Here is a 41264-nt window from a genome sequence, read left to right on the forward strand (position 1 = left end):
GCGCCGGTACGTCCAGTACGAGCCGCGGCCCTCCGCCTTGCGATGCACCGCACCGGACGACGCGACCCGGCAAACCCTTCCGGCCACAGCACTAGATCCTGTCCGGGCGATCTTCGCGGCCCCCGCGCTCACGCCGGGAGGCGGGCCGCCAGCAGGGTCACGCCGCGGCGGAGCCGGCGGAAGTAGGTGGCCCGGCTGAGGTGGAGCCGCCGCGCGACCTGGTGGTGCGTACGGGCCCGCCCCAGGTAGTACGCCTGGAGGATCGCCCCCGCCTCGGCATCGGCCCGGTCCTCCGCGTCCGCCAGCTCCAGTACGGCGCCCCTCAGCCAGCGCCGCAGCGCCTCGGCGGAGCCGAACTCCGGGCACGAGAGCAGCAGCGGACTGGCGGCCAGCGCCCCCGGGTCGCCCAGCCGGGTGAGCGCCCATGCGACGAGGGCCGCCGCGTCCTGGCCCCCGTACGGAGTGCCCCGCGTGCCCGGCGCGAGCGCGCGCATCCACCCCGGCAGCCCGGCCGGGCTGAAGTCGTGGCTGTAGACCTCGGGGCGGCGTCCGCAGCGGTACACGTCGTCGCGGATGCCGCCGTGCGGCCGGAAGGTCAGCGCGCGCAGCAACGTCTGGTAGTCCGGGCTGGCGGTGGAGACCACCAGGTGGCCGGCGTGCACGGCGTTGCCCAGGATGTACCGCAGGATCTGGGCGTGCGTGACGGGATCCGCCCCGTACGCCGCCCCGAGGAACAGCCCGCCCGGCCGGTCCCCGCCCATCAGGCCCTGCGTGTGCTGCTGGAGCAGCGGCTCGATCCCGCCCTCCGTGGCCGCGCCGATCGGCACCAGCGCGGCCAGTCCCACCGGCCGGCCGTCGCGGTCCCGCGCGAGCTTGAAGGAGGCCGGTTCGTCCGCGAGCCAGCGTTCGGTGATCTGCCGGGAACGCCGTACGTCGAAACCACCGCGCACCGCCCAGTCGTGCATCAGCCGGCCGATGTCCTCGGCCTCGTCCGGCCTTGCCGGTCCGACCCGGGAACCGTCCTCGGCGGGCGGGAACAGGGTGCTGCGCAGCAGCGGATCGCCACTGAGGAAGAGCCCTTCCTCCACCAGGCCGGCCCGTTCGTCCGGCCCGGCCGTGCACTCCGTGAGCAGCACCCGGCGGTACTCGGCCGCGCGGGTGCGCACCTGCGCGTGCGCCTTCGGCCGGCGCCACTGGTACGCCAGCTCGAACAGGCTGCGGTAGGGCTCCCGTACGGCCAGGCCCAGCGCGTCGTGGCGTACGACGCTCAGCCCGGCGAGCGTCGAGAACAGCCCGGGTCCGCCCGCGACGAGGTGTTCGTCCCCGGCCCGTACGGTCGCCAGCAGGCGCAGCGCGTGACGCCAGCGGCGGCCCGGCCGCTCCCGGCCCAGTCGCTCCAGAACCTCCTCGGCCACCCGGTCGGCAGCCGCCCCGGGCACCTCCGGTGCGATCCCCGCGTGCAGGGCCCGGCAGGTCAGCTCGGCCAGCAGCGGCAGCCCGCCGGCCAGCCGCACCACCAGTGCCAGGGCCCGCGGATCCTCGATGCCGGCGGCCCGGGCCTGTGCTTCGACCGCCTCGGGCGGTCTGGGCCCGAGGGTGACGGTGGCCGGGGCGAGCTCGGCCCATCCGGCGGCGGCGCGCAGCGGTCGCCGGCTGACGAGGAGTACGGGCCGCGGCATTCCCTCGCCGGGCACGCCGTCGCCGTACCCGCCGTACCCGTACCCGTCCCCGCCGTTCGGCCCCGCGCCGTGCCTGCCCGCGCCGTTCGGTCCCGCGACGTCCACGCCCGCGACGTGCACGCCCTCGCCTCCCGCGCCGTACGCTCCTCCGCCCCGCGCCGCCCGCAGCGAGGCCGCCAGCGCCTCGGCCTGCCCGGGGCCGTCCACCCCGTCGATGAGCAGCGGTCCGCCGGGCTGCGCGAGGAGTCCGCGGAGCAGGGCGGGTTCGCCGGCGGCCCCCGGCTCGACGGCGGCCACGGCCGGCAGCAGGCCCGCCAGCCGGCTCTTCCCCGTCCCCAGTCCGCCGGTCAGGTTGACCAGGCGGTGTCGTGTCAAGGCGGCCCGCAGCCGGGCGAGATCGTCGGTGGTGTCCACGGTCCCGGGACGATACCCAGCGTGATCACCCCGCGTCACGGCGGTAACAGGCCGTTCGGTGAGCGGAGTTGAGACTCCGGTGAGACTCCACGGCGCGGTCCCGTGGCTAGTGTCGTCTTCACCGCGGGCCCGGCGGTTGCGATCCCTCCCGACCTCTTCGAAAGGACCCCTCGTGAAGCTGGTTCGATGGCTGTCGACCACGGCCGCAGCCGTGCTCGCCGGCACGGCGTTCCTCGCCGGTCCGGCGGCGGCGCAGCCCGCCGCGGCAGCGGCCCCCGCGGCCGCCGCTCCGGCGGCGGTCAACGCCCCCACCGTGCCGAAGTACTTCCTCGGCACCGGCTACGGCCCGCTCAACATCGCCACCGAGGCCGCCTGGAACACCGCGTACGCCGCGGCGGCGGCCGAGGGCTACCCGGCCGCCAACTGCGCCCGTTCGGCGGGTCCCGCCGCCAACCCGGTCGGCGGCAACGGCTACTACCAGGTGCTGCTGGAGATCTACTGCGTGCCGCCGCCGCCCCCGGGCTCGGGCCAGATCGTCGGCGTCCACTCCGGCAAGTGCCTGGACGTGAAGGGTGCCAAGACCGCTGACGGCACGCCCATCCAGATCTACTCCTGCAACGGCACCAGCGCGCAGGCCTGGAAGCTGGAGGCGAACGGCACCGTCCGCGCCCTGGGCAAGTGCCTGGACGTCCAGTACGCCAAGACCGAGAACGGCTCGCTCATCGGCCTCAACTCCTGTCACGAGGGGCTGAACCAGAAGTGGGAGCAGCTCCCGAACGGCCTGCTGCGCAGCGTCCACTCGGGCAAGTGCCTCGACGCCCTCGGCTGGGCCACCGGCAACGGCGCCCGCGTCGGCATCTGGGACTGCACCCCGCACCACACCAACCAGCAGTGGCGCGGTTCGGCCCTGGGCACCTGACCGGCCCGCCGACCAGCGGCGCGGCCCTGCGGACACCCCGCCCCGGCATCCGGGGCGGGGTGTCCGCCGATCGCGCGGAAATCCCCTGCTCCGTACCCGGCGTGCTGGCTACCATCTCCCGGTGCACCCCGAACCCCTCCCCTGGTCCCCCTATCCGAAGATCCCGGCGAACAGCCGGCTGGGCGAGGCCCGCGGGCGGGACTGGGTCGCCCACGAGAAGATCCACGGCGCGAACTTCGCCGTCGTGTGCGATGCGGCGGGGGCGCATCCCGCCAAACGGCGCGAGCTGCTCGGAGAGGGCGGGCTGGACGAGTTCTTCGGCGTCGGCCGGATCTGGCCCGCGCTGGCGGTCGCGGCGACGCGTTGCGCCCGGTCCCTGCGGGAGCGGTGCGGGGCGCCGGCCTCGGCGGTCGTGACCGTCTACGGCGAACTGGCGGGCGGCCGCTACCCCCATCCCGACGTACCGCCGGCCCCGGGCGTGGAACCCGTACAGACGGGCGTCTGGTACGCCCCTGAGCTGCTCTGGCTCCCCTTCGACGCCACCGTCGCCGACGAGGACGGCCTGTGCTGGGTCGCGGACCGGACGCTGCGCGCGGCGGCGGGCGCGGCCGGGCTGCGCTGTGCGCCGCTGCTGGCCGAAGGCCCGGTCGCGCGGCTGCAGGAGCTTCCGGTGGTGTTCCCCACCCGGCTGCCCGCGCTGCTGGGCCTGCCCGCGCTCGCGGACAACCTCGCGGAGGGCCTGGTGGTCAAGCCGGCCGGGGAATTCCGCGGTTCGGCGCGGCCCATGGCCAAGTTCAAGCAGCCCGCCTTCGCCGAGGACCTGCGCTTCGACGGCTCGCGCCCCTACCAGCCGCCCGCCGAGGGCGCGGCCGGTGTCCCCGGCTGGCTGCTCGCCCACGGCACCGCGCTGCTCACCCCGGCGCGGGCGGCGTCGGCCGTGAGCAAGCTGGGACCCCGTACCGCTGCGGAGGAGCTGGCCGCCGAGATCGCCCGGGACGCCGCCGAGGAGGCGGCCGAGACGCTGGGCGGCCTGGACGGCGCCGCACGCCGCGCGCTGCAGGACTCCCTGCACGCGGGAGCCCTGGTCCTGGCCCGTTTCGACGCGGCCGACCGCCGCGGCTGACGCCCGGGCCGGTGCGGCGCGATCTTTCGTGGGGCGCGGGCAGCCGTCATGCTGGCGGGGAGGGGCGGAACCTACGACCAACGGAGTGCGCATGGCGGCGAACGGGTCCACCAGGGTCGAAGTCAGGCCGGTCGCGGGGCACATCGGGGCCGAGATCACGGGGCCCGACCTGGCCGGGGAGCTGGACGACGCGGTGGTCGGCGAGATCCGGGCCGCGGTGCTGCGCTGGAAGGTGGTGTTCTTCCGGGAGCAGAAGCTCGATCACGCCGCTCATGTGGCGTTCGCGCGCCGGTTCGGCGCACCGGTGGTGCTGAGGTCGCGCGGCAGTGCGTCGCCCACCGGGTTCCCCGAGGTCGAGACGACGGCCGACCGGCTGGAGCTCGGCGGCCGGTACGGCATGGACCACGCGGAGTGGCTGCGCCGTCGGCGCCATACGCTGCTCCGGGGCTGGCACTGCGACCACGGCGCCCGGATCGACCCGCCGGCGGCGACGATCCTGCGCGCCGAGACCGTACCGCCCTACGGCGGCGACACGACCTGGTCCAATCTGGCGGCCGCCTACGCGGGGCTCTCGCGGCCCATGCGCCGGTTCGTCGACGGCCTGCGCGCCGAGCACCGGCTGGGCGTCGGCTACCAGGCCCGGCCGGGGGACGACCCGTACGTACGCCATCTGCTGGACCATCAGACCGCCTCGCACCACCCGCTGGTGCGCGTGCACCCGGAGACGGGCGAGCGCGTGCTGTTCGTCAACGGCTATTACGTCGAACAGATCCTGGGCCTGTCCCGCGCCGAGAGCGGTCCGATCCTGGAGCTGCTGCTGGAGCAGGCGACCCGGCCGGAGTACACCGTACGGTTCCGGTGGGAGCCGGGCAGCGTGGCCTTCTGGGACAACCGCGCGACGATCCATCTGGCCCCTTCCGACACCGCGCACCTCGACGCGCCCCGGATCATGCACCGGGTGATGCTCGCCGGGGACGTCCCGGTGGGCGTGGACGGGGAGCCTTCGGTTCCGGTCACGGGCACCGAGCCGGGGCGGTGGTGAGCCTTGGAGGGCGGGCGCGCCGCCCGGTCGGCTTCAGCCCGTTTCGAGCCGCAAAATCCCTGGCCAAAACCTTGTTGTTTGGCTGAAACCAGTGCAATGCTGTGACGGCGGTGACCTTCTCCCCTCCCCCGTGGAGAGGTCAACGGCCCCGCCCACGTTCCCCCGCAGGGCGGGGCCGACCGCACGGAGCTCCGTCAGACGGCGGCCTTGACCAGCTTCCCGTCCGCACCGATCGCGAACCACTCGCCGTCCAGGCCCTGTCCGGTGACGTCACCCGCGACGGCGTCGCCCACGTAGTAGTAGAGCGGCCAGTCCCCGTACTTGGCCTGCACGGCGCCCTCGGTCAGCTGCGTCCTGCCGAGCAGCTTCCCCTCGGTGCCCGAACCCGCCGAGACCTCCGGCGTGAGGAGCGCGGGCCAGACGGCGACGCACTCGGCGTCACAGTTGCCCGCACCCTGCTGGTCCTTGGTGAAGGCGTAGAGCGTCCGGCCCGCCCCGTCGACCAGGATCGGGCCGAGGGCCGAATCGGCGACCTGTACGGAGACGGCCGGGACCTCCTTCGGGGCTGCGGGCTTCCCGCCGTCCGGGGCGGCGGTTCCTCCTCCGCCGCCGCAGGCGGTCAGGGCCAGCACGGTCAGTGCGAGCACCGGTGCGAGCGCGGTGCCGGTCCGTGGGAAACGCATCGTCGGCTTCCTTCTGCTATGGGTACGGGGTGGGTCTTCCTGGAGGGCCACGGGCCGCACCCGGCAGCTGGTTCAACGCGAAACCAGGAAATCCAGTATTGAACAAGAGCCCTGGGCGATCCGTATGTCCTGTGAACGGCCGCCGACGGCCGGGGTCTCAGGGAGGAACGACTCACATGAAGATGCGTTTTCTTGCCACCGCGTCCTGCGTACTCGCACTGGGCGCCACCACCGCCGCACCCGCGAACGCCGACGACGGGCACAGCGGCCACGGGGCCGCGCCCGGCAGCAGCCCGGGGGCGGCGTCCTCCGCCTTCACGACGCCGTCGACCGGCCGGTCCGTCACCCTCCTCGCGCGCCTCTCGGGCGGCCAGGAGGTACCGGTCGCCGGCGGGCCCGCCGTCAACGACCCGGACGGGGAGGCGCTCGCGCTGGTGCAGGTCAAGGGGGACCGGGTCACCTTCTCGCTGAACTGGAAGGGGATCGTGCCCAGCCTCGGGCACATCCACGAGGGCGCCGCCGGGAAGAACGGCGCCGTCAAGGTGCCGCTCTTCGGCAGCGCCATGCCCTCCAGCGTCCACTCCGCGGCCGGTCAGGTGGCCGTCAGCGACGCGGCGCTCGCGCAGCGGCTGCGGACCGACCCGGCCGGTTTCTACGTGAACCTGCACAGCGCCGAGTTCCCCGGCGGAGCCGTGCGCGGCCAGCTCGAACCGCTCGGCCGCCCCGTCAATCCGCTGTCCATCCTCAAGGGCGGCAAATTGCGCGCCCTGTCCAACGGCGCCCAGGAGGTGCCGAAGAACGACGCCTCCAAGGTCGGTGACCCCGACGGGCACGCCGTCACCTTCCTCCAGCCCCAGGGGACGGACGTCGACTTCTCGCTGGCCTGGGTCAACATCAAGAGCCCGTCGCTGGGCCACATCCACCGCGGCCCCTTCGGGAAGAACGGCGACGTGGTCTTCAACCTGCTCGACAAGCCGGTGCCCGACGGCATCTTCGCCGTCTCGGGGCGGCTGGCGGGGCAGAACGCCGAGGACGTCCGCCGGGTCCGGGAGAACCCCCGCGCCTACTACTCCAACCTCCACACCGCGGAGTTCCCCGACGGAGCGGTGCGCGGCCAGCTGTTCCGCTGACCCCGCACCGCGTATCACCCGCCCCGCGCCCCGCAGCGCCGGTCCCGCCCCGGCCGAACCGCGGCCGGGGCGGGACCGGTGCCTGCTCGGGAACTCAGGCGGTGGTGGACAGGATGGTGCTCCCGAAGCCGGCGGCGCCCGCCTGCCCCGTGTCGTCCTTGCGTGCCGTGGGTCCGGTGCTGCCGGCGACGATCAGAGCCAGTAAGACCGCGGCCGCCTCACTCTGCAGGATCCTGGCGGCCTGCTTCAGCCGGCCGGGGTCGGGGACGGGGATGGACAGGGCCACGCATTCCGCGTTCGGACCCGAGGTGATCGGCACCGCCGCGCACACCGTGCCGATCGCGTACTCCTGCAGATCGAGGAGCGGAGCGTTCGGCTGGCGCGCGTCGAGCTGGTGGAAGAGGGCCTCCTGACTGGTGAGGGTGTGCGGGGTGAACCGGGTCATCCGGTGCCGGTCCAGGTGGTCCTTGCGGTTGTCGTAGTCGAGCTGGGTCAGCAGCGCCTTGCCGACCGCGGAGGCGTGGGCGGCGGCCCGGAAGTCCACCCACTCCTCCACCACGGGCGCCGTGGGACCGTCGGCGTACTGGGTGATGCAGACCTCGCCGTCGGTGTAGCGGGCGACGTAGACGGCCGCGCCGACCGCGTCCCGGACCCAGGCCAGGGTCTCCCGCAGGTGCCCGCGTCCCTCTCCGCTGACCGAATCGGCCAGCAGCAGGGCGTGGCCGGCGACGTAGGCGTCCGGTCCGATGGCGGTGACCAGGTTGGCTCGGATCAGCTGCTCCACGGCCCGCAGCAGCACCAGTTGCGGCAGATTCGTCTCGCGGGCGATCTGCGTCAGGCTCACCCCGCCCGAGTAGCGGTTGATCACCTCCAGGATGCGCAGTGCCTGGTGTACGGATTCCAGCGGGGCGGGCGCGGGCCTGCCTCCGGGAGTTCTGCGGGCGGCATGGGTCAACTGCGGCTGCCTGAGCGCTTCACGTGCCCACATGTTCGACTCGCGCGTCAGGTGCAGGGGGTTGAGCCGGGCGTGCTGGGCCACCGCGACGGCGATCTGCGGGCCGGGCGTGAACACGTCCCCCAGGTCCGGGTGTTCCCTGCGGGGCCGGGCGGTGACGGCCTGGCGCAGCCGTACGGGCAGCCGGTACGGAGGCCGGCCGCCCCGGCCCGCCCGGGTGGCGAGGGTGGTGAGGTCCTGGGTGGTGATGGGCGGGGAGGTCCAGATCACCGAGGCACTGAGGGCGTCTTCGAGGTCCTGCGGGATCTGCGGCAGGGCGGGCAGGTGCTCGTCGGGGGGCAGGGTGTGGGCCTGGTCCCTCCAGTGCCGGGCCGTCCGGACCTCGGCGCGGGCGAGGTGGTGCAGGTAGAGGCACTGCGCGGCGGTCCGCGAGCCCGCGCCCGCCGCGTACTGGAACCAGAACTGGGCCCCCTCCATCCGGTCGGTCAGGTGGAGGAGACAGCCGAACAGGAGCGCCGACTCGGCGCCGTGGGGCCAGCATTCGGCGTCCAGGGCGAGTTCGGCGAAGTCCCGGCTCTCCACCAGGGCCCAGGCCAGGTCGTCCAGGCAGCGGGCCGCCCGCACGTGGCAGGCGGCGTCCAGGACCAGGTCGTCCCACACGGTCGGCGTGCCCTGCCCCCGGGCAGCCTGCGGGGCGCCGCAGCCGGTGCCGGCGGTGGTGCCCCGGGCGGCGCGGGCGCGGTCGGCGACGATCCGGCGGGCGATCCGCCGGCGGGCCGCGCCCTCGTCGTAGCCGGCGTACTCCTCCGCGAGCACCATCGCGTCCGCCAGGGCCGCGTCCAGTGCGCTCAGCGCCATGTCTCGGTCTCCGGGCATGTCGCTCACTGGTCCTTCTCCTCTCCGGGGATCCAGTCCACCCCGAGCTTGCGGGACAGGGTTCGGCGCGCGCCGCGGATGTGCGAGCGGACCGTCGCGGGGGAGATCCCCATCATCCGGGCGACCGTGTCGGAGTCGTTGCCCAGCAGGAAGGCCAGCAGCACCACGTCGTACTGCCGCTCGGACAGCTCCGCGATCGCCGCGTACAGGCCGAGCTTGGACTCCAGCAACTCCAGCCGTTCCCGCGACGAGCGGCGCAGCGCGGCGAACCAGGCCGTCTCGACCATGGCCACCTGGCGGCCGAGGACCGCCAGCCTCCGCTCGACGTGCTCGCGCAGCACGGCCCAGGCGAAGCCGTGGAGGCTCGCCTCCTTCAGGGCCTGGCGCCACACCTTCAGCAGGAAGGTGAACACGTCGTCGACGACCTCTTCGGCGTCCTTGCCGTTGCCCAGCTGGAGGTGCGCGTAACGCAGGTACACGCGGTGCTGCTGGGAATGGAACGCCGTGAACTCCACCGGCAGGACACCGGCCAGTTCGCTGGAGACCGCCTGGTCTCCCGATGGGTCGAACTCGCCTTCGCTCATACGCTCCCCCACAGCTGCTCCTCTGCGCCCACCCGGGCGGTGGGTACCTCGGGACGGCGGGCATGGCGCCGCGGCACCCTGATGGCATCGCTTGCGAAAACACGGACCGCGGTGGCGTCTATCAGCGCGAGGGCGACAATCCCGACAACGTTCACGTCGACGCGAACCTTTCAACTGGCGAGTAAGTGATCGGCGTGCCTGCCCCCGAACCCGGCAGCCGTGGGGGCGAAAAGCGCCCCTGAACACCACCCCATCGAAAAACACGCCCGATCGTGCAAGCCGGTCCCCAGAAACCCTCCGAAAGAAGAGCATTCACTTCCCCGCACGCCCCCTGCACGCTCCCGCGCCCGCGGGTCTCGCCGCGGGGAGATCACCCGGGTGCCCGGCACGGGCTGCGGGACGCCGACCGCCCCGCTCTCGCATAGTCGTGGCAGGCCCGCCCGCGGTGACGGGCCCCGGCGGAAGGAGTGACCGTGGTGGACACAGGACGCCGCGCCGCGCTGGCGGCGCTCGTGGTCGCGGGGCTCGTCCCCCGCTCGGGCGCGGAGGCCGCGCCCCGGAGCGCGGCGCGGCCCGCCGGTTCCCCTCCGGCGCCCGGGCCCGCACGCGCACCGGACCCGGCGCCCGGGGTGCAGGCCGGGCCGCGCCCGCCGGCCGCGCTGCTCGGCAGTGAGATCCGCCGGTTGCCCACGTCCCGGAGGGTCGTGGCGCTCACGTTCAACGCCGCCTGGGACGAGAGCGGGCTCGACACGGTCCTGGGTGAGCTGCGGCGGCGGAAGCTGCCCGCCACGTTCTTCCCGACCGGGCAGTTCGCCGACGCCCGTCCCGCGGCCGTACGCGCCATGGCCGCCGCCCACGGCCTGGGCAACCATTCGTACAGCCACCCCTACTTCGACGACCTCAGCACGGAGGAGCGGGCGCAGGAGGTGAACCGCGCCGACGCGGCGATCCGGAAGGCCGCCGGGGCTGAGCCGCTGCCGTTCTTCCGCTTCCCCTACAGCGCCACCAGCACCGATTCCGTGGCCGACGTCAACGAACTCGGGTTCGCTGCCATCGAGTTCACCGCGGACACCAACGGCTATCTCGGCCCGGCGGGCGGCATGACCGTGGACCGGGCGGTCCAGCGGGCCGTCGACGCGCTGGTCCCCGGCGCGATCATCCAGATGCACGTCGGCAGCACCGGGGACGGGGTCGTCCTCGACGCCCAGGCCCTTCCGCGCATCATCGACGCGGCCCAGGCCGACGGCTACGAGGTCATCGACCTGCGCGAGTTCCTCGTCCCGGGCCCTGCCTGACCGGGGCCGCTCAGCCCTCGGGCGGACCGGACGGCTTCCCGGGACCGGCGGTGCCGTCCTCGGCTGCCGGGGCCTCGGCCGCCGCCGGGTCCAGGATGCGGTCGAGGAAGTTCCGGGTCCGTTCGTGCCGCGGAGCTCCCACCACCTGCGCCGCCGGCCCCTGTTCGACGATCACTCCGCCGTCCATGAACACGACCCGGTCGGCGACCTCGCGCGCGAAGCTCATCTCGTGCGTGACGACCATCATGGTCATGCCCTCGCCCGCGAGCACCCGCATCACCGACAGCACCTCGCCGACGAGTTCGGGGTCCAGCGCCGAGGTCGGCTCGTCGAAGAGCATCACCTCCGGGCCCATCGACAGGGCCCGGGCGATCGCCACCCGCTGCTGCTGGCCGCCGGACAGCTGCGCCGGATAGGCCTCGGCCTTGTCGGCGAGCCCGACGCGCTCCAGGTTCTCCAGGGCGACGGCGGCGGCCCGTGCCTTGTCCCGGCCGAGTACCCGGCGCTGCGGCAGGGTGAGGTTCTCGGTGACGGTCACGTGCGGGAACAGGTTGAACTGCTGGAAGACCATGCCGATGCGGCGGCGTACGGCGTCGATGTCGACATCGAGGTCGGTGACCTCGGTGCCGCCGACGAAGACCTGGCCCTCGTTCGGTTCCTCCAGCAGGTTCACGCAGCGCAGCAGGGTGGACTTGCCCGAGCCGGACGGCCCGATGACGCACACCACCTCGCCCCGGGCGATCTCCAGGTCGATGCCGCGCAGCACGTGGTTGTCGCCGAAGGACTTGTGCAGCCCGCGGATCTCGATCTCCGGGCCTTCTGTGGCCATGGTGTCCCCCGGTCGCGTCGTCTGTGACATCTCTTCCTTACGTGGCCTTGTCCGCGCGGGCCTCGAGCCGGCGCACCACGAAGCTCAGCGGCACGGTCACGAGGAGGTAGCACAGGCCCGCGACCAGGATGGGGGTGGAGTTGGCCGTCTGGCTGGCGAGGTCGCGGCCGAACTTCGTCAGTTCCCGCTCGTCCAGGGTCACCCCCAGGAACAGCACCAGCGAGGAGTCCTTGAACAGCAGGACGAGTTCGTTGGTGAGCGGCGGGATGACGATCCGGAAAGCCTGCGGGATGATCACCGACACCATGGCGCGGCCGTACGAGAACCCGAGCGAACGGGCCGCTTCCATCTGCCCCTTGGGCACGGCTTGGATGCCGGCCCGGATGGTCTCCGCCATGTAGGCGGCGGCGACCAGTCCGAGGCCGAGGGCGACCTTGCCGTAGATGCCGCCGGGGATCTCGGTGCCGGGGAACGCGAGGGGTACCGCCACGCCCACGAAGATGAAGATCAGCAGGGCGGGCAGGCCGCGGAACAGCTCGATGTAGACGCTCGCGACCCACCGGTAGGGGCCCACCGACGACAGCCGCATCATGGCGATGACCAGGCCGAGCACCAGGCCGAAGAGGAACCCGGACATCGTGTACACCACCGTGTTGCGCAGGGCGATGGTGATGATGTCCGGGAAGAGCCGGACGGCCAGGTCCGTCTGGGCGAACTGGTTCTGCAGCCGGTCCCAGTCGGCGGAGAGGCCGACCAGGACCAGCACGGCCACGAAGACCGCGTACTGGATCCCCTGCCAGACGCGGCGCCGCTGGCGCCGCGTCAGCCGGGAGGTCACGACGTGGCCTGGGGCAGCGGGCCGATCCACTGCTCGTACAGCTTCTTGTAGGTACCGTCGGCCTTGGCGCCGGTGATCGCCTTGTCGATGGCGGCGAGCAGGGCCGTGTTGCCCTTCTTCACCGAGAAGCCGTACTGCTCGCCGGTCTCGATGTTCTGGCCGAGGACGAACTCGGCCTCGTTCTTCTTGTCCTTGAGCCAGCCCTGGACGACGGGGTAGTCGATGACGACCGCGTCGACCTGGCCGGTGCGCAGTCCGTTGAGCACCGCATCGGAGCTCTCGAAGGCGACCGGGTCGAAGCCCTGGGCCTTGGCGTAGCTCTCACCTGTGGTCTCGGCCTGCGCGCCCAGCTTCTTGCCCTTGGCCTTGACCTCGGCGAGCGTGGTCACCCCGCTCTTCTTCGAGGCGAGCAGTGCCTGGGTCGCGTCGAAGTAGGGGACGGAGAAGTCGACGTTCTTCTTGCGCTCGTCGGTGATCGTCATGCCGGCCGCGGCGAGGTCGCACTCGCCGGAGTTCAGGAAGGCGCCGGTCTTGAAGTTCTCGAAGGGCGTGTCGAGGATCTTCTGCTCGACCTTGAGCTCCGTCGCGACCAGGTCGATCAGGGCCACGTCGAAACCGACGACCTTGCCGCTCTGCTCGAACTGGAACGGCGGGTACGGCAGATGGGTGCAGGTGGTCAGCTTGCCCTTCTCCACGACGGGCACGCCTCCGGCCGCTTCGCCCGGCCCGTCGCCGCCCGAGGAACAGCCCCCGGCGAGGAACGCCCCCACGGCGACGCCGGCCGCGGCCCGGATGCGGAAGCCGGCGCGGCGGGTGCGGTGACTGCGGTGTCCTTCGGCCGTCCAGAACACGGTTGACCTCCACGGGTGCGGGGCGGGGCGGCGGCGGTCGCAGGACGAGACCGTCCGTCGAGATCGTAAGCCACCGCGACCGTGCGGTGAGTGACCATTCGTCATGCGTTCAAGAAGGAATGGAGCGGTTCACGACCCCGGATGCGGCAAGGGTGTGACCGGGTGGCTTGAATGAGGCGGTGCTGATCCGGCCTGACCGGCACGCTGCGCGCCGCCCGGCTGCGGGTGCCGGCCGGTCGGGCTAGAGGTTGATCCAGTAACGCCGCTTGGGGCCGATCAAGGTGTCGCGGACGTCCTCGAGCACGCCGCCGTTGGACTCGATCGTCCGCACCGAGGCGGTGTTGTCCGGGTCGCAGGTCAGCAGCACCCGGTCCATCCCGAGCACCCGTGCCTCGTGGAGGACCCCGGCCAGGGCCCAGGTGGCCAGCCCGCGGCGGCGCGCGGAAGGGCGCACGCTGTAGCCGATGTGGCCTCCGGCGTCGAGCAGGAAGCCGTTGAGGTAGTGCCGCAGGTCGATGGCGCCCAGGTAGGTGTCGCCCTCCGCGATCCACCAGTACGAGGCGTGGACGCGCCCCTGCTCGACCGGCGCCGTACGGTCCCCGTACCCGCGCAGCCGTTCCACCCAGGCCGCGAAGCCCTCCGCCGTGTCCACGTCGTCGTCGGAGCCGAGCCCGCCGCCGTCCAGGTGCGCGTCGGGCCCGGCCTCCTGCTGCGCGGCGAGCCAGGAGGCGTGGAGGCGCGGGGTGGGGGCGATCAGCTCGGGCATGCCCAGGACGATAACAGTCCGATAGTCCGACTCCTCCCGCCGGTGACTCTCCGTTGACAGCACCCCGTCGGCAGACCATGATTCCACTAGTCGTCTAGTGGAATCATGGAAATGGGGGACACCGTGCGAGACACGACCCGTTCTGCCGCGGCCGGAGCCCGCTGGGCCCTGGAAGCCCGGGGCCTCGGCAAGAAGTTCCGCCGCGGGTGGGCGCTGCGGGACTGCTCCTTCCGCATTCCGGCGGGCCGCATCGCCGCCCTGGTGGGACCCAACGGTGCGGGCAAGAGCACCCTGCTCGGTCTGACCACCCGCCTCCTCGACCCCACGGCCGGCGAGCTGAGGATCTTCGGCTACCCCGTCTCCGCGGACGACGCGATGCCCCGCTGGGCCTACCTGGCCCAGGGCACGCCCCTGTTCAAACGGTTCACCGTCGCGCAGACGCTGCGGATGGGGCAGGAGCTCAACCCGGGCTGGGACCAGGCGGCGGCCGAACGGATCGTTCGGGCGGGCGGGCTGCCCATGCAGGCGCGGACCGCAGACCTGTCGGCCGGCCAGCGGACCCGCGTGGCCTTCGCCCTCGCCTTCGGGAAGCGGCCCGAACTGCTCCTGCTGGACGAGCCGATGGCCGATCTCGACCCGCTCGCCCGGGACGAGATGAGCGCGCTGCTCATGTCCGAGGCCGCGGAGCACGGGACCACCGTACTGATGTCCTCCCACCTGCTGAGCGAGGTGGAGCACATGTGCGACTACCTGCTCGTGCTCGCCGACGGCCGGGTGCGCATGGCCGGTGAGGCCGACGAACTGGTGCCCATGCACACCCTGGTCACCGGGGTGACTGCGGACGGGGGCCCGCCGCCTTCCCTCCGGGCCCACACCGTGATCGAAGTCCGCACCTCCGGACGGCAGTTCACCGCCATGGTCCGGCGCCAGGGCCCACTGGACCAGGCCTGGCAGGTGGCCACGCCGAGCATGGAGGAAGTACTGCTGTCCTACCTCCGCTCACCCGAGGCCCCCGCCCTGCTCTCCCCGACCGCCGTTCCCGACCACCGAGAGGAGGCCGCGGCATGAGCACCGTGACCCGCGGCGCCACCCGCCGGGGCGCCGCGTCCGCCGGGCCCCGCCGGATCCGCGGCCTCGCCTGGCTGCTGTTCCGCCAGCACCGCGCCGCCCTCGTCGTCTGCGCCGCCGCGACCGTCCTCGGCGCGGCCTGGATCGTCTACCAGCGCGGCGCCATGCTGGACGCCCTGCACGCCGCAGGCTGGCCCCGTACGCCCGCCGCCTCCGTCGACCCCGACCTGGGGAACCGGGTCAGCAACGACCTCGGATCCGCCGGAAGCCTGCTGGCCTTCCTGCCGCTGCTGCTCGGGGCGTTCTTCGGGGCCCCGCTGCTCGCCTCCGACCAGGAGAACGGGACCGCGCACCTCGTCACCACCCAGTCCGTGCCCCGCCGCCGCTGGCTGCTGTGGAAGCTGGGCTTCGCCCTGACCCTGGTGACGGTGACGACGGGGACGCTGAGCCTGCTCTACTCCTGGTGGCTCCGCTCCGTCCGGCCGTTCGCGCCGAGCGACTGGCTGACCGGTACGGAGTTCGACACCACCGGCCCGGTGCTGGTCGCGACGGCCCTGTGCACCACCTCGCTCGGCATCACGATCGGCGCGCTGACCCGCCGGGCCGTGGCCGCCATGACCGTCACCTTCCTGTCCTGTGCCTTCCTGCTCTTCGCGGCCGGCCTCTACCGGGACCTGCTCGACGCCCCGCGGCGCCTTGCCTTCCCGCTCGACGGCCCCGATCCCGCCGCGCTCCAGGGCGTCCTGGAGGTGGACCGGTGGTTCGGCACCGCGTCCGGAAAGCTCTACGGGTGGAGCACCTGCGTGCACGACGCGTCACCGGAGACCTGCCGGGCCTCGCTCGGCATCGTCAACGACGTCCGCGACTACTACGGCCACGACCAGCTGGCGGGCATGCAGTGGACCGCGGCCGGGGTGTTCCTGGCCCTCGCCGCCACCCTCCTCTGCTTCCTGGTCCTGCGGATGCGACGCGGCCCGCTCTAGAGCAGGCCACGCACCCCGGAACACCCCCTACGCTGAACGACACCACGAAGGATCAAGGAGGCGGGCACCGTGGTCGTGTTTCGCATCGAACGCCGCAGCGGTCTACCCGCCTACCTCCAGATCGTCCACCAGGTGGAGCAGGCGCTCCGCATGGGGGCGCTCGTCGAGGGGGACAAGCTGCCCACCGCGGCGCAGGTCGCCGCCACCACCAAGGTCAATCCGAACACCACCCTCAAGGCGTACCGCGAGCTGGAACGGTCCGGGCTGGTGGAGGTACGCCAGGGTGCGGGTTCCTTCATCACCCGCACCCTGGCCACCCCGCAGACCGCGCCGGAATCCCCCCTGCGGACCCAGCTCGGCGCGTGGCTGCGGGAGGCCCGCGAGCAGGGGCTGAGCGCCCACGAGGTCACCACCCTGTTCGACGCCGCCCTCGTCGACGTCTTCCCCGAGGCCGCGCCGCTGCCCGCGCACACGCCCGCGGGCTGATCCGTCCCATCGGCCGGAACCCTCGCACCGGCCCGGAAGACGGCCCGCCGTGCCGTCCGCATAATGGGGGGAGAGAGCGGCGGGTGGAAGGGGACGTCTCGTGCCATCGGTCCGGCCGGGGGGCACGGACGCCCACGGCCCGTTCTGGTCCGAGCCCGGGACGTTGCTCGAACACGTCCCCGTCGCCGTCTTCGGCCTGGACGACGCCCTGCGCGTGCGCTACTGGGGGCCGGGTGCGCAGGACCTCTTCGGCTACGACTCCCGCGACGCCCTGTCCCGGCCCGGCGCCCGGCTCTTCGCCGGCCCGCCCGCCGGGGGGAGCGGCCCCGACCCCTCTGCGGGGCTGGTCGAGCGAGCGCTGAGCCAGGGGTACTGGCGGGGGCGGCTGACCGCCCGGCACCGCGACGGCACGACGTTCGCCTGCGGCTTCCGGGCCTTCCCGGTGACCGGCTCCGAGGGACACCCGGTGGTGATGGTGCTGGCCAGCCGGAGCGAGGAGCTCGACCGGGTCAAGACGAACCTGGCCTTCCTCGACGCACTCTTCGAGACCTGCCCCGTCGGTCTGGTGATGTTCGACCCGGACCTGCGGTACGTCCACCTCAACCAGGCGATGGCGGACATGGACGCCCTGCCCATCGAGGCGCACATGGGGCTGCGCACGGACGACGTGGTGATCCTGTCCGACGGCGGTGAGTACCAGCGGATGCTCCGCAAGGTCGCGGCGGACGGGATCCCCGTCGTGGGAACGCTGGTGGGCATGCGCCCGCGGGGCCGGCCGGACCGTGACCAGGTGCGTTCGGTGAGCTTCTTCCCGCTGAGCGGGACGGCCGGCTCACGCACCGGGGTGGGCGGGGTGATGCTGGACGTGACCGACCGGGAGCAGGCCATCCTGGAGGCCACCGCAAGCCGTCAGCGGCTGGCGCTGCTGGACCGGGCCTCCACCCGTATCGGTACGACGCTGGACGTGGACCTCACGGCCCAGGAACTGGTCGACGCGGCGATGCCGGACTTCTGTGACGGCGCGGTCGTGGAAATCGTGGAATGGATGGACACCCCCGCACTGTTCGACCCGTCGCTGCCGCTGCTCACCCGCCGGATCGCCTCCGGAACGGTCCTGCCCCCGCCGGCGACCGAACTGGTGAGCGGGGTGGAGACCGTGCGGTATCCGCCCGGTTCCGTGATCCACGACATGCTGCGCGCCAACCGGCCCGTCTCGGCCGTGGTCGACGAGGCGTTCGTGGCGCGGACGGTCGTCATCGAGTCGCGGGCCCGGCTGCTGGCCGAGAGCGGTCTGGGCTGTGTCCTCGTCGCCCCGCTCATCGCCCGGGGCACCGTCCAGGGGATCGCGATGTTCGGCCGCTCCGCGGAGCGGCCGGACTTCACGGAGGACGATCTGGCCCTGGCCGGTGAGCTCGCCTCCCGCGCCGCGATCTGCCTGGACAACGCCCGTCTGTACAGCCGCGTCCAGGACATCTCGCGCACGCTCCAGCGTGCCCTGCTGCCCAGCGCGCCGGCGACCAGCCCGTACGTGGAGGTGGCGCACCGGTACCTGCCCGGGAGCCATCTCACGGAGGTCGGCGGCGACTGGTACGACGTCATCAGGCTGCCCGGCGACCGGATCGGCCTCGTGGTGGGCGATGTGATGGGGCACGGGGTGCCCGCCGCCGCGGCGATGGGCAGGCTCCGCATCACCACCAAGGCGCTGGCCCGGCACCACGGCGACCCGGCCGAGCTGCTCACCGAGCTCGACGTGTGCGCGCAGGAGTTCGGCATCGAGCTCGCGACCTGCCTCTACATCGTGTACGACCCGGCGGACGGGCGGGCCCGCATCGCCAGCGCCGGACATCTCCCGCCCCTGGTGCTCCGGCCGGACGGCTCCGTGGACACCGTCGGCGAGGTCCTGGGCGTTCCCCTGGGCGTCGGCGGCGTCCCGTACGGGACCACGGAGATCGAGCTCGCGGAGAACGCGACCCTGGTGCTGTACACCGACGGCCTGATCGAGGCGCGCGGCCGGGACATCGGGACGGGTCTGGACGCGCTGCGCGCCGAACTGGGTACGGCGGCGCCCGAACCCTCGCAGGACCTCGACGACCTCGCCGAGCGGGTCCTGGCCAACCTGCTGCCCGGACCGCCGGCCGACGACACCGTCCTGGTCCTGGCCCGCGTGCACCGCAGGGCCGCCGGAGGACCGCCGGAGGGCCGGGCTCCGATCCCGTAGAGTCGGCGGATGGCCAAGTACTTCGACGTGAACCCCGAGAATCCTCAGCGGCGCACCATCAGCAACGTGGCTGACATCATCCGCTCCGGCTCCCTTGTCGCGTATCCGACGGACTCCTGCTTCGCCCTGGGATGCCAGCTGGGCAACCGGGAGGGGCTCGGCCGGATCCGGTCGATCCGGGAGCTCGACGACCGCCACCACTTCACCCTCGTGTGCCAGAACTTCGCCCAGCTCGGGCAGTTCGTGCAGCTCGACAACGACGTGTTCCGTGCGATCAAGGCCGCGACGCCCGGCAGTTACACCTTCATCCTCCCGGCGACGAAGGAGGTGCCGAAGCAGCTGCTGCACCCGAAGAAGAAGACGGTCGGGGTCCGGATTCCCGACCACGTCGTCACGCAGGCCCTGCTCGCCGAGCTCGGTGAGCCGCTGCTGTCCAGCACCCTGCTCCTGCCCGACGAGGAGGAGCCGATGACGCAGGGCTGGGAGATCAAGGAACGCCTCGACCACGTCGTCGACGCCGTGCTCGACTCGGGCGACTGCGGGGTCAAGCCGACCACGGTCATCGACTTCTCCGGCGGTGACGTGGAGATCGTGCGCCGTGGAGCGGGCGACACCGCCCGCTTCGAGTAGCGCGACCCAGGCGGGCGCCACCGCGGCGCCACCGCCGCGCCGGCGCGGTCCTACCGCGCGCCGAAGGCGGCCCACGGCCCGAGGGTGAACCCCGCGCCCTCCTGCCGTACTTCCACGGCCCCGGCCCCACCGAAGTGCGCGGGGAGCACCAGTTCCCCTTCGGCGGCGGCCCGCCCGAGGATCCGCCGGCGGCTGCGCACCGCCTGCTCCGGGTCCAGGCAGAAGCAGCTGTTGCAGTCGGGGGCGAGGATCTGCACCGGGCTGTGCACGAGGTCCCCGACGAAGACCGCCCGGTCGCCGCGGGACGCGAGCCGCAGCACGGCCGAGCCGGGCGTGTGGCCGGGCGCCGCTTCCAGGGTGAGGTGCTCGTCGATGCGGTGCAGGCCGTCCCACAGCACGGCCTGCCCGGCCCGGTGGACGGGCGCGATGCTGTCCTCGTAGATCAGCCGGTCCTCTGCGCGCACGCCGCCCCCGTACCCGTTGGCGGGGCCGTAGTGGAAATCGTCCGCCGCGGGGATGAGGTACTGGGCGTTGGGGAAGGTGGGCACCCATTCCCCGTCGGCGTCGAAGGTGTTCCAGCCGACGTGATCGCTGTGGACGTGGGTGTTGACGACGACGTCCACGTCCTCGGGGCGGACGCCGGCCCGTGCCAGGGCGCCCAGGAAGTCGCCCTGCCGGTGGTGGAAGTGAGGGGAGTCGGGCCGCTCGCGTCCGTCGCCCACTCCGGTGTCGACCAGTACCGTCCGTCCGCCGCTGCGCAGCACCCAGGTCTGGAGCGCCAGGACCGCGCTGTCGCCTTCCGGCTGCCAGTGCCCGGGCGCCAGCCACTGCTCGTTGTCCTTCCACACCTCGGGGCCGGCTCCGGGGACGAGGCCTCGGGCGGGCCCGAGGACCCCCTGCCATTCGAGGGCCCGGATGACCTCCACGTCGCCCAGCACGATGTTGTGGCCCTGCTCGCTGTCGCTCTTCATGTACTCGACCCTAGGCAGGCCGGCTGAGCCGCTCAATGCCCTTTCCGCTCAGGCGGATACGCGTACGTCTCACGGATGACGCCGATGGGTACGCTGCCCCGATGGATGTGGTGAGCGACGCGATCTCGGCCGTACGCATCGGGCGGCCCTCCTCCGACCGGGTGCAGATGGAGGGGAGTTGGTGCACGCGGCTGGCGCCGTACGACGGCGCGGGCTTCCACGTCGTCCTGGAGGGCAGTTGCTGGCTGCTGCCCGACGGCGGCTCCCCGGTGTCGCTCGCGGCCGGTGACGCGGTACTGCTGCCGCACGGCACCGGTCACGTGATCGCCGACGCCCCGGCCGACGCTGCGGCCGTGGAGCGGGCGGTTCCCTTCGAACACCGGCCCGAAGGGCATCCGCCCCGGGGCGCGGGCGGCGGTGTGGAGATGCTGTGCGGGAAGTACCGGCTCGACCGCAGCCACGTGCACCCGCTGATGGCCGAGCTGCCGGAGGTGGTCCATCTGCCGAACCGCGTCGGCAGCCATCCCGAACTGCGCGCCGCCATCGACCTGCTGGGCCGGGAGCTGAGCCGGCAGCGGCCGGGGGCCGGCACGGCGGTGCCCAGTCTGCTCGACCTGCTCCTCGTCTACATGATCCGTTCCTGGATGGACGAGGACACGGGCGGGGCCTGGTCGAGTGTGCTGGGTGACCCGGTGGCGGCCGCCGCGCTACGGGCGCTGCACGCGGACCCGGCGGCCCGGTGGAGCAACGACCGGCTGGCCGCCGCGGCGGGCGTCTCCCGTCCCACCCTCGCCCGCCGCTTCACCGCTCTCGTCGGCCGCCCGCCCATGGCCTACCTCACCTGGTGGCGCCTGACGCTGGCCGCGACGCTCCTGCGCGACACCCCGGACTCCCTGGCCTCCGTGGCCCGTCGCGTGGGGTACGGCACCCCGTACGCCCTCTCCCACGCCTTCAGCCGGCAGTTCGGGACCACCCCGGGGCGCTACCGGCAGGACCGGCCCGCCCCGGAGGGGGCGGCGGTCCGCATCTAGGATGGGCGCCGTGGCAGAGGTGAGCGGGGCGCTGATCGGGGGCCGGTACCAGCTCCTGGAGCTGATCGGCCAGGGCGGCATGGGCCGCGTGTGGCGGGGCCGGGACGAGACGCTGGGCCGGGAGGTCGCCGTCAAGGAGGTCCGGCTCCCCCAGGACGTGGGCGAGGAGCAGCGCGAGGTGCTGCTCCAGCGGGTCCTGCGCGAGGCGCGGTCCGCCGCGCGGCTGGGCCACCCGGGGATCATCACGGTGCACGACGTGGTCGAGCACGAGGGCGCGCCCGTCATCGTCATGGAGTACGTGGCGGGCAGGTCCTTGGCGGGCGCCGTGGAGCGCGAGGGCCACCTGCCGGTGCGTCAGGTCGCGGAGATCGGCGTACTGATGCTGAGGGCGCTCCTGCGGGCCCACGCGCAGGGCATCGTCCACCGCGACCTCAAACCCGACAACGTCCTGCTGACGGACGACCGGGTGGTCATCACGGACTTCGGCATCGCCTACGTCCCGGACTCCACGCTGACGCTCACCCGCACCGGGACGATCATGGGCACGCCCCTCTACATGGCCCCCGAGCAGCTGGAGGGCAGCACCGCCACACCCGCCGGGGACCTGTGGTCGCTGGGCGCCACCTTGTACACGGCCGTCGAGGGGACGCCGCCGTTCTCCGCCGAGACCTTCACCGCCCTGTGCGTCGCCATCGTCACCCGCGAACCCCGGGCGGCGGAGCGGGCCGGCCCGCTGGCTCCGGTGCTCGCGGCCCTGCTGACGAAGGATCCGGCCCGGCGGGCCACTGCCGAGGAGGCGCTGGCCGCGCTGGAGGCCGTCGCCCGTGAGACCGGGACGGCCGAAGTCCCCGCGCAGCGGCGGACCTGGGCGCAGGCTTCCGTACAGGACCCCTTGCCGCCGGTTGCCGCCGCCGGGGGCGCCCACCCCGCCGGGGCCCTGCTGCTGCGCGGCGCCGGTGCCTTCGCCCTGGTGTGGGCGGGCACCGTCCTGCCGTGGAACGACGTGCACGACTGGGTGCGGCCGTCGGCCGTCTACCCGAGGGAACTGCTCATCTCCGGCACGGCCCTGGTGACCGCCGCGGTGAACGCGGCGGTCCGCCCGCGCCTGCCGGCCGCGCCGGCCTGGCTGCTGTTCGTCCTGGTGAACGCCGTCCCGCTGATCGGGGTGAAGCTGATCTGGCCGGCGGTGTGGTCGGCCTTCCCCATGGCGCTGCCCCTCAACGCGCTCCTGCTGGGCACCGGTTGCTGGGCCCTGTGGTGGGCCGTCCCCGGCCGCCGGAGCCGCTGACGGCCGGAGCCGCTGACGCCCGGAGGCGCCGGCGGCCGCGGCGGCCGGTGGTTCAGCTGCCCGAGGGGGTGCTGATGGCGTTGCGCCAGACGGTCACGTCCAGCGTCATGTACTTGCTGGGAGAGTCCTCGCCCGAGAAGCCCTGGACCGTGACGAGGCCCAGGTGTCCCGCACCCGTGGTGACGCAGATCTGCCGTCCCTTGGAGAGCTTGTTCACGTAGACGTTCTGGGTGAACCGGGTCTCCGCGCGGCAGGTGGCGAGCGAGCCCTCCTGTCCCGGGTCGAGCAGGACGAGGTTGCCGCCGTGGCTCTCCGCGTCGAGGTATCCGCCGGTGTCGTAGGAGAGTTCGTACCCGCCGTCCTCGCCCTGCTGGGGCCGGACGGTGTCGTCTCCGAGCGTCAGGTGGTAGCCGGCGGTGAGGTTGATGGTCTTGTAGTCGGAGGGCTTCGGGTCGGCCTTGGCCTCCTGCTTCGGGTCGGTCTTCGCGCTGCCGCTCTTCTCCGGGCCCGGTGTCCGGCTGCCGCCCTGCGACTGCCCGCCCGTCTCCTTCTTCTCGCTGTCGTCGCCCTTGACCAGCACGTACGCCGTACCGCTGCCCGCGACGGCGAAGACCAGCGCGGCGGCGACGGCGAGGAACGTGCCCCGCTTCCCCCGGCTCCGCGGGGGCTGGGACGCCGGGGGCACGGGCCCGCCGGGGTACCCCTGCGGGTACGTGGGCCCCGGGATGTGCGTGGGCGCGTAGGCGTGGGCGTGGGACTGCTGGGGCACGGGGGCGGGTACGGGGGCCGGCGTGCGGTACTGCGGAGGGGACGCGGGGGGCTGCTGCGCGGGCTGGGTGGGCTGGTACGCCGGGGACGGACCGTAACCCGGGGGCGGGGTGGCCGGGGCGACCGGTGCGGTGGGCGAGTAGGCCGGGGCGGTGGCCGGCGGCGGCGGGGTCTGCGCCGGGGCGGGGGCCGCGGCGCGCACGGTGATGTCGGCGGCGACCGCGCCGGGCAGCCAGTCCTCGGGGCGGCGCAGCACCGTCTCCGCGTTCGCCGACTGGCAGAGCGCGATGACCTCGCTGATCGAGGGCCTGGCCTCGGGGTCCTTGGCGAGGCAGCGGGTGACCAGCTCCCTGAGCCGGTCCGGGATCGCGGTGAGGTCGGGCTCCTCGTGGACGATCCGGTAGAGCACCCCGTGTCCGGTGCCCTCGCCGAAGGCCGGGGTGCCCGTCGCCGCGTACGCCGCGACCTGGCCGAGGGCGAAGATGTCGGTGGCCGGGGTGACCTTGCGCCCGGCCGCCTGCTCGGGGGCCATGAAGGAGGGAGTGCCGATGGTCACGCCGCTGCCGGTCAGCGAGGTCGCGTCGGCGGCGTAGGCGATGCCGAAGTCGATGACGCGCGGGCCGTCGGCGGCGAGCAGCACGTTGGAGGGCTTGAGGTCGCGGTGCACGATGCCCGCGCCGTGGATGACGTGCAGGGCCTCGGCCATGCCGGCGATGAGCAGCAGCACCGCCTCGACGGGCAGCGCCCCGTGTGCGACGACGGCGTCGGCGAGCGAAGGACCGGGTACGTACGCGGTGGCCAGCCAGGGCTGCGCGCCGTCGGTGTCGGCGTCGATGACGGGCGCGGTGAACAGGCCCTGCACGCGCTGGGCGGACTGCACCTCTTGGGCGAAGCGGCGGCGGAACTCGGGGTCCTCACCGAATTCGGGACGGATCACCTTGATCGCAACGGGCCGCCCGCCGGGTGTGTACGACAGGTAGACCTTGCCCATGCCGCCCGCGCCGAGCTTCGCGGCGAGCCGGTATCCGGCGATCGTGGTCGGGTCGTCTCCCGCGAGCGGCTGAAAGATCTGCGAGGCGCGCCCCCGGTCCGGCTGCTGACCACTCATCAACTCATGTCTCCCACGCAGTACGCCGATATCGAACGGCACCCTACCCAAGGACGGGCCGTTTGTTTCACCGCAGTGCCCTCGGCGCAGGCGTTCGACCGGAGCGGTCAGCCTCCGGCCCCGGCGGCCGGGGAGTCCAGGAGTTCGGGGCCGTTGTTCTGGACGCTGTTGACCGCCGTCGAGACCGCGCGGACGTCCAGGCGGCCGTCGGCGGGGGCGGCCAGGAGCGCGCGCAGCTCGTGCGGGTCCTGGTGGGCGGGGTCGAGCCAGGTCGCGTAGTCGGCCGCCGCGACGGCCAGCGGCATCCGGGGGTGGATGCGGCCGGCGGCGTCGGTGGCCTCGGTGGTGATGACCGTGCAGGTCGTCCACCAGGCGGCCGGATCGTCGTCGGCGGTGACGGCGGGATCGCGCCAGAACTCGTACAGGCCCGCCATCGCCATCACCGCGCCGTCCTCGGGGCGGATGAAGTACGGCTGCTTGTAGGCCTTCGCGGTGCCGGTGGCCGGCACCGGCTGCCATTCGTAGAAGCCGTCGGCGGGCAGGAGGCAGCGGCGCTGGGCGAATGCCTTGCGGTAGGCCGGCTTCTCGTGCACGGTCTCCACCCGGGCATTGATCATCTTCGGCCCGCCGCCCGGGCCCTTCGACCAGGACGGCACCAGCCCCCAGCGCAGGGCGCGCAGCTGCCGCTCCAGCACGCCCGACGTGCGGTCGGGGCGTTCCAGCACGGCCCACACCTGGTCGGTCGGGGCGACGTTCCAGCTCGGTTCCACCAGTTGCTCCGGGTTCCACCGCGAGACGTCGAAGAGCCGGGTCAGTTCCTCGGGGCCGCGCGTGGAGACGTAGCGCCCGCACATCAGGAGAAGCTCCAGCGCGTCTGGCTGTACGCGCCCTTGCCGAAGCCGAAGACCGTGTCCGGGGTCACCGCGAAGACCACCGCCTCGCCCGCACCGGGGGCGGTGAACACCCCGTCGCCGACGTCGAAGTGCCAGTCGGGGCCGTACTTGTCCTCCCAGGCCGCGGCGAGGATGCGCAGCCGCTCCTGGTCGGTCACCCGGGCCGCCGGGCCCTCGACGACCAGGTCGAGGCCCTCGTGCAGGGTGTTCTGGCCCGTGGTGAGGGCCACGTGCGGGTTCTCCTGGAGGTTCCTGGCCTTGCGCTCGTGTGCGCCGGTGCAGAAGTGCAGCGCGCCGTCCGCCCAGACGCCGATCAGCGGGGTGACGTGCGGGCGGGAGTCGGGGCGTACGGTCGTCAGCCAGTACAGCTCCGCCTCGGCCAGCCGCGCGGCGGCCCGCGCCCACGGCACGGCCGTGGCCCCGGGGTCGCTGTAGCGCTCGTCCAGCTCGGCACGGGGTTCCCTGTCGGCCATCGCGGGTCCTCCTCGGGTATCGGGTGACACAGCACAAGCTAAGCCTTGTCCGGGCGATCTCCGCGGGCCCACGCGCACGCGTCGGCGGACGGGGAAATCCAGCCGATTCGCGCGCCCTTCGGGGCACGCGGGTGCAGAGCGGCTCCGGACGGGGCAGGTGCGGCGGGGAACCGCAGGCCCGAGAGAGGACGGACACCGTGACACGACCGAGGATTCTCGTGGTGGGCGCCGGCTTCGCCGGAGTCGAGTGCGTCCGCCGGCTGGAACGCGTACTGGCCCCCGCGGAGGCGGACATCGCGATGGTCACGCCGAACGCCTACCAGCTGTACCTGCCGCTGCTCCCGCAGGTGGCGTCCGGGGTGCTGACCCCGCAGTCCATCGCCGTCTCGCTGCGGCGCAGCCGCCGGCACCGGACCCGGATCGTGCCCGGCGGCGCGATCGGCGTGGACACCGCGGCGAAGGTCTGCGTCATCCGCAAGATCACCGGAGAGGTGACCGAACAGGCCTACGACCATCTGGTGCTGGCTCCCGGCAGCGTCACCCGGACCTTCGACATACCCGGGCTCACCGAGCACGCGCGCGGCATGAAGACCCTCGCGGAGGCAGCGCACCTGCGCGACCACGTCATCGCGCAGCTCGACCTGGCCGACGCCAGCGAGGACGAGGCGGAGCGGGCCGCGCGGCTCCGCTTCGTCGTGGTCGGCGGAGGCTACGCGGGCACCGAGACGGCGGCCTGCCTCCAGCGGCTGACCCACCACGCGGTGAAGCGGTACCCGCGCCTCGATCCCCGGCAGATCACCTGGCACCTGCTCGACCTCGCCCCCGCCCTGATGCCCGAGCTGGGCGACTCCCTCGGGCGCACCGCCCAGGACATCCTGCGCCGGCGCGGGATCCAGGTGTCGCTCGGGGTGAGCATCGCCAAGGCGGGTCCCGAGGAGGTCACGCTGACCGACGGGCGGGTACTGCCCACCCGGACCCTGATCTGGACGGCCGGGGTCACCGCGAGCCCGCTGGTCGCGACCCTGGAGGCCGAGACAGACCACGGCCGGCTGGTGGTGACCCCGGAGATGACCGTGCCCGGCGCCCCCGGGGTCTTCGCCCTGGGGGACGCCGCGGCCGTCCCGGACCTCGCCAAGGGCGGGGGCGGGGCGATCTGCCCGCCCACGGCCCAGCACGCGCTGCGCCAGGGGCGCGCGGCCGCCGACAACCTGATCGCGGCGCTGCGCCACCGGCCGATGCGGCCGTACGTGCACAAGGACCTGGGCCTCGTGGTCGACCTCGGGGGCGCCGACGCCGTGTCCAAGCCGATGGGCATCCCGCTTCGGGGGCTGCCGGCCCAGGCGGTGGCCCGCGGGTACCACTGGTCGGCGCTGCGCACGAACGTGGCCAAGACCCGGGTCATGACCAACTGGCTGCTCAACGCGTTGGCCGGGGACGACTTCGTACGGACCGGCTTCCAGTCCGCGAAGCCGCCCACGATGCGGGAGTTCGAGCACACCGACAGCTATCTGACGCCCGAGCAGGTACGGGCCCACACGGCGGCCCTGCGGGCCCGCGGCTGAGACGCGGCGGGCCCCGCCGCCCCGGCCCGCAGGCCACCGCTGCCCGCCACTACGCCGCACCCGCCCGCATGCTGAGACCGGTCCGGCTCCATCCGGTCTGCTCCCGAGCGGATCGCGCCATTGCGCCTGCCGGGCCAACTCGGCCTCGGTCAGGCCGGGTTACGGTCCGGCCATGCAATCGAACACGCGAACCCACGTCCCCCCGCAGCGCAGCCGCCGCTCCCTCTTGCGCACCGCCGTGGCGGGAACGGCGGCCGCCGGTGCGGGTCTGGCCCTCGGCCCTGCCTTCCCCGCCTCCGCCGCCACGCGGGAGCTCGAGAGCACCGACCGCCCCACCACTCCCGCACAGGCACTGCGCAGACTGGCGGCGGGCAACCAGCGCTGGCGGACGTACCGCCAGGAGCACCCGCACGAGTCCGCCTCGGTGCGCCGGCGGCTCACCCAGGGCCAGGAGCCGTTCGCGATGGTGCTGGGCTGCGTCGACTCGCGGGTGCCCCCCGAGCTGGTCTTCGACCAGGGTCTGGGTGATCTGCTGACGGTCCGGTCGGCGGGCGAGGTACTGGACGAGGCGGTGCTCGGGAGCATCGCGTACGGGGTGCTGGAACTGCACATCCCGCTGGTGCTCGTGCTGGCCCACCAGTCCTGCGGGGCGGTCTCCGCGGCGGTGCACGCCGACGAGACCGGTGAGCCGCTGCCGGCGCACATCCAGTACCTGGCCGACCAGATACGGCCGTCCATCGACCACAGCCAGCACGGCGAGGCCCGCATCGACGCCACGGTCAACGCGCACGTGCGCGCCGTCCGCCGCCGGCTGGCCGCCGAACCCGACCTCGCCGGGAAGGTGGCGACGGGCGAACTGGCGGTGGTGGCCGCCCGGTACGAGCTGCGCGACCAGCACGTACGCACCCTGTCCTGACGCCGGCGGCCGTCGCGCCTGCCCCGAACCGGCTCCGCGCCGCCCCTCACGAGGAAGGACGGCGCGGAGCGTGCGCAGTGGTCGCGTGCGGCAGCGGTCAGCAGTGGCCGACGCCGGTCTGGTTGGCGACGAGGGACGAGTGGACGTAGCCCGTGCCCACGGAGCTGGACACGCGGAACCAGCGGTTGGAGGCGTAGTTCGAGCTGGGCGGGTAGACCCACTGGTTGTCGAGCCAGCACAGCATCGTCACGCCGGAGCCGTTGCCGAGGTAGCCGATCGAGCCGCAGCCCGTGCTGGCGCAGGCCCGCACGTTCGCTCCCCCGCTGTTGGACGAGATGTAGCTGCCCGCCGCCTCGGCGCCGCCGGCGCCGGCGATCAGACCCGTCAGGGCCACGGCGGCCGCGGCGGCCGTCAGTCCGGCCCGGGACCGCAGGGTGGTGGTCATACGCATGGTCGTTCTCCCTCGAGGTGGCTGCGATGGTGTGCGGCGCCCCGGCCGATCCGGCGGCGCTCCACCAGAAGGCCAGCCCCGGACCGCCGCCGGGAAGGCCGGACCCGCAGGTCGGACGCGTCCGGACGGCGGCCCGTACAACTCCGTACAACCGCAGGTGCCCTCACCGGCAGGGCGGCGCGTACGGCAGGCCGGGCACCAGGTGCGCCCATTCCTGCCGGGTGATCTCCGACCCGGCCCGCTCGCAGATCCGGCTGCGGACCGCCTCCTCGTCCGTGGTCCACAGCAGCGCCTCCGGGCCCGAGCCGCCCGCGGCCAGCGAGCGGCCGTCCGGGCTGTGGGCAATCGCGTACGCCTTGCCCCGCAGCCCGCTCAGCACCGCCTTCGGCTCCGGGCGGCTGATGTCGGTGGTGTTCCAGAGCCAGACGGTGTTGTCGGTGCTGGCGGCGGCCAGGGTGCCCCCGGCCGGGCTGAAGGACAGCGCGTAGACGTAGCTGCTCGGCCCGGTCAGCGGCGGCCCGGCGCTGACCGGCCGGTGGCCGGACACGTCCCACAGCCATACGTCCCGGTCGGCGGTGCCGGCGGCCAGGGTGCGGCTGTCGGGGCTGAAGGCAACGGACATCACGTAGCTCCCGGGGCCGCGCAGCGTGGCTTCGGGCGCCGGAGCGCCGCCGTCCGAGGGCAGCCGCCACACCAGTACCTGCTTGTCGACGGTCCCGGCCGCGAGCCGGCGTCCGTCCGGGCTGAACGCCACCGAGTACACGTAGTTGGTCGGTTCGGTGAGCTCGGCCGACAGCCGGGGGCGGGCCGGCTCCCTGGTGTCAAAGATCCGCACCGTCCTGCCCTCGCTGCCGACGGCGAGCCTGCCGCCGGCCCGGTCGAACACCGCGGACTGAATGGTTCCGGTGCCGCCTTCCAGCGGCTCCCCGTACGGCACGGCCCGGTCTTGGCGGGTGAGGTCCCACAGCCAGACCTTGCCCTCCCGGCCGCCCACGGCCAGGGTGCGGCCGTCGGGCGTGAAGGAGACCGTGCCGGAGAACGCCGTCGCGTTGGTGAGCGGCGGCCCGACGGGCCGGGGCGTCCAGGGGTCGCTCACGTCCCACAGCTGTACGTCCTTGGCGGCGACGGCGAGCAGCCGCGCGTCCGGGCTGAACCCGATGGCGTTGACGGTCCCCTGGAAGCCCCGCAGCGGGCGCGAGGGCAGCCGCCACAGCCGGACGGTTCCGTCGGCCGCGCCGGTGACCAGGCCCTGGCCGCCGGGCAGGAAGGAGAGCGCGGTGACGGGGCCCGGATGCGGGAAGACGCCGGCCGGGGTCCGGCTCCCGGCCTGGTAGAGGCGTACCTGGTTGTCGGCGCTGCCGGTCGCCATCCACTGCCCGTCCGGGCCGAACCCGACCGCGTTGACGTAGCTCGCCGGGCCGTCGGGCACGGCCGGGGCCCCGCCGAGGACCTCCGGGGCGGCCGGGGCCTCGCGGGGCCCGGGTACGGCCCACACCCGGGTGGAGCGGTCCTGGCTGGCGGCCGCGAGCCGGGTCCCGTCGGAGGTGAAGGCCAGGCCGAACACCGGGCCCGCCGCTCCGGTCAGCGCCTCGGCGTACGGGGCCGGGAGCCCCGGCGCGGAGGTGTCCCACAGCCGCACCGAACCGTCGGCGCCGCCCGCCGCGAGGGTGGCTCCGCCCGGGCGGAACGCCACCGCGTGCACGGGCCCGGTGAACCCGGCGAGCCGCTCGGGCCCGCCGGCGGCTCCCCCGGCGGCGGCTCCGGTCCCGGTGCCCGTCCCGGCGGTGGCTCCCGTCCCGGCGGGAGCTCCGGCCCCGGCTGCGGTTCCAGCCTCGCTGCCCGTCCCGGCGGTGGCTCCCGTCCCGGCCGGAGTTCCAGCTCCGGCTGCGGTTCCGTTACCCGGGCCCGTCCCGGTGGTGGGCGCGGTCGCGGTGTCCCGCCAGAGGTACACCCCGCCGTCCGCGCCCGCCGCGGCCAGCGTGCGCCCGTCGGGCGCGAACGCGACCCCGTACACGGCCGATTCCGGGCCTGTGAGCACGCGCGCCTCCGCGGAACCGGACGGCTCCCACACCCGTACGGTGCCGTCCCCGGCCCCCGCCGCGAGCCGCCGCCCGTCGGGGCTGAAGGCCAGGGCGTACACGGTGTCCCCGAACGCGTGCGGGGCCGTGCCCAGTTCGCGCGGGCGCTGGGGATCGCGTACGTCCCACAGCGCGACCTGCCGGTCCAGCCCGCCGGCGGCGAGCGTGTGCCCGTCCGGGCTGAGCGCCACCGCCTGCACCACGCCCCGGAACGCCAGGATCCGTGTGACCGCCGGCAGCGCGGAGGCGTCCATCAGCGCCGACCGCGCCTCGGCCGTCGGCGCCGTCCGGTAGGCCACCAGGCTGAGCTGCGCGGCCAGCGCCAGGTCGCTGCCGCGCAGCCGTTCCGCGCGCGCGGCCACCAGCCGCGACAGCGCCACCGCCTGCTGCCGCTCCGCGTCCCGCCGCTGGACCACCGCGACGCCCGTGAGCAGGCCCGAGAGGACGACGAGTGCCGACAGCAGGACGAGCAGCTGCCGCAGCCGCCGGGTCCGCTGCCGCTCGCGCCGGGCCCGCATCTCCTCGGCGGCCCGGCTCTCCGCGAGGAAGGAGTTCTCCCGCACCGTCAGTTCGGGCCCGCGGCCGCTCTGCTCGGCCCAGCCCGCCGCCACGGCGAGCCGCGCGCCCCGGTAGAGCAGCGATGGTTCGCGGTGCTGCGCCAGCCAGCGCTCCGCGTCCCGGGTCAGCTCCTGCCACACCAGGTGCCCGGCCCGGTCGGTGTCGATCCAGCGGTGCAGCCGGGGCCAGGCGGTGAGCAGCGCCTCGTGGGTGATCTGCGCGCCGTCCGCGTCCAGGGTGACCAGCCGCCGGTCGACGAAACGCTCCAGTACGTCGTACACCTGCCCGGCCCGCTGCCGGCCGGCCGGATCGCCGGGGCCGGCCGCTTCCGGCAGCGGGAGCAGCCGGCGGGTGTCGGGGGCGCCGTCCCCGACCGTGACCATGCGCAGGAACAGCACCCGGGCCAGGCTCCGCTGAGGCTCGCTCAGCCCGGCGTACGCCTCCTCGGCGGTCGCGGAGATGGCGGCGGAGATGCCGCCTCCGGCCCGGTAGTCGGCGATGGTGAGTGCTGTGCCCCGGCCGCGTTCCCAGGTCGACAGCAGTGCGTGCGACAGCAGGGGCAGCGCTCCGGCTCCCGAGTCCCGCAGGTCGGCGAGGAGCAGGTCTACGAAGCCCTCGTCCACGGTGAGCCCGGCCTTGACGGCGGGTCCGGTGACCACGGCGCGGATCTCCTCCTCGGTGAGCGCGCCGACGACGGTCTGGCCGCTCTGGAGGGCGGCGGCGAGGGCGGGTTCGCCGAGGGCGTCGGTGTAGAAATCAGCGCGCAGACAGCCGGCGACCCGTACGCCGGGGGCGGGCAGGGCGGCCAGGCAGCGCAGGAAACGCTCGCGTTCGCCGGCGTCCTGACAGGCCGTGAAGACCTCCTCGAACTGGTCGACGGCCACGACGACGCGTACGGACTCCCGGGCGGCGAAGTCCCGCACCCGGGCGGCGAGGGCGATCGGTTCGGGGGCGTCCGCTCCCGGCTCCTCGGTGCCGGTGAGGGCGGCGACGGCGGACGCGAGGGCGGCGAGCGGGTTCCGGCCGGGGGTGAGCAGGCAGGGTGTGAAGCCGTGCTCGGAGCGCAGTACGGGCAGCACCCCGGCCCGCAGCAGCGAGGACTTGCCGGAGCCGGAGGCGCCGACGAGCAACCGGGGCACGGCGGCGCCCTCCTCCAGGATCCGTTCCACGACGGTGTCGCGCAGCCGGTCGCGGCCGAAGAACCACTCGGCGTGCCGCTCCTCGAATCCGGCCAGGCCGCGGTACGGCACGACGCCCCTGGCCGCGCGCGGCACCCGCGAGCGCCGCAGTTCGGCCAGGGTCTCCAGCCAGCGCTCGGTCTCGGCCGGTTCGGTGACCCCGCAGACGCGCAGCACCTGCCGGAACAGGGGGAGGGAGCCGATCGAGGGAAGGTTCTGGCCGGCGAACCAGCCGCCGACGGTGCTGTGGGCGCCGGGCGCGTCGACGAGTGCGGCGACGGCCCGGACGGTGAGGTCGGCCTTCTCGCGCAGCCGGGTCAGCTCGGCCGCGAACTCCTCGCGTGGCGACGGCGGTAAGGGAGGGGTGGGCGTACGGTCCATCGGGCCTCCGTGGTCGGGATCGGGTGTGGCGGCAGTGGGGGGGCAGCCGTACGTCAGCCGTGCGCCGGCGGTGCGGGGACCACCCTCCCCCGCGGTCGCGGGCCCGGGGGCTGAATGGACCGCTCCGGCCTCCTGGGAGGCACCGCGGGGGCGGTTTCAGGCCATCCCCACCCGTCACTCCCGGCCGTCGGTGGGTCTGCCGTCACCTCCGTCCCGCCGCATCGCCCCCGGCGGGCACGGACCGGCGGGCCGCTCGCGGGCCGGCGGAGCGCAGACACGTGTGGGCGACTTCCGGGGCGCGGGGTGGACGCCGCCCGCTCCGCGCACGGCGGTGGCGGGAGGGTGAGGAAACGATTTTCCGATGTGTTCCCGGCCGTCCGGGCCCACCCCCCGGATGGTTTGCGAAGATCGACAGAGCGTGCTGGATTGATCACCCACGGTCGCCCCCCACTGCTGGAGGATCCTCATGCGCACGGTTCGAGAAGCCGTCCTGGACGTTTTGCGAGCACGGGGGATGACCACCGTGTTCGGCAACCCGGGATCGACCGAACTGCCGATGCTCAAGGACTTCCCCGAGGACTTCCGGTACGTGCTCGGCCTCCAGGAGGCCGTCGTCGTCGGCATGGCCGACGGGTTCGCGCTCGCCTCCGGCACCACCGCGCTCGTCAACCTCCACACGGGACCGGGCACCGGCAACGCCATGGGCGCCATCCTCAACGCCCGTGCGAACCGCACCCCGATGGTGGTCACCGCCGGACAGCAGGTCCGCGCCATGCTCACCATGGAGGCCCTGCTCTCCAACCCGCAGGCCACGCTGCTCCCCCAGCCCGCCGTCAAATGGGCGTACGAGCCGCCGCGCCCCGCCGATGTGGCCCCCGCCCTCGCCCGCGCCGCCCAGATCGCCGAAACCCCGCCGCACGGCCCCGTGTTCGTGTCCCTGCCGATGGACGACATGGAAGCCGAGCTGACCGAGGAAGAGGACCGGGCCGCCCAGGTGGCCGCCGCCCGCCGGGTCGTGCACGCCGCCGCACCGGCCCCGGCCGTGCTCGCCGAGCTCGCCGGGCGGATCGCCGCGGCCCGCTCCGCCGTCCTCGTCGTCGGCGACGACGTCGACGCCTCGGGGGCCTGGGACGCCGTCCTGGACCTCGCCGGCCGCACCCGGCTGCCCGTCTGGGCCGCTCCCGTGTCCGCCCGGGTGTCCTTCCCGTACGACCACCCGCAGTTCCGCGGCGAACTGGTCCCGGCGATCGGGCCGCTCTCCGGCCAGCTGGCCGGCCACGACCTGATCGTGGTCATCGGCGCGCCCGTGTTCCGCTACTACCCCTACATCCCGGGCTCGTACCTGCCCGAGGGCGCCGAACTCCTCCTGCTCACCCGGGACGCCGAGGAGGCGGCCAAGGCCCCCGTCGGCGACGCCGTCGTGGCCGACCTGGCGCTGACCGTACGGGGGCTCGCGGAGCACTTCCCGGCCGGGAAGCCGGCCGGCCCGCCCCACGAGCAGGTGCGCTTCCCCGAGGAGACGGAGGGCGTACTCACCCCGCTCGCCGCGCTGAGCGCCATCGCGCAGGGCGCCCCCGAGAACACCCTCTGGGTCAACGAATCCCCCTCCAACGTCCCCCGGTTCCACGAAGCCACCCGCATCAGCACTCCCGGCTCCTACCTGTTCTCCGCGGGCGGCGGGCTCGGCTTCGGCGCGGCAGCCGCCGTCGGCGCCCAACTCGGCGCCCCCGACCGGCCCGTGATCGCGGTCATCGGCGACGGGTCCGTCCACTACGCCGTCCAGGCCCTGTGGACCGCCGCGCACTACCGGCTCCCGGCCACCTTCGTCGTGCTCAGCAACGCCCGGTACGCGATCCTCCAGTGGTTCGCCCGGCTGGAGCGCGCCGAGGGCGCCCCGGGCCTCGACATCCCCGGGCTCGACATCACCGCCATCGCCGCCGGCTACGGCCTGCGCACGCACCGCGTCCAGGGTTCGGGCGAACTCACCAAGCTCGTCCGGGACTCCGCCGCCCAGCAGGACGGCCCCGTGCTCATCGACGTGCCGGTCACCACCGAACTCCCGTCCCTGTAGCGCCCGCCCGCACCTCTCCCCGTACGACCTCCAGAAGGCCGGTATGTCCTCCGACACCCCCCTCCTGTCCCGCCTGCGCGCACTCCTCGCCGACGCGGAAGGCGGCCCCGACAGCATCCTGTACACCGACTCCGAGACGCTCGCCGCCCACTCCCGGGACTCGGCCCCCTTCTCCGAGCCGGGGACCCCCGCGGTCGTCGCCCTGCCCCGCACCGCCGAGCAGGTCGAGCACATCATGCGCACCGCGTACGCACTCGACGTGCCCGTCGTCCCCCAGGGCGCCCGCACCGGACTCGCGGGCGCGGCCAACGCCGTGGACGGCTGCCTCGTACTGAACACCTCCCGGATGAACCGCATCCTGGAGATCGACCCCGCGAACCGGCTGGTGCGCTGCGAGCCCGGCGTCGTCACCAAGCAGCTCAACGACGCGGTGGCCGAGCACAGCCTGACCTACCCGCCCGACCCGGCCTCCTGGGAGCGCTGCACCATCGGCGGCAACATCGCCACCGGCGCGGGCGGCATCTGCTGCGTCAAGTACGGGGTCACCGCCGACTACGTCCTCGGCCTGGACCTCGTCCTGCCCGACGGCCGCAGGACGCGCACCGGGCGGGACACCGCCAAGGGCGTCGCCGGCTACGACCTGACCCGGCTCATGGTCGGTTCGGAGGGCACGCTCGCAGTGGTCGTCGGCGCCACGCTCGCGCTTCGGCCCGCGCGCCCGCCGGCCCTGGCCCTGCTGGCCCAGTTCCCCAGCCTGACCGCGGCCGGGGACGCCGTCGCCGCGATCACCGCCGCGGGACACGTGCCCTCGGCGCTCGAACTCCTCGACCGGGCCACCTCCCAGGCCGTCGCCGACTACGGGCACCCGCTGCTGCACCCCGGCAGCGCCGCCACCCTGATCGTCGAGAGCGACGCCGGCGACCCGCTGCGGGACCTGCACACGATGGACCTGCTGTGCAAGGGCGCCGGGGCACAGAACGTGGTCACCTCCACCACCACGGAGGAGTCCCGGCAGATCATCGAGGCCCGGCGGCTGGTCACCCCCGCCCTCGGTGCCTTCGCCGCGACCCTCGGCGGCAAGCCCACCGCCTTCATCGAGGACGTGGCCGTCCCGCGCTCCGAACTGGCCAAGTTCATCGGGACGATCGAGGAGATCGCCGCCCGCTACCGACTGCGGATCTTCACCCTCGGGCATGCCGGGGACGGCAACCTGCACCCGACCGTCGTCTTCGACGAGTCCGACCCGGACGAGTTCCGCCGCGCGCAGACCGCGTACGACGACATCATGGCCGCCGGTCTCGCCCTGGGCGGCACCAGCACCGGGGAACACGGCATCGGCATCCTCAAGCGCGACTGGCTGGCCCGCGAGCTCGACCCGGTGGCGCTGGAGCTGCACCGGGGGCTCAAGCGGCTCTTCGACCCGAAGAACCTGCTCAACCCCGGCAAGGTGGTCGCGGCATGACCGAGCCGGAGCCCACTTCCACCACGGACAAGGTCACGGTGCCGCGGCCCGCGGCCGCTCCTGAAGCCGGGGCCGGCCCCTCCGGCCCGGGGCGCGGCCGGACCCAAGCGGTCCGCGCGGGCCGCGCCGAGACCCTGCGGTTCGCCCTCACCCACACCCTCCCCGCCTTCACCAGGGGCATCTCCGCCCCGCGCCCCGCAGTGGTCTCCGCCCTGGCCTCGGTGAACCAGTACGGCTGGTCGGCGGCCACGTTCCGGGCCCTGCGCGCCCGGCACGGCGGTGCCCCCGTGCGGATCCGCGCGCTCTCCGGCGAGATGCTGGTGCTCTTCGACCCCGCCGACGTACGGCAGTTCTTCGCCGAGCCCATGGAAAGCCTCGCCATGGACGCCGTCGACAAGGTCAAGATGCTCGGCGTCCTCGAACCCACCGGGGTCATCTGCTCGCACGGGGCCCTGCGCGAGGCGCGGCGCGAGGTCAACGACCGCGCCCTGGCGGCGGGCCGCGCCGTTCACCCCTCCTGCGCGGAGTACCTGTCCGTGATCACCGAGGAGTCCGCCCCGCTGACCCGCGGACCCGTACTGGACTACCCGCGGCTGCTCCGCGCCTTCCAGCGGATCTCCCGCCGCCTGGTCCTCGGCGACCTGGCCAGGGACGACGAGGAACTGCACCGCTGGCTGGTGGCCCTGCGCGAGGAGGCCAACTGGCTCGGCCTGCGCAAGGGCCGCGCGCCCGCCACCGAACGGCTCTACGCACGGGCCGACGCGCGCATCGCCGAGTACGCCGCCGACGCCCCCGCGCACACCCTGATCGGCCGGGCCCTCGCCGGGCCCGGCACGGCCTTCGAGGGGGAGGTCGACCGGGTCGGGCAGGCCCATCACTGGCTGCTCGCCCTCGACCTGATCTCGTCGGTGGCCGCCCGGACCCTGCGGCTGCTCGCCGCCCACCCGGCGGAGCAGGAGGCGGTGGCCGGGGACAGCGGGGTCGCCGAAGGGTCCCGGCTGCGGGCCTGCGCACAGGAGGCGGTCCGGCTCTACCCGGTCGTCCCCGACTTCGTACGGGTCACCCGCGCGGAAACCACCTGGCGCGGGGTGACCTACCCGGCCGGCACCCACGTGCTGGCCCCGATGGGCTTCCACCAGCGCGATCCCGAACACGTGCCGGGCGGTCACCTCTTCGTACCGGGCCGCTGGCTCGTCCCAGGTGCCGACGAGGACGCCCTCATGGCCCCCTTCGGGCACGGTGCCGGCCGCTGCCCGGGGGACCAGCTGGGCCTGCTCGTCACGGCCGCGGTCTGCGCCGAGGTGCTGCGCGGCCACCGGATCACCGGAGCCCACCCGGCGCTCGACCCGCACAAGCCGCTGCCGGGCGCCCTGGACGCCACGGCCGTCCGCCTCACGCTCACCGCCCGCTGACCGAAGGGACGCCGATCCGTGCCCGAAGCCGCCGCCGCTCCCGCCGCTCCCCCCGACCCCGGCCGGTCCGTCACCGAACCGGACGTAGCTTCCCTGCACCAGCTCTGCCGCGACCTGGCGGAGGCCGCCGACGCGGTACGGGACGCCGCCCGGCACGCCACGGGCCTGGCTTTCGGGGCCGGGGTCCCGCCCGCCGCCCGCCGCAGCCTGCTGCGTGCCCTCACCGACCCCGCCGGGCTCGGCTGGGGCCCGCAGGGCCGTGGGCCGCTGGCCCGCGCCGCCTGGCTCGCCGGGGTCCTCACCAGCCGCGAGAGCCTCGCGGTCAGTCTCGCCGTCACCGGCCTCAAGGCCCGGATCCGGGCCGCCGCGGTGGAACACCCCGAGCTGCTCGAAGACCCCGACACCGCGCGGGTCATCCGGGCCATCGAGGAGGACCGGCAGGCCGAGGCCGTCCGGGTCTTCCGGGCCATCATCGGGAACCAGGGAGCGGAGCGGGCCTTCGCGCTGCTCGCCCCCTCCTTCGCCGACATCGTGGCCTGGAACGCGCTGACCGACGAGAACCCGTTCAACGACGAGGCGGGGTGGGACATCGCCACAGGCCGCACGCTGTCCGCCGCGGATCCCTTCCTCGGCATCGCCGCCCGGGTCTGGAGCTTCATGGACCGCGGTCCCGGACGCGCCGAACCCAAGCCGGCCGACCGGGCCCTGCTGGAGCGCCTCGACGGCTCCGGCACCATCTCCGGCTACATCCGCAACATCGGGACCATCGGCACCGGCGGCACCCTGCTGGTCCAGCAGGTGACCGGCCCCGACGGGGTGACGCGCCACGTCGTCCAGCTCGCCGGCATGGCCGGGCTGCGCGGCGAGAGCCCGCAGGACCTGCTGGGCGCCCTGAACGCGGTGTCCCGGCCCGCCACGCCGTACTCCCGGGCCGTCACCCGGGCGCTGCGCTCGATCGTCCCCTCGGGCACCGAACTCGCGCTGGTCGGACACAGCCTGGGCGGGATCACCGCGATGAACCTGGCCGCCGACCGGGACTTCTGCGCCCTGTACCGGGTCACCCACGTGGTGGCGATCGGCTCGCCCGTCGACGGCAAGCGTCCCGCGGACCCGCGGACCCGGGTGTGCTCGCTGGTCAACGAACACGATGTGGTGCCCAGCCTGGAGGGGCGCTCGGCGGTCTCCCCGTACGCCCTTCCCGCGCAGTTCACCGAGTTCACCTGGACCGACGACACGCACGCCTTCCCGCTGTGCCACGCCGCCAACCGGTACGCGCACAACCTCGAGTTCGACGTGCCGGAGGCGAGCGCGCACGTCGACGCCGAACTCGCGCCCTACCGCGGCCGGGTCACCGCCACCCGGCTCTTCCAGCTCTACGACCGCTGAGGAACGACGAAGCACGATGACTGACACGACTGAGACGACCGCGACCGGCGCGACCGGTGCGACCAGCGCGACCGAAGGGGGCGCGCAGGCGGCGGCCGGCTCCGCGGTGGTTCCCGCCCAGGGCGCGGCCCGCCCCGGCCCCGCCCCCGTCCACGGTCCGCCCGGACTCCTCGAACGGCTCGGATCGGCGGCCTTCGAACGGATCAACCGGACCCGGGAATGGCACGAACTCCCCACCACGCTGGGCCTGCTGAACCTGTCGGTGCTCCGCGGCGACCTGCGCCGGCGCAACCTGTACGACACCTTCGGCGCCGGCGGTGAACGCCCCCGCCGCCCCACAGCCTCCCTCGCGCCCTACCGCTCGTACGACGGCTCCGGCTACGACCCGTACGACGAGGACATGGGCAAGGTCGGCACCCGGCTCGACCGCAACGCGCCGCTGCACCTGGTCTTCCCGGACTCCGACGCCGAGCTGATGTCGCCGAGCCCCCGGGAGATCAGCCGGCAGCTGCTGGCGCGCCGCGGCTTCGTCCCCGCGCCCACGCTCAACCTGCTGGCGGCCGCCTGGATCCAGTTCGAGAACCACGGCTGGGCCAACCACGGGGACAACGAGGAGGCCGAGCCCTTCACCGTCCCGCTCGCCGAGGACGACGACTGGGCGCAGGCGGGCGGCAGCTGCCCGATGCGGGTCAACCGCACCCGCCCGGACCCCGTCGCACACACCGGTCCGGACACGCCGCCCACGTACGAGAACACCGTGACGCACTGGTGGGACGGCTCGCAGATCTACGGCAGCGACGAGGCCAGGTGCCGGTCGCTGCGCACCGGCGAGTACGGCAAGCTGCGCGTCGAGGACGGGCGGCTGCCCGCCGATCCCCGTCCCGGCATGGGCTGCCTGGACGCCACCGGTATGAACAGCGACTACTGGACCGGGCTCTCGCTGCTCCACACGCTCTTCGCCAAGGAGCACAACGCGATCTGCGACCAGCTGCGCTCCCACCACCCGACCTGGGCCGACGAGCGGCTGTTCCACACGGCCCGGCTGGTCAACACCGCGCTCATGGCGAAGATCCACACGGTGGAGTGGACCCCCGGCATCCTCGACACCCCCGTCCTGAAGCGGGGGATGGACGCCAACTGGTACGGCATGCTGCCCCGCTGGGTCAGCCGCAAGTACGGGCGGATCGGCAAGGGGGAACTGCTCAGCGGCATCCTCGGCTCCCCGACGGACCACCACGCGGCGCCCTTCTCCATGACGGAGGAGTTCGTCTCGGCGTACCGGCTGCACCCGCTGATCCCCGACGAGGTGACCGTCCGCCACCACCTCTCGGGCACGGTGCGCAAGACCATCGGTTTCACCGACATGCAGGGCGCGACCACCCGTACGTCGGTCGACGAGTTCGGGATGAGCGACCTCTTCTACACCTTCGGCACCGCCCACCCCGGCGCCCTGGTCCTGCACAACCATCCGGACGCGCTGCGGAACCTGGCGCGGCTGACGGGTGAGCACATCGACCTCGGCACGGTCGACATCCTGCGCGACCGCGAGCGCGGCATCCCGCGCTACAACGCCTACCGGCAGATGCTGCGCAAGCGCCCCGTCTCCTCCTTCGACGAGCTGACCGGCGGGCACCCGAGCGACACCGCGCTGATCAGGGACCTGTACGAGGGCCGGCTCGACCGCGTCGACACCCTCGTCGGGAACCTGGCGGAACCGAGGCCGGCCGGGTTCGGCTTCAGCGACTCGCTCTTCCGGATCTTCATCCTGATGGCCAGCCGCCGTCTGAAGAGCGACCGCTTCTTCACGACGGACTACCGGCCCGAGGTGTACACCGCCGAGGGCCTGGAGTGGGTGGACCGCAACACCATGGTCACCGTGCTGCTGCGCCACCACCCCGAGCTCGGCCC

33 protein-coding genes are annotated in these 41264 nt (G+C 73.7%); 19 read left to right on the forward strand and 14 right to left on the reverse strand.

Annotated features, from left to right (window positions below; translation table 11 throughout):
* Positions 1–128: 128 nt before the first annotated feature.
* Positions 129–2093, reverse strand: a complete 1965-nt coding sequence (locus tag AB0D94_RS31680) for a hypothetical protein (RefSeq protein WP_362059024.1) — start codon at positions 2091–2093, stop codon at positions 129–131.
* A 172-nt stretch (positions 2094–2265) separates the two neighbouring features.
* Between AB0D94_RS31680 and AB0D94_RS31685 the strand changes: the two genes are divergently transcribed.
* The 3 genes from AB0D94_RS31685 to AB0D94_RS31695 all read left to right on the forward strand — a co-directional run bounded on the left by AB0D94_RS31685 (position 2266) and on the right by AB0D94_RS31695 (position 5177).
* Entirely contained in the window at positions 2266–3012 is a 747-nt protein-coding gene (locus AB0D94_RS31685; protein WP_362059027.1) for an RICIN domain-containing protein, read from the forward strand.
* A gap of 121 nt (positions 3013–3133) precedes the next feature.
* Positions 3134–4135 (forward strand): RNA ligase family protein, encoded by a 1002-nt coding sequence (locus AB0D94_RS31690; RefSeq protein ID WP_362059030.1) that lies wholly within the window; start codon positions 3134–3136, stop codon positions 4133–4135.
* A gap of 91 nt (positions 4136–4226) precedes the next feature.
* Positions 4227–5177 (forward strand): TauD/TfdA family dioxygenase, encoded by a 951-nt coding sequence (locus AB0D94_RS31695; protein ID WP_362059033.1) that lies wholly within the window; start codon positions 4227–4229, stop codon positions 5175–5177.
* 194 nt (positions 5178–5371) lie between these two features.
* Here the strand turns inward: AB0D94_RS31695 and AB0D94_RS31700 are convergent, their stop codons facing one another.
* Positions 5372–5860, reverse strand: coding sequence for a hypothetical protein (locus AB0D94_RS31700; protein ID WP_362059036.1), 489 nt, complete (start codon positions 5858–5860; stop codon positions 5372–5374).
* A gap of 176 nt (positions 5861–6036) precedes the next feature.
* Between AB0D94_RS31700 and AB0D94_RS31705 the strand changes: the two genes are divergently transcribed.
* Positions 6037–6990 carry a CHRD domain-containing protein gene (locus tag AB0D94_RS31705; protein WP_362059039.1) on the forward strand — a complete coding sequence of 318 codons (954 nt, stop codon included), beginning with the start codon at positions 6037–6039 and terminating at the stop codon, positions 6988–6990.
* Positions 6991–7084: 94 nt separating this feature from the next.
* Here the strand turns inward: AB0D94_RS31705 and AB0D94_RS31710 are convergent, their stop codons facing one another.
* Positions 7085–7996 carry an IclR family transcriptional regulator C-terminal domain-containing protein gene (locus AB0D94_RS31710; RefSeq protein ID WP_362059115.1) on the reverse strand — a complete coding sequence of 304 codons (912 nt, stop codon included), beginning with the start codon at positions 7994–7996 and terminating at the stop codon, positions 7085–7087.
* Positions 7997–8826: 830 nt separating this feature from the next.
* Entirely contained in the window at positions 8827–9405 is a 579-nt protein-coding gene (locus AB0D94_RS31715; RefSeq protein WP_362059042.1) for a sigma-70 family RNA polymerase sigma factor, read from the reverse strand.
* A gap of 473 nt (positions 9406–9878) precedes the next feature.
* Between AB0D94_RS31715 and AB0D94_RS31720 the strand changes: the two genes are divergently transcribed.
* The gene (locus AB0D94_RS31720; RefSeq protein WP_362059045.1) at positions 9879–10700 is read left to right on the forward strand and encodes a polysaccharide deacetylase family protein; all 822 of its coding nucleotides are present in this window, start codon (positions 9879–9881) and stop codon (positions 10698–10700) included.
* A 10-nt stretch (positions 10701–10710) separates the two neighbouring features.
* On the opposite strand, the gene AB0D94_RS31725 is transcribed toward AB0D94_RS31720, so the two are convergent.
* The 4 genes from AB0D94_RS31725 to AB0D94_RS31740 all read right to left on the reverse strand — a co-directional run bounded on the left by AB0D94_RS31725 (position 10711) and on the right by AB0D94_RS31740 (position 13984).
* Complete coding sequence (locus tag AB0D94_RS31725) at positions 10711–11529, reverse strand: amino acid ABC transporter ATP-binding protein (RefSeq protein WP_362059118.1); 819 nt, start codon at positions 11527–11529, stop codon at positions 10711–10713.
* Between the two features lie 37 nt (positions 11530–11566).
* Positions 11567–12397 carry an amino acid ABC transporter permease gene (locus AB0D94_RS31730; RefSeq protein ID WP_362059048.1) on the reverse strand — a complete coding sequence of 277 codons (831 nt, stop codon included), beginning with the start codon at positions 12395–12397 and terminating at the stop codon, positions 11567–11569.
* A complete protein-coding gene (locus tag AB0D94_RS31735) occupies positions 12364–13137 on the reverse strand; it encodes an ABC transporter substrate-binding protein (protein WP_362059121.1) in 774 nt (257 codons plus the stop codon). Before AB0D94_RS31735 ends, AB0D94_RS31730 begins: the two co-directional genes overlap by 34 nt.
* Positions 13138–13459: 322 nt before the next feature.
* Complete coding sequence (locus tag AB0D94_RS31740; RefSeq protein WP_362059051.1) at positions 13460–13984, reverse strand: GNAT family N-acetyltransferase; 525 nt, start codon at positions 13982–13984, stop codon at positions 13460–13462.
* 111 nt (positions 13985–14095) lie between these two features.
* Here AB0D94_RS31740 and AB0D94_RS31745 point away from each other — a divergent pair, with 111 nt between their 5' ends.
* The 5 genes from AB0D94_RS31745 (at position 14096) to AB0D94_RS31765 (ending at position 19369) form a co-directional block, all read left to right on the forward strand.
* Complete coding sequence (locus tag AB0D94_RS31745) at positions 14096–15052, forward strand: ABC transporter ATP-binding protein (protein ID WP_362059054.1); 957 nt, start codon at positions 14096–14098, stop codon at positions 15050–15052.
* A complete protein-coding gene (locus tag AB0D94_RS31750) occupies positions 15049–16035 on the forward strand; it encodes an ABC transporter permease (RefSeq protein WP_362059057.1) in 987 nt (328 codons plus the stop codon). The genes AB0D94_RS31745 and AB0D94_RS31750 overlap by 4 nt, the downstream gene beginning before the upstream one ends.
* Before the next feature lie 69 nt (positions 16036–16104).
* Positions 16105–16521 (forward strand): GntR family transcriptional regulator, encoded by a 417-nt coding sequence (locus AB0D94_RS31755; protein WP_362059060.1) that lies wholly within the window; start codon positions 16105–16107, stop codon positions 16519–16521.
* A 100-nt stretch (positions 16522–16621) separates the two neighbouring features.
* Positions 16622–18739 carry a SpoIIE family protein phosphatase gene (locus AB0D94_RS31760; RefSeq protein WP_362059063.1) on the forward strand — a complete coding sequence of 706 codons (2118 nt, stop codon included), beginning with the start codon at positions 16622–16624 and terminating at the stop codon, positions 18737–18739.
* A 9-nt stretch (positions 18740–18748) separates the two neighbouring features.
* Positions 18749–19369 (forward strand): L-threonylcarbamoyladenylate synthase, encoded by a 621-nt coding sequence (locus tag AB0D94_RS31765; protein WP_362059066.1) that lies wholly within the window; start codon positions 18749–18751, stop codon positions 19367–19369.
* 50 nt (positions 19370–19419) lie between these two features.
* Here the strand turns inward: AB0D94_RS31765 and AB0D94_RS31770 are convergent, their stop codons facing one another.
* On the reverse strand, positions 19420–20340 hold the full coding sequence (locus AB0D94_RS31770; RefSeq protein WP_362059069.1) for an MBL fold metallo-hydrolase: 921 nt from the start codon (positions 20338–20340) through the stop codon (positions 19420–19422).
* 101 nt (positions 20341–20441) lie between these two features.
* On the opposite strand from AB0D94_RS31770, the gene AB0D94_RS31775 reads away from it, so the two are divergent.
* Entirely contained in the window at positions 20442–21371 is a 930-nt protein-coding gene (locus AB0D94_RS31775; protein WP_362059072.1) for an AraC family transcriptional regulator, read from the forward strand.
* Between the two features lie 10 nt (positions 21372–21381).
* A complete protein-coding gene (locus AB0D94_RS31780; RefSeq protein ID WP_362059075.1) occupies positions 21382–22659 on the forward strand; it encodes a serine/threonine-protein kinase in 1278 nt (425 codons plus the stop codon).
* A gap of 52 nt (positions 22660–22711) precedes the next feature.
* On the opposite strand, the gene AB0D94_RS31785 is transcribed toward AB0D94_RS31780, so the two are convergent.
* From AB0D94_RS31785 to AB0D94_RS31795, 3 genes are all read right to left on the reverse strand, one after another.
* Positions 22712–24535 carry a serine/threonine-protein kinase gene (locus tag AB0D94_RS31785; protein ID WP_362059078.1) on the reverse strand — a complete coding sequence of 608 codons (1824 nt, stop codon included), beginning with the start codon at positions 24533–24535 and terminating at the stop codon, positions 22712–22714.
* Positions 24536–24642: 107 nt separating this feature from the next.
* Positions 24643–25389 (reverse strand): SOS response-associated peptidase, encoded by a 747-nt coding sequence (locus AB0D94_RS31790; RefSeq protein WP_362059081.1) that lies wholly within the window; start codon positions 25387–25389, stop codon positions 24643–24645.
* Positions 25389–25901, reverse strand: coding sequence for a pyridoxamine 5'-phosphate oxidase family protein (locus AB0D94_RS31795; protein ID WP_362059084.1), 513 nt, complete (start codon positions 25899–25901; stop codon positions 25389–25391). Before AB0D94_RS31795 ends, AB0D94_RS31790 begins: the two co-directional genes overlap by 1 nt.
* A gap of 197 nt (positions 25902–26098) precedes the next feature.
* Between AB0D94_RS31795 and AB0D94_RS31800 the strand changes: the two genes are divergently transcribed.
* Together AB0D94_RS31800 and AB0D94_RS31805 are read left to right on the forward strand one after the other, a co-directional pair.
* Positions 26099–27463 carry an NAD(P)/FAD-dependent oxidoreductase gene (locus AB0D94_RS31800; RefSeq protein ID WP_362059087.1) on the forward strand — a complete coding sequence of 455 codons (1365 nt, stop codon included), beginning with the start codon at positions 26099–26101 and terminating at the stop codon, positions 27461–27463.
* Between the two features lie 172 nt (positions 27464–27635).
* The gene (locus AB0D94_RS31805; protein ID WP_362059090.1) at positions 27636–28379 is read left to right on the forward strand and encodes a carbonic anhydrase; all 744 of its coding nucleotides are present in this window, start codon (positions 27636–27638) and stop codon (positions 28377–28379) included.
* Positions 28380–28476: 97 nt separating this feature from the next.
* On the opposite strand, the gene AB0D94_RS31810 is transcribed toward AB0D94_RS31805, so the two are convergent.
* Together AB0D94_RS31810 and AB0D94_RS31815 are read right to left on the reverse strand one after the other, a co-directional pair.
* Positions 28477–28830, reverse strand: coding sequence for an SH3 domain-containing protein (locus tag AB0D94_RS31810; protein ID WP_362059093.1), 354 nt, complete (start codon positions 28828–28830; stop codon positions 28477–28479).
* A gap of 163 nt (positions 28831–28993) precedes the next feature.
* Complete coding sequence (locus AB0D94_RS31815) at positions 28994–33025, reverse strand: WD40 repeat domain-containing protein (protein WP_362059096.1); 4032 nt, start codon at positions 33023–33025, stop codon at positions 28994–28996.
* Between the two features lie 466 nt (positions 33026–33491).
* On the opposite strand from AB0D94_RS31815, the gene mdlC reads away from it, so the two are divergent.
* The 5 genes from mdlC to AB0D94_RS31840 form a co-directional block, all read left to right on the forward strand.
* On the forward strand, positions 33492–35096 hold the full coding sequence (gene mdlC, locus AB0D94_RS31820; RefSeq protein ID WP_362059099.1) for a benzoylformate decarboxylase: 1605 nt from the start codon (positions 33492–33494) through the stop codon (positions 35094–35096).
* Positions 35097–35139: 43 nt separating this feature from the next.
* Complete coding sequence (locus tag AB0D94_RS31825; RefSeq protein WP_362059102.1) at positions 35140–36558, forward strand: FAD-linked oxidase C-terminal domain-containing protein; 1419 nt, start codon at positions 35140–35142, stop codon at positions 36556–36558.
* On the forward strand, positions 36555–37970 hold the full coding sequence (locus AB0D94_RS31830) for a cytochrome P450 (RefSeq protein WP_362059105.1): 1416 nt from the start codon (positions 36555–36557) through the stop codon (positions 37968–37970). Before AB0D94_RS31825 ends, AB0D94_RS31830 begins: the two co-directional genes overlap by 4 nt.
* Before the next feature lie 18 nt (positions 37971–37988).
* The gene (locus AB0D94_RS31835) at positions 37989–39356 is read left to right on the forward strand and encodes an alpha/beta hydrolase (protein WP_362059108.1); all 1368 of its coding nucleotides are present in this window, start codon (positions 37989–37991) and stop codon (positions 39354–39356) included.
* A 16-nt stretch (positions 39357–39372) separates the two neighbouring features.
* Positions 39373–41264: peroxidase family protein (locus AB0D94_RS31840; RefSeq protein WP_362059112.1), on the forward strand; the 1892-nt coding region annotated here is incomplete at its 3' end.

The sequence above is a fragment of the Streptomyces sp. NPDC048255 genome, assembly GCF_040652415.1.
GTDB lineage: Bacteria > Actinomycetota > Actinomycetes > Streptomycetales > Streptomycetaceae > Streptomyces.

Coding starts and splice junctions, on each gene's coding strand:
- AB0D94_RS31725 (WP_362059118.1), bottom strand. CDS start 11,529: ATGGCCACAGAAGGCCCGGAGATCGAGATCCGCGGGCTGCACAAGTCC.
- AB0D94_RS31830 (WP_362059105.1), top strand. CDS start 36,555: ATGACCGAGCCGGAGCCCACTTCCACCACGGACAAGGTCACGGTGCCG.
- AB0D94_RS31790 (WP_362059081.1), bottom strand. CDS start 25,389: ATGTGCGGGCGCTACGTCTCCACGCGCGGCCCCGAGGAACTGACCCGG.
- AB0D94_RS31770 (WP_362059069.1), bottom strand. CDS start 20,340: ATGAAGAGCGACAGCGAGCAGGGCCACAACATCGTGCTGGGCGACGTG.
- AB0D94_RS31810 (WP_362059093.1), bottom strand. CDS start 28,830: ATGCGTATGACCACCACCCTGCGGTCCCGGGCCGGACTGACGGCCGCC.
- AB0D94_RS31750 (WP_362059057.1), top strand. CDS start 15,049: ATGAGCACCGTGACCCGCGGCGCCACCCGCCGGGGCGCCGCGTCCGCC.
- AB0D94_RS31785 (WP_362059078.1), bottom strand. CDS start 24,535: ATGAGTGGTCAGCAGCCGGACCGGGGGCGCGCCTCGCAGATCTTTCAG.
- AB0D94_RS31700 (WP_362059036.1), bottom strand. CDS start 5,860: ATGCGTTTCCCACGGACCGGCACCGCGCTCGCACCGGTGCTCGCACTG.
- AB0D94_RS31805 (WP_362059090.1), top strand. CDS start 27,636: ATGCAATCGAACACGCGAACCCACGTCCCCCCGCAGCGCAGCCGCCGC.
- AB0D94_RS31715 (WP_362059042.1), bottom strand. CDS start 9,405: ATGAGCGAAGGCGAGTTCGACCCATCGGGAGACCAGGCGGTCTCCAGC.
- AB0D94_RS31745 (WP_362059054.1), top strand. CDS start 14,096: ATGGGGGACACCGTGCGAGACACGACCCGTTCTGCCGCGGCCGGAGCC.
- AB0D94_RS31695 (WP_362059033.1), top strand. CDS start 4,227: ATGGCGGCGAACGGGTCCACCAGGGTCGAAGTCAGGCCGGTCGCGGGG.
- AB0D94_RS31765 (WP_362059066.1), top strand. CDS start 18,749: ATGGCCAAGTACTTCGACGTGAACCCCGAGAATCCTCAGCGGCGCACC.
- AB0D94_RS31815 (WP_362059096.1), bottom strand. CDS start 33,025: ATGGACCGTACGCCCACCCCTCCCTTACCGCCGTCGCCACGCGAGGAG.
- AB0D94_RS31775 (WP_362059072.1), top strand. CDS start 20,442: ATGGATGTGGTGAGCGACGCGATCTCGGCCGTACGCATCGGGCGGCCC.
- AB0D94_RS31795 (WP_362059084.1), bottom strand. CDS start 25,901: ATGGCCGACAGGGAACCCCGTGCCGAGCTGGACGAGCGCTACAGCGAC.
- AB0D94_RS31740 (WP_362059051.1), bottom strand. CDS start 13,984: ATGCCCGAGCTGATCGCCCCCACCCCGCGCCTCCACGCCTCCTGGCTC.
- AB0D94_RS31825 (WP_362059102.1), top strand. CDS start 35,140: ATGTCCTCCGACACCCCCCTCCTGTCCCGCCTGCGCGCACTCCTCGCC.
- mdlC (WP_362059099.1), top strand. CDS start 33,492: ATGCGCACGGTTCGAGAAGCCGTCCTGGACGTTTTGCGAGCACGGGGG.
- AB0D94_RS31705 (WP_362059039.1), top strand. CDS start 6,037: ATGAAGATGCGTTTTCTTGCCACCGCGTCCTGCGTACTCGCACTGGGC.